A 57671-nucleotide genomic window follows, 5' to 3' on the forward strand; every position below is an offset into this window, starting at 1 on the left:
AGCGGCCGCGCCGGCCGCGCCGGCGGCGCCGGGCGCACGTGCTGGCGCGCCGGCAGGCGCGCCGGCCAGGCTGCGCCGGCCCCGGCTTTTTCGAGCGCGAACGCCCCCGGTGCGCGCAGCGCCGCAAAGCCGTTGCGGCAGAAGGCCGGCACTTCGGCGTAGCCGGCGAACAGGATGCCGTCGCCGGCGAGCAGGCGTGACAGGCTGGCGATGGCCGTCGCCACGGTCGGGTCGTCGAAGTAGATCAGCAGGTTGCGGCAAAAGATGACGTCGTAGTAGCCCGGCCGGCTGCAAAAGGCCGGATCGAGAATGTTGGCATGGTTGAAGCTCACCTGGCCGCGGATCTCTTCGCAGATCTGGTATTCGGCGTCCACCGCCGTAAAAAAGCGCTCGCGAAAATCGAGGTGGCGTCCGCGAAAGGCGTTGCGGGTGTAGCGGCCGGCGCGCGCGCGCGCCAGCGCCACCTGCGACAGGTCGACCGCGTCGATGGCGACGTCGGCGCTGGCCACGCCGGCGCTGTGCAGCGACATGGCCATCGAGTACGGCTCTTCGCCGCCCGCGCACGGCACCGACAGGATGCGCAGCGGGCGCGCGCCGCCCGCCTTCAGGCGCCGCACGATGAAGGCGGTGGCCGCAACAAACGCTTCTGCATCGCGGAACATCCATGATTCCGGCACCACCACCAGTTCGGTCAGGGCCGACAATTCGTGCGCGCTGGTGGCGAGCAGGCGTTCGTAGGCCAGCGCGTCGGCCAGCGGAAGCGCCTGCATGCGCCGTTCGACGGCGCGCCCGACCACGGTCTCGGTCAGGTTCAGCCCCGTTGCTTGCTGGAGGCGGTCGCGCGCCTTCATGGCGCCGCTCCCGCGTTGCAAAACAGCAGGGCGCGCACGTCGGGCGCGAGCAGTTGCTCGATGCCGACCAGTTGCAGCATGCCGGCGGCCGCCGCCGCCACCTGGCCGAGGAAAGGCGCGCCGCCCACGCCGGCATCGCGCAAGGCCGCGCCATCGACGCTGTCGACCCCGACCACATGCTCGGCCAGCAGTCCGAGCGGGCGGGTGGCGCCCTCGCCGGCCGGGTAATCGACCAGGATGATGCGCGAGTCGTACCACAGCTGCGCGGGCGCCACCCCGGCCAGGCTGGACAGGTCGATCACCGGCACCGGTTCGCCATGCAGGTCGAGCAGGCCGGCCACCCAGGCCGGAGCGAGCGGAATGGCTTTCAGGGCGGCGGCCGGCACCACCCGCGCCACCGCCCACAAGGGCAGGGCGTAGCGGTCGGCGCCGATGTGAAAGACCATCACTTTCATCGACCCGCTCCTCAGGCGTTGACCGAGAAGGTGGCCACCGACGATTGCAGGTCGCTGGCGGCGTACTGCAACTGATGCACCGCTTCGCTGGTAGCCTTGAGCGATTCGACGGTCTGCTGGGTGGCGTCGTTCAACTGCATCATGGTGTCGGAAATTTGCGAGGCGCCCACCGCCTGCGACTGCATCCCTTGCAGCACCAGGTCGAACTGGGGCGCGAGCTTTTGCACCTGGTCCATCACGGTCGAGAGCTGTTCGCCCACCTGGCGCACTTCGCCCACGCTGCGCCGGATCTCTTCGGAAAATTTGTCCATGCCCATCACGCTGGCCGATACCGCCGACTGCATTTCTTTTAACATCTGCTCGATGTCCCAGGTCGACACCGAGGTCTGGTCGGCCAGGCGCCGGATTTCGGTGGCCACCACCGAGAAACCGCGCCCGGCGTCGCCGGCTTTCTCGGCTTCGATGGCGGCGTTGAGCGAGAGGATGTTGGTCTGGTCGGCCACCTTGGTGATCGTGATCAGGACGCTGTTGATGTTGCTGGCCTTTTCCGACAGCGCGGCCAGCTTGGCGTTGATCGAATCGGTGGCCGAGACCATGTGCTGCATGGTGCTGTCCATGCGCTTCAGGTTTTGCTGGGCGTCGGCGGTGGCGCTGGTGGTGTAGTCGGCCACCGCGGTGGCGTCTTCCATGGTCTTGAGCAGCTGGGTGGTGTTGGCCGAGATTTCCTTGGTGGTCGAGAGGATTTCGATGCTGGTCTGGGCCTGTTCGATGCCGGTCGCTTCCTGCTGCTTGGCCGAGGCGGCGATTTCGGTGGCCGAGGTGGTGACCTGGATGCCGGCCTTTTGCACGTTGTTGAGCAGGATGCGCAGGTTGCCGACCATGGTCTTCAAGCCGTCGCCCATGCGGCCGATGGCGTCGCTGCCGGTAATCGTCACGGTGCCGGTCAGGTCGCCGATGGCGGCCTTGGAGACCACGTCGAGCAGGGCGTCGACATTGGCGCGCAGGGCATTCGTGGCGGCCGCCTCGTTGGCCTGGCCGTCCTGGATCGATTGGGCCATGCGGTTGAATTCCTCGGTGACCTTGCCCAGTTCATCGCGCGACACCACGGCCGCGCGCGCCGACTGCTGGCCGGCGGCGATTCTACCGACTGCCTCGGTCAGGTTGTTGAGGGGATTGAGCAGCGCGCGTGCCAGCATCCAGGCCACGATCGAGGCCAGCGCCACGCACACCGCGCCGCCCAGGCTGAGCAACAGCGACATGGTTTGCTGCAGTTGCGCGGATGCGGATGTGCGCGCCGCCAGCAGGGCGTTTTCCTCCTCGGCGATCTGGGCGATCATGTTGCGCACTTCGCTCACGGTCTGGAAACCGCTGTTGAGTTCGGGCCAGCGGGTGATTTGCTCGGTCGCGTCGGCGGCCTTGCCCAGCGCGCGGCGCTTGGCGACCAGGGGCCGGATGACGGTCTTGAGCCAGTTGGCGGTCATGTCGTCGAGCTTGTGGATGCGGGCGTTCTGGGCCGGATTGTCGCTGGTCAGGCGGATGGCGCGCTGTACGTTGTTCAGCAACGCTTTTTCTTCGTCGATCTGGGGTGTGAGGAAGCGTTCGTCGCCGGTCAGCAAGAAGCCGCGCGTCTCGGCCTGGATTTCCAGCACGCTGGTGGCGATTTTGTTGGTTTCGAGCAGCACTTCCAGGGTATGCCGGTCCCAGCGATTGGCGTCCGACATCTTGGAGAAATTGTTATAGGCCAGGATCAGCAGCGCAAGGATGATGGCGACGATGCCGCCGAAGCCGAGAAACAGCTTGTTCTTGATGCTCAGGTCTTTAAACATGGATGTCTCCGGGTACGATGTTGTTCTCTATAAATGTAACATCGTTGAGGCAGGGAACGGGACATTTCGCTGTGTGGAACGAGAACTTTTTCTGTTCGGGGCCCTTTGATTCGCCCAAAAACGTCGTCCCCGCGAAAAGGCGGGGACGACGGGTCACTGGCTGGTGGTTTTAGCTAAGCTTACTGCCCGCGCTTTTCGCGCGCCACCGCGGCGATGCGCATGCGCAGGGCGTTGAGCTTGATGAAACCGCCGGCGTCGGCCTGGTTGTAGGCGCCGCCATCTTCGTCAAACGTGGCGATGTTCATGTCGAACAGCGAATCGGTCTTCGAATCGCGCGAGACCACGATCACATTGCCCTTGTACAGCTTCATGCGAACCCAGCCGTTGACGGTTTGCTGGGTGTGGTCGATCAGGGTCTGCAGCGCGACGCGCTCCGGCGCCCACCAGTAGCCGTTGTAGATCATCGAGGCGTAGCGCGGCATCAGGTCATCTTTCAGGTGGGCCACTTCGCGGTCCAGGGTGATCGATTCGATGGCACGGTGGCCGCGCAGCATGATGGTGCCGCCCGGGGTTTCGTAGCAGCCGCGCGACTTCATGCCGACGTAGCGGTTTTCGACCAGGTCGAGGCGGCCGATGCCGTGCTTGCCGCCCAGGCGATTGAGTTCGGTCAGCACGGTGGCCGGCGACATGCGCACGCCGTTGACGGCCACGATGTCGCCCTTTTCGTATTCCAGATCCAGGTACTCGGCCTGGTCCGGCGCCGCTTCCGGGCTGACGGTCCAGCGCCACATCGATTCTTCGGCTTCGGCGCTCGGGTTTTCCAGGTGGCGGCCTTCGAAGGAGATGTGCAGCAGGTTGGCGTCCATCGAGTAGGGCGCGCCGCCGTTCTTGTGCTTCATGTCGACCGCGATGCCGGCGTCTTCCGCGTACTTGAGCAGTTTTTCACGCGACAGCAGGTCCCATTCGCGCCATGGAGCGATGATCTTGACGTCCGGCTTGAGTGCGTACGCGCCCAGTTCGAAACGCACCTGGTCGTTGCCCTTGCCGGTGGCGCCGTGCGAAATGGCGTCGGCGCCTGTTTCGCGCGTGATCTCGATCAGGCGTTTGGCGATCAGGGGACGGGCGATCGAGGTGCCGAGCAGGTATTCGCCTTCGTACACGGTGTTGGCGCGGAACATCGGGAACACGAAGTCGCGCACGAATTCTTCACGCACGTCGTCGATGTAGATGTTTTCCGGCTTGATGCCGAACTTGATCGCCTTGGCGCGCGCCGGCTCCAGCTCTTCGCCCTGGCCGAGGTCGGCGGTGAAGGTGACGATTTCGCACTTGTAGTTATCCTGCAGCCATTTCAGGATGACCGAGGTGTCCAGGCCGCCCGAATAGGCGAGGACTACTTTTTTAATGTCGCTCATGGAGATTCCAATCTTGGGTTGACGATGTGGTGTTGTTATTCTGCGCTGCCGGCCAGTTCGCCGAGCAGCAGGTATTCGATCAGCGCCTTCTGCACGTGCAGGCGGTTTTCGGCCTCGTCCCAGACCACCGACTGCGCTCCGTCGATGACCTCGGCCGCGACTTCCTCGCCGCGGTGGGCCGGCAGGCAGTGCATGAAGAGCGCGTCGGGGGCGGCGCGCGCCATCTTGGCGCCATCGACGATGTAGCCGTCGAAGGCCGCCAGGCGGGCCGCGTTTTCCTTCTCGTAGCCCATGCTGGTCCACACATCGGTGTTGACCAGGTGGGCACCCTGGCACGCGTCCGACGGGTTGTCGAAGACGGTGAAGCGGGTGGTCGACACCAGCGAATGGTCGATGTCGTAGCCGGCCGGCGTGGCGACGTTCAGGTGGAAGCCGAACACGTCGGCCGCCTGCAGCCAGGAGTACAGCATGTTGTTGGCGTCGCCCACCCAGGTGACGATCTTGCCGGCGATCGAGCCGCGGTGTTCGACGAAGGTGAAGATATCGGCCAGCACCTGGCACGGGTGGTGTTCGTTGGTCAGGCCGTTAATCACCGGCACGCGCGAGTGGGCGGCGAAGCGCTCGATGATGTCCTGGCCGAAGGTGCGCACCATGATGATGTCGCACATGCGGCTCATGACCTGGCCGGCGTCTTCGACCGGTTCGCCGCGTCCGAGCTGGCTGTCGCGCGTGTTCAGGTAGATCGCGGCGCCGCCCAGCTGGTGCATGCCGGCTTCGAACGAGAGGCGGGTGCGGGTCGAGTTTTTCTCGAACACCATGACCAGGGTGCGGTCGATCAGAGGGTGGTAGACCTCGTAGTTCTTGAACTTGCGCTTGATGATCCTGGCGCGCTCGATCACGTACTCGAATTCGGCCAGCGTGAAGTCGGAAAACTGGAGGAAATGCTTGATCGGTTTATTTGTAGGCATAGACACAACGATTGAATGCGTGAGCCGCAGGCGGCCGGGCCCTGGCGTAGGGTTGCGGATCAATTATAAGGGTTTTGAAAATTTGCCGGGGGCAACCGCATACTATACCGCATGGCGCGCTCGCCCATCGCATGGGTCAGGCATGGCCGCACTGCTCACGGCGCGAAATAGCGGCGTGCCTTGCGTGAGAAGCCGAACGCGTAGATCCACCAGCCCATCAGTAAAGTCAGCAAGATGGTGCTGCGAAACGTGCCGCCGCTGGCGTGGGCCTGATTGGCATACTGTGCCGTCGGCGGCACGTAAGAGACTGCCGCAGTCATTATGCAGATCATCAGGATGCCGAGCCAGCGGCCCGACTGGCGCCGCCTCAGTGTGCCCAGCAGCGCCGCCAGTGCCAACGCGAACACCGCCACGCGTACGCTCATCGAGGCGAGAAGCGGGAGGTAATCGCCTACCCAGAACACGATCAGCAGCAACTGTACGTAGTTTGCTATTCCGCTTGCGAGCAGGATCATGGTGGCGCACAGGGCCAGCAGGAGCAGCCATACCGAGAGCGTCCGCTTGCCTGCAAGCTGGTCGAGCCGGGTTGCCGGACTTGCCGGGGGGTGGTACGGATTGTGCATTTATTAACGCTGGACGACTCCCCATGGCGCCGCTCAGCTCCCGAAATAGCGTTTTGCCCTGGCCGAAAAGCCGAAGCGGTAGCCCCACAAGCCCATCAGCAACGGCAGCAGGATCATGCGACCGAAGGCGCCGCCGCTGCGCTGGGCGTCATTGTCGTACTGCGTCGTATCGGGCATCATCAACATCATGACCGTCAGTCCGGCCAGGACCAGCAGGCCGAGCCAGCGCCCCCAGCCGCGCCGGCGCGCGATGCCGACCACCACGCTCACGCACAAGGCCACCATGGCCAGGCGAATCGCCACGTCGAGCAGGAAGCGGCCATTCATCCAGCCGGGCGCGGCGATCAGCATCCAGATGGAACTGATCGCGCCGAACCCGATCAGGAGCACGATCAACACCAGGACGATCATCAGCAACCATGCCGAGATTGGCCGCTTGCCTGGCGACTGGGGAAGCTCCATCGTGGAGGGGGCCGGGGATTGATAAGGATTATGCATCCAGCAACTATAGGTTTAATCAATCCCGGAAGCAACTCTTTCTTACGTTAAGCCCTGGCGCCGTCGCGTGCCGGCCCGTTTTCCGTCAATAGATCGCCGGCACGTCCGATGCCGGGTGCTCCGGCGCCGTCAGGGGCAGGTCGAGCACGAAGCTGGTGCCGTCCTGCGCATTGCTGACCACCGTGATATGGCCGCCCAGGAGCGAGGTGACGATGTTGTAGCTGATCGACAGTCCCAGCCCGCTGCCGCCTTGTCCCAGCTTGGTGGTGAAAAACGGATCGAAGATGCGCCCCAGGTGTTCGGGCGGGATGCCGCCGCCGTTGTCGTGGAACTCGACCAGCACCCGTCCCTCGGCCGGCATGGCGGCGGTCAGGCGCATGATGCCCTGGTGGCCCGGCGCGAACGCGTGCAGCAGCGCGTTGTTGATGAAATTGGTGACCACCTGGCCGAACGGGCCGGGATAGCTGTCCATCCCGATCGCGTCCGACACGTCCATCGCGATGCTGTGGTTGGCCGCGCGGATGCGGTTCATCATGGTGGCGATGATTTCGTGGCACACCTGCTGCAGGTTGAAGAAGCGGCGCTGTTCGGTGGTGCGGTCGACCGCCACCTGCTTGAAGCTGTTGACCAGGTCGGCCGCGCTGTGCAGGCCGCGCAGCACCAGCGCCGAGGCCTTTTGCGAGTCGGTGATGAAGGCGGCCAGCTCCGAGCGGCGCAGGCCGGGGCCATTGAGCAGGGCCTCGATTTCGGCGGTCTTTTCCTGCATGGTGCTGGCGATCAGCAGGCTGTTGCCGATCGGGGTATTGAGTTCGTGCGCCACGCCGGCCATGAGCGAGCCGAGGGCGGCCAGCTTTTCCTGCGACACCAGCTGGGTCTGCGCATCCTGCAACTGGCGGTAGGCCTCGGCGTTATCGAGCGCGATCGCCCCGTAGGCGCACAGGGTGCGGAAAATCATGCGCTCGTTCTCGCCGTAGGCGTGCGACTGCGGCGCCTGCACCGTCATCACGCCGATGGCGCGCTCGCCCACCGTCAGCGGCACGAACAGCGCGCTCATATTGACCATGGTGCCCGGCACCACCTTGCGGTGTTCGGCGTCGGGCCAGTGCTCGATGTAGATTTCGCGCCGCTGGTCGAGGCAGCGCACCGAATACGCTTCGCGCTTGGCCAGGGGAATGGCGTGGTTCGGCAGCTCGCGGCCCAGCTCCACCCCGAACGCGCGATTGAGCACCGCGCCGGCGGCGTCGATCAGGTAGATGGCGAAGGTGCTGGCCGTGAGCAGGCCGTGGATATGGCGGTCGAGCGCCTGGAACACGGCGGCGGCGTCCAGGTGGGCGGTAATCTCCTGGCCAATGGCCGACAGGCGCTCCAGGGTGGCGCTGGTGCGCTGCAGTACCTCGGCGCGGCGCGCTTCCGATTCGGCCAGCTCGCGGTGGTGGTAACCCTCGGTGCGCGCGTGTTCGGTCTGGTGATGCACCTGCATGGCGATGGCGCGGTTGGTCGCTTCCTGGCTGTGGGTTTTCTCGCGCGAGCTCGATGCCGCCAGCGCCACCTCGTAGGCGCGCGCGTAGTTGCCGGTGGCCGCGTATTCGCGCGCCATGGCGTCGTACAGGTCGCCCGGCACGGTGTAGCCTTCGATGGTCGAGGCCACCGACAGCGCCTGCTGGAGGTAGTGCAGCACCGGGTTCGGTTCGACCATGCCTTCCGGCGCCGGCAGCGCGTGCTGGGCGTGGATCAGGGCCATCACGCGCAAGGCGGCGATCTGGTTGTAGGCGTAGCCGGGGGCGGCGGCCATGGCGGCGGCGTCGGCGGCCACCGCGATGGCATCGCGCGCGCGCCCCAGGTGCGAGAGCGCATGCGCCTGGCCGCGCCGCGCGATGCTGCGAAAATCGGACTGGTCGAGCACTTCGGCGCGCGCCGCCAGGCGCACAAAGGCGTCGAGCGCGCCGTCGTAGTCGCCCTGGTCGAGCGACAGGTCGCCCAGGTATTGCAGGGCGATGGCGTAGCTGCGCGCGTTTTCCAGCGGTTTGAGGATCACCAGCGCTTCCTGCAGCATGTCGTGGGCGGCGTCGAGCTGGCCGAGGCGGCGCAGGGTGTCGGCGCTGTGCATCAGGCAGGCGCCGACGCTGCGCGGCCAGCCGGTGGGGCGCGCCAGTTCGAGCGCGCACTGGACCCATTCGAGCGCCGAGTGGTGGTCGTTAAGGATGGTGAAGTCTTCGCCGATGTTGGTGGCGGCGGTGATGGCGGCGCGCACCTGGCCGGTGTCGAGCGCCGATTCGTAGCAGCGCATGTAGTGGCCGGCGGCGGCGCCGAAATCGGCCGCCTGGCTGGCGGCCAGGCCGTGGAAGTCGTTGACCCAGGTGGCGAGCGATGGATGCAGGCCGGTGCTGTCGGCGTCGAAGCGCTGGCCCCAGCGGGCGATGGCGGCGCCGGGGTCGAGCAGCACGGCCCAGCGCGCGATGGCCGCTTCGGCCAGGTCGCAGCGCAGGGCGTCGCCGCCGGCACGGGCGCTGGCGGCGGCCGCGGTGAAGGCGGCATCGCTGGCGTCATGGTCGCCGCGGTCGACCGCGATCCAGGCCAGCAGCCAGTGGGCGTCGGCGCAGCCGGCATGGTCGTTCAGGAGCGTGAAGTGGGACAGCAGTTCCTGCGCATGGGCGCAGGCCAGGTCGAGCGCGCCGTCGAGCCACTCGCATTCGGCGTGCAGCAGGTGCATGCGCGCTTCCAGGCTGGCGCAGTCGATCGGGGGGAGGTCGGACAGGGGGAGTTGGGAGAGTGCTTCGCCGGCCAGCATGAGGGCGCGCGCCGGATCGCGCTGGCGCAGGTGCCAGGCCAGCGGCAGCAGCACCGGCAAGCGCTCCATGCCGCGCAGCGAGGGCAGCGCGGACTCCCATTGTGCAACGTTGACATCGACGGTGAACATCTCCATTGCCGGGACCCCTTTACGATGGTGTTGCCATTGTATGCTGAAAAGGGAGGGATAGAAATAATGGTTGCGGCAACGCTCAAGCGCGCGCAGTCGTTTGGGTTGTTAAAAATCGTTAAGTGCACGGCGGAGCCTTGTCCCTGTTGCCGGGCGGCTCACTGCGGCAAACTGTCTCGTTTCACAGTCTCGTTCTGTCTCGTTTTGTCTCGTTTCGTCTCGTTTTGAACCAAGGCCCAGCGCGGCTGTCCAAATGAGACGAAACGAGACAAAACGAGACGAAAATGGACCCTCAAACGAGACAACTTGCCGCAGTGAGCCCGCCGGCAACAGGTGCAACACTGGCGCATTTGGTTTCCTATCTGAATGCGCGCGGCGACGATATGCCGGTCGATGAAGCGCTGGCCATGGCGATCGACGCCTGGCTGGCCGCCGACCAGCGTCGTCTGGCAGGCGGTGCAGTCATCGGTTATCAATGGAAATGCCTTTTCTTGCCGGACGGTACCCATGTTCGCATGCGATGCAAGGCACTGACTTACTACGCCGTGGTGGAGGGCGACGCGCTCTTGTACGAGGGCCGCAGCGTGTCGCCACGCGGCATGACGCTCGCCATTGCGGGCGAGGGACGTAACGCGTGGAGTGCGCTGATGGTGCGCCGCCCCGGCGATGCAAACTGGCAGTACGCATCGGTTTTGCGCGCCCGCATCGAACGCACCATGCGCCCGCCGCAAGTGCTTGTGCCGCCGCTGATACACGCGCAATGGCGCGCGCAGCCGCAGCCGCAGGCAATTACCCAGGCCGACAGCCTGGCGACCGCCGCACGCTGCATGTCGGATGCCTTGCGCAGCGCCATGGCGGTGGTGGACCACATGAACGCGCAGGCCGCGCAGCAGCAGGACGAGCGGCGTCGCGGGAGATGCCGCCGCGAGTCCGACAGGCACCCCGACGATATCGCCTTCGAGTGATGACCGCACTTCGCCATCGCCAGCTGCAGTTGGCATGCACTGCGGGAACGGGGTTTCAGCAATGACGGCAGCGGGCCGCCGGCCGGTCAGTACAAAGTCTGCGCCGACTCGTGCAGCAGCTGCCCGTACAGGGTGTGGCGGAATTTGGCGATTTTGCCTTCCGCGACCGCGGTAAGGATCGCGCACTGCGGCTCGATCAGGTGGCGGCAGTTGTAGAACTTGCACCCGCCCAGGTAGGGCCCGAATTCCACGAACGCGCGTTCCAGCATGCCTTCGCTCAGGTGGTACAGGCCGAACTCCTGGAAACCCGGCGAATCGATGATCGACGCGTGCTCGCCCAGCGAATACAGACGGGTAAAGGTGGTGGTGTGCTTGCCGGTGTCGAGCGCCGCCGAAATTTCGCGCACGGCGATGTCGGCGTCGGGCACCAGCAGGTTGATCAGCGAGGACTTGCCCATGCCCGACTGGCCGATGAAAATCGACGATTGCCCTTCCAGCAGCGGCATCAGGGTGGCCACCGCGTGCTCCGGATTGGCGCGCGCCGACACTTCATGCAGCGGATAGCCGAGCGAGGTGTACATCAACAGGCGCTCGCGCGCCTTGGGCAGCAGGTCGGCCACGTCGGTCTTGTTGAGGATCAGGTGCGCCTCGATGCCGGCCGCTTCGGCCGCCACCAGCGAGCGCGAAATCAGGTCGTCGGCAAAACCCGGCTCGGTCGCCACCACGATGAACAGGCGGCTCAGGTTGGCCGCCAGCAGCTTCGATTTGTACTGGTCCGAACGGTACAGCAAGGTCTTGCGCTCGGTGATCGACTCGATCACGGCCTGGTCTTCGGAGGTCATCTTGAGGTTGACCACGTCACCTACGGCGATGTTGGTCTTCTTGCCGCGCGTGACGCATTGCAGCTTGCGTCCGTCCACGTCGGCCAGGTAATGGCGTCCGTGGGCGGCGATGATGATGCCGGTCAGGCCGGACGGCGCCGGTGCCGGCGCAGTCTTGCCGCTCATGCGCCGCCCCGCTGCTCGAACAGCGCATCGGCCTTGGCCGCGCAGATGAAGTCGTTGTCAGACAGCGCGCCGCCGGCCGAATGGGTGTTGTAGCGCACTGCGCACTCCTTGTAGGTGACCGTCAGTTCCGGATGGTGGTCCTGATGGTGGCTGATCCAGGCCAGCGCGTTAACGAAGGCCATGGTGTCGTAGTAGTTTTTAAAGGTAAAGCTGCGGGTCAGCTTGCCGTCGGCGACGTGCCAGCCGGGCACCTGCGGCAGCAGGGCGGCAATGGCATGCGCGTCGAGGGCGGCGGCTTGGGCGCTGCAGGTTTGCGCGAGCAGGGTCATCGGATTGCCAGGTTGAGTTGATGGATGCGGATGCTGGCCGGCGGGTGCGAGTCGTAAAAGGTCGAGTGCAGCCGGTCCGGCGTGAGCGTGGAGGCGTTTTCTTCGTACATCTTGACCAGCGCGGAAATCAGGTCGCGCGCGTCGGTATGGTTGGCGGCAAAGGCGTCGGCTTCGAACTCGTGCTTGCGCGAGCTGATCGAGGTCAGCGGCGAGAGCACGAAGGTAAACACCGGCAGTACCAGCATGAACAGCAGCAGGGCCACGGCGTCGCTCGGCACGCCCGGCATGGGGTCGAAACCCAGGCCGCTGTAGAACCAGGCCTGGTTTTTCAGGTAGCCGAGAAGAAACAGAAAGGCCAGTGAGACGATCGAACCGACGATCATGCGCTTGAGGTTGTGGCGCAGCTTGAAGTGGCCCAGTTCGTGCGCCAGCACCGCTTCGATCTCGGGGCCGGTCAGGCTGGCGACCAGGGTGTCGAAAAACACCACGCGCTTGTTGGCGCCGAAACCGTAGAAGAAGGCGTTGCTGTGGCCGCTGCGCCTGGAGCCGTCCATCACGAACAGGCCCTTGGCGGCAAAGTCGACCCGCGCCATCAAGCCTTCGATGCGCTGGCGCAGGCTGTCATCCTTCAAGGGCTCGAATTTATTGAACAGCGGCATGATCAGGGTCGGGGCGATCACCATCATGATCAGCTGGAAGGCGATCCAGACCAGCCAGGTGTACAGCCACCAGAGGCCGCCGCTTTTTTCCATCAGCTGCAACACGACCCAGATCAGCGGCAGGCCGAGCACCAGGCCGAGGGCGGTGCTTTTCACGGCGTCGGCGATCCACAGGCCCAGGCTCATCTTGTTGAAACCGAAACGTTGTTCGAGCACGAACTGGCGGTAGTAGTCGAACGGCATGTCGAGCACGCCGCTGACGGCGGCGAAGGCGACCAACAAGGCGATCTGGAATGTGATGCCGGCGCCGGTGTGGGGCAGCAGGGCGATGGCCAGCCATTGCAGCCCGCCGAGCAGGGTGAAGCCGATCAGCACGGCGCTGCTGAACACCAGGCTGATCAGGCCGAAATGGATCTTGGCGGCGGTGTAGTCGGCCGCCTTCTGGTGCGCTGCAAGGGGAATTTTTTCGGCAAAATCGGCCGGGACCGCGCCACGGTGGCCCATTACGTGGCGCAACTGGCGGGTGGACAGCCAAAAGCGCAGCAACAGGCTCAAAATGAAGAAAGAAACGAACAATATCGAAAACGCGAGTGAAGACATTCTGTGCCTGTGAGAAAATGCAGGATTGTTTAGGCCAAGAGAGAATTATGTCACATGCCACTGATTTAGCAGCACCGGCCGCGTTGCCGCGCCCAAATGAGTTCAACCTGGTTTGGGTGGACATGGAAATGACCGGCCTGGAGCCGGACACCGACCGCATCATCGAAGTGGCGGTCGTCGTCACCGACATGCACCTGAACATCCTGGGCGAAGGCCCGGTGTTCGCCATCCACCAGTCGGACGAAACGCTCGACAAGATGGATGCGTGGAACAAGGGCACCCACGGCCGTTCCGGGCTGATCGAGCGCGTCAAGGCCTCGACCGTGACCGAAGCCGAAGCGGAAGCGGCGCTGATCGCCTGGCTGAAAAATTACGTTCCTGCTGGCAAGTCGCCAATGTGCGGCAATACCATCTGCCAGGACCGCCGCTTCATGGTGCGCGGCATGCCCAAGCTGGAAGCGTTCTTCCACTACCGCAACCTGGATGTGTCGACCCTGAAAGAGCTGTGCAAGCGCTGGAAGCCGGAAATCGTGAGCGGCTTCAAGAAGCACCAGAAGCACACGGCGCTGGCCGACATTCTCGAATCGATCGAAGAGCTGCGCTACTACCGCGAGCATTTCATCAAGCTGTAATCTGCTTTACCTCAGTCCCGGCCGTCCTGGCCGGGGCATGCTTTCCCTTCCTGCTGTAGCGCCGCCGCCTGCGGCCTGGTCTACATTTGAACCAACAGTGGCGTTTTCCTCTAGAATGATCTTTACGCAACAAGCGAGGGATCTGCGACATGAACACTGTGACGATGCGGTCCGGAAGCGTTATCCCCGCGCTCGGACAAGGCACCTGGAACATGGGGGAAGACCCGGCGCGGCGCCAGGCCGAGATCGGCGCGCTGCAACTGGGCATCGATCTGGGCATGGGCTTGATCGACACGGCTGAGATGTACGGCGAGGGCGGGGCCGAGCAGGTGGTCGGCGCGGCGATTGCCGGGCGGCGCGAGCAGGCGTTTATCGTCAGCAAGGTCTATCCGCACAACGCCGGCAAGCGCGCGCTGCGCGAGGCGTGCGAGCGCAGCTTGCAGCGGCTCGGAACCGACCGCATCGACCTGTACCTGTTGCACTGGCGCGGGGCGGTGCCCCTGTCGGAGACGCTCGACGCCTTCCAGGCGCTCAAGAAAGACGGCAAGATCCTCGATTTTGGCGTGAGCAATTTCGATCTGGGCGACATGCTCGAAGCCGAGGCCTTGCCGGGCGGGCGCGCGATTGCGCTCAACCAGGTGCTGTTCAACCTGGTCAAGCGCGGGATCGAGTGGGACTTGCTGCCGTGGTCGCGCAAGCAGGGCATGCCGGTGATGGCGTATTCGCCGCTGGAGTCGGCCGGCCGCGAGCGCGCGCTGTTGCTGGCCAATCCGGCCCTGGTGGCGGTGGCGCAGCGGCATGGCTGCACGGCGGGGCAGATCGCGCTGGCCTGGCTGCTGCGCCAGGACGGGGTGGTGGCCATTCCCAAGGCGGCCGATCCGGCGCATGTGCGCGAGAACCGGGCGGCGGCCGATGTGGTGCTCACCGCCTTCGATCTGGAAGACCTGGACCGGGCCTTTCCGCCGCCGAAGAAGCGGCAGGCGCTGGCGATGCGCTAGGGCACGAGTTAGCGATAGCAGTCTAGCCGTCGTCCCCGACGGAGCTTGGGTTAAGGGGCGCAATACTGTGTCACGGAGTTCGGCAGTATTGGAAAACGGCATATCCAATTTAAACGCGATAGCAACGCAATTAGGCCCTGGGAGAACGGCATGGTCAGGATCGTGCGTGTGGTTGGCGAGCGCGGCAAGGAAGTCGGCTCCATCCTGTGGCGCTGCGTCTACAGCTTCAGCCTGACCTTGCTCTGCTCCGCCGGCCTGGCCTTCATCCCGCAGGGACCGGAATCGCTGCGCCTGGTCAGCCATCCGGGCTGGACCTTTCCCGTGTTCATCTTCGCCGTGGCCGCCTGGTCCACCGCCGCCTGGTACAGCGCGCGCCTGACCCTGGGCCGCGTGTTCGACGGCACCTCGCTGCTGGACCGCACCGACACGCCCTTCGTCAATCACATCCGCATGTGGCTGCCGCGCTTTCTCGGCATCGTGCCGGCCAGTGTGCTGTCGATCCAGTTCCAGCGCATGGGCCAGCCCGCGCTGGCGCTGGCCTGCTTCGCCACCGCCTTTGCCATGGGCGTGTTCGTGGTCAAGCGGCGCGCCTGGTTCGCCTCGCGCTTTCGCGGCTTCGACGGCGGGACCGCCCCGATGCGCTTCGAATCGCTGCAACAGCGTACCGTGCTGACGGTCTCGATCGCCATCGTGCTGACCTTCCTGCTGCTGTTCGCGGTCTGGATCTGGCCGGTCGAAGTGACGCGCCTGGTCAGCGCGCCGGCGCTGCTGTGCTTCGCCTTTGCCAGCTGGATCCTGTTCGGCGACCTGGTGCTGACCTATTACTTCAAGCAGGCCAGGCTGCCGTCGATGGCGGCGCTGCCGCTGCTGCTGTTCGTCGTGTTCAGCCTGTGGAACGATAATCACCAGGTCAAGCTGCTGCCGGCCAGCCCGGGCGACCCGCCAGTGATCCGGCGCCCGATCGACGATCACCTCGACGCCTGGCTGCAAACGCGCGTGGACAGCGGCGCGCTGGTGCCGGGACGGCCGTTTCCGCTGTTCGTGGTGGCCGCCGAGGGCGGCGGCATCCGCGCCGCCTACTGGACCGGCATGGTGCTGGCCAAGCTGCAGGACGACAGCGAGGCGCGCTTCGGACGCCATCTGTTCGCCCTGAGCGGCGTCTCCGGCGGCAGCCTGGGCGGCAGCGCCTTTGCGGCCCTGGTGGCGGACGCCGGCACTGGCGGGCTGGACGGCGCGGCGTGCGCACGCGGCGCGCGCGACGGCGCCTATCAGGCGTGCATGCGCAATGTGCTGCAGCGCGATTTCCTCTCGCCCACGCTGGGCTACGCCTTGTATCCGGACATGCTGCAGCGTTTCCTGCCGTTCGCGCTGCCCCCGGCCGACCGGGCGCGCGCGATGGAAGCGGCCTGGGCGCAGGGCTGGGAAAGCGCCACCGGCAACAGCCGCTTCGGGCGCCGCTTCGACCAGCTGTGGGCGGCCGATCCGGCCATGAACGTGCCCTCGCTGCTGCTCAACGCCACCCTGGTCGATGGCGGCAACCGCATCATCGCCAGCGACCTGGTGATCGACGGGCGCTTTCCGGACGCCTACGACGCGCTCGACCCGCTGCTCGACCTGCGCCGGATGAGCCTGGCCACGGCGGTGCACAACAGCGCGCGCTTCAGCTACATCAGCCCGGCGGGCACGGTGTCGGCCTGCCACCAGGGCACGACTCTGGTGGCGTGCGCACCGGGGCGCGAGCGGCGGCCGTGGGGGAGGGTGATCGACGGCGCCTATTTCGAGAACTCCGGGGTCGAATCGGTGCGCGACCTGCTGTTCGCGATGCGGCCCAGGCTGGCGCAGTGGCGCGAACGCGGCTACGACATCGACACGGCCGTGATTGTCATCAGCAATTCGCCGGACGCCATTGCGCCGTCGGGCAAGCAGGATCCGGCCAATGCGCGCATGGACACCACCTTCCTGTCGGAATTGCTGGCCCCGCCGCTGGGTCTGTTCAACACCCGCACCGCGCGCGCCACCTTTGCGGTGACGGCCGGGCTGCGCGACATGGCGGTGATTTTGCCGGCGGGACCGGAACGTTTCGTGTGGTTCGGCATGCACTCGGCCAACGAGACGCCGCTGGGCTGGGCGCTGGCCACCGAAACCTTCGACGGCATCGATGCGCTGCTCCAGCCGCCGCATGAGGGCAAGCTGCCGTTCAAAAGCGTGCTGGCGCGCCTGCCTCCGCCCTGAACTGTGCGGGAGGAAAGAATTGTTCGCTTACGTGGGTTGGCGAACGGAAGGATTCGGGGGGAAGGGGTATTGTTGTGTCTCAGACAAACAGGAGGCGCTATGACCAAGAACACCAACGACCCAAGTGAGCAACTGCAGCGCGAAAACGAGCAGGCGCAGCAGGACGCGACCAAGAGCCGTCAGCGTGCTGAAGCGGAAGAAGTCGCCGGCAACCACAAGAACGACGGCATCAAGGACCACCAGGGTGCCGATAAAGGCCCACGCGGCCAGTAAATCGCCCCGGTAGTTCGCTGCATCGGCCCGGCGTGTTCCTTTACAGGAGCGTGCCGGGCCGATGTGCGTTGCGGGGGCGCTATTGATGGAAAGTGCGGAAACCACCTCTGCACCAATCAGCCAAAAAAGAACTCCATGAAGCCCGCCTCGCCATCAGGTCTCAGCACGCGTCGGGAAATGGCGCGCATCTCGTCGAGAAAACCGGGCAAGCAGTTGAAATCATCATCGATCGAGGAGGGAAATGATGGGCGAGAACTTCGCGCAGTTTGAAAAGTGGCTCGGCACCGAGAATAATAGCTGGTATGAATATCATCTTCACGTCGCTGCCGAGGAGTTGCAGAAATTTTCGCAAGACGAGTGGGACCATTTGCTCGCCGCTGCGCTGTCCAGGCCTGCCTGGTGGCAGGAGCGCTGTGCGGAAGCGGTCGGTGAGGGCGAGGCCGATCAAGGCGTGCCCATCTTGCTGGCCTTGCTTGGTTCACCTTACCTCTTGGTCATGTCCATCGTGGCCAGCGAACTCGATAACATGGAGGTGCGCCTGCCGGCCCGTTACGAGCCAGTACTGCGGCAATTGTCGGCTCGGTTGGAAGAGGCGGGCAGTTCGCGCGCCAGCGATGTGCGGCGCTTGCTGACGCAGTTGCTGTAAGGTGGTCAGTACCGGACTGTTGCCCCATTCGCGCCCGTAAAATGCACGAAAATAGTGCGCCGCCGCATCTTCCTGGCTCATCTGTGATGTAATTGCGGCGTCCCCGCTCTTTTCCACCGTTCAATGTCCGACCCGCGTACCGCCTGGCTCACCGCCTTATTACCCCCGCCTAACAGTGCCGGCCGCCTCGAACAATGGCGCGCCAGCGTGGCCGCCTTCCTGGCGCTGATCCTCACCGGCGCCATGTGTACCTGGACCGGCGGCGCCGCCGGCTTGTGGCTGATCGCCCCGATGGGCGCCTCCGCCGTGCTGCTGTTCTGCCTGCCGGCCAGTCCCCTGGCCCAGCCGTGGGCCGTCATTGGCGGCAACGTGGTTTCGGCGCTGGTGGGCGTGGCTTGCGTCAAGTCGGGCCTGTCGCCGCAGGTCGCGGCGCCCTTGGCCGGCGGCCTGGCGATTGCCGCCATGTTCGCGCTGCGCTGCCTGCATCCGCCGGGCGGGGCGGTGGCGCTCACCGCCGTGCTGGCCGGCCCCGCCGTGCATGAGCTGGGGTTCGGTTTTGCCTTGATGCCGGTGGCGCTCAACTGCGTGCTGATGGTGGGCGGCGCGCTGGTCGTCAACAACCTGACCGGGCGGCGCTATCCGCACCGCCAGCAATCGGCCATGCAGAACGTGCACGACACGGCCGACACGGTGCCGACGGCGCGCCTGGGTTTTCGCAGCGCCGACCTGGACGCCGTGCTGGCGCGCTACGACCAGGTGCTCGACGTCAGCCGCGACGACTTGGAGGGCATCATCCTGGCCACCGAAACGGCGGCGTACGGACGCCGCTTCGGCGTGATCCGCTGCGGGCAGATCATGTCGACCGACGTGGTGACGCTCGAATTCGGGACCGCGCTGGCCGACGCCTGGCGCCTGATGCGGCATCACCAGGTGCATGCGTTGCCGGTGCTGAACCGGGCGCGGCGGGTGATCGGGATCGTGACCCAGACCGATTTTTTGCGCCACAGCGACCTGGACGTCTACAGCGGACTGGGAAAACGCCTGCGCGCACTGCTGCAACGCAGCGGGCTCACGCATACGGACAAACCGGAAGTGGTGGGGCAGATCATGACGGCCAAGGTGGCCACGGCGCATGTGCAGACGCCGATCGTGGAACTGGTGCCGGTGATGGCCAACGCCGGCCTGCACCACATTCCCGTGGTCGACGACGAAGACCGGTTTGCCGGCATCGTCACCCAGTCCGACCTGGTGGCAGCGCTGTATCAGGGCCGCCTGTCGGAACTGGCCGAACTGGCGCCGGCGGCGTAGCGCCGCGCTGGCGTCCCAATGCTTACTCGGCGGCCGGATCGGCGCCGCAGCACTTCTTGTACTTCTTGCCGCTGCCGCAAGGGCACTCGTCGTTACGGCCGACTTTCGGCTCCTCGCGCTTCAGGGTGGTCACCGGCGCCTTGCGCAGCGGCACCCAGAAACGGTGAATGGCCGGCAGGTTGGCCTGGATATCCAGGGCCAGCTTGTGGCCTTTCATCGGCGTATCGACTTCTTTCAGTTCTTCTTCTTCGATCTCGTCGGCGCCGAGCAGGTAGATCGGGCGCATGAGCGGCTCCAGGTCCGATTCCCAGATCGGATCCCACGAACCCGGGCGCAGTTCCATGCCTTCCCAGAAGCCCCAGCACCAGGCTTCGCCGTCGAGCAGCATGGTGCCTTCGTGTTCGGCTTCGCAGAACAGCGGCTCGAATTCCTTCGGCGCGATTTCGAACGTCACCAGCACTTCGTTCATGAAGCGCATGATCAGCTCGATGATGCGCTCTTCTTCCTTGGCGTTCTTGAACTTGGGGACGCTCTTTTCATCCTCGCCCCACACCTTCGGCAGCCATTCGGCCGGCATGATGGTTTCCGGACCCATCGCCACGGCGGTCAGGTATCCGTGCAGGGTGTCCATGGTCATGGCGTCTTCCGCACTGCGGTCGGACAGGAGGAACTGGTCGAGTTCGTCGAATTCTTTTTCTGAGAGGGGCTGGTCGAGTTGCATGGCGTGCTCTTGTATTGATCGTTGAAGCCGCTAGTTTAACGCGTTCGCGCATCGGGACGTACTGTTAAATGCGGGCCGCCGTACAATAGCGGCCATGACGACGCCATTTTCCGACCCCGACACCCCCGCCACCCACCCGTTCTCGAACCTGAGCCCGGAGTGCGTGCTCGACGCGCTCGACAGCGTCGGCCTGCGCGCCGACGGCCGCCTGCTGGCCCTGAACAGCTACGAAAACCGCGTCTACCAGGTCGGCATGGAAGACGAGGCGCCGGTGGTCGCCAAGTTCTACCGCCCCGAGCGCTGGAGCGACGCCGCCATCCTGGAAGAGCACGCGTTTGTGGAAGAGCTGACGGAGCGCGAAATCCCGGTGGTGCCCGCGCTCACCTTGGGCGGGCGCACCCTGCACAGCTTCGGCGGCTTCAGCTTTGCCGTGTTCCCGCGCCGGGGCGGCCGCGCGCCCGAGCTCGACGACCCGGCCGTGCTGGAATGGACCGGTCGCTTCATCGGCCGCATCCACGCGGTCGGCGCCCTGAAAAGCTACAGCGAACGGCCCGCGTTAACGATCGACACCTTCGGACGCGAACCGCGCGACTACCTGCTGGCCAATAACTTCATCCCGCCCGAACTGCTGGCCGCCTGGACCAGCGTAGTCGACCAGGCCCTGGACGGCGTGCGCCACTGCTACGCGCGCGCGGGCGACTTGGCCGGGGCCCAGCTGCGCCTGCACGGCGACTGCCACGTCGGCAACGTGCTGTGGACCCCGGACGGCCCGCACTTTGTCGACTTCGATGACAGCCGCACCGGTCCCGCCATTCAGGACCTGTGGATGCTGCTCTCGGGCGAGCGGCGCGACATGGTGCGCCAGATGAGCGACATCCTGGCCGGCTACGAAGACTTTGCCGATTTCGACGAGCGCCAGCTCAACCTGATCGAAGCGCTGCGCACCCTGCGCCTGATCCATTACTCGGCCTGGCTGGCACGGCGCTGGAACGATCCGGCATTCCCCGTCGCGTTCCCGTGGTTTAATACACAACGTTACTGGCAAGACCGCATCCTCGAACTGCGCGAACAGATCGCCTTGATGGATGAGCCGGCGCTGTGGTGACGCGCCTACTGTCGAGCAAAGCGCCGAATTGACCCGCTTTTCCGCGTCTGATCCGTGCGCCGGGGTGGGCCGACCTGACAGATAATCAAGGTCAGGCCTTCCCATGCCGGGACGGTAGCCCAAGCGAGAACAAGATGGAAACCACACCAGCCCCGCACGACGACGCCAACCTGACCATCGCGCTGCCGCCCGATGGCGCCGCGTCCCAGGCTGGCGCTGTGGCGCCGGCTGCCGCTGCTGCTGAACCGGCCCCCGACCGCGCCCAGAACGAAATGCGCGCCATCCACGAAGCCATCGCCCGGGTCGAAGCCGAAGCCAAGGCCTCGTGCGCCGCCGAAAGCCGCGCCCACGCCGAAGCCCGCGCACGCGGCCTGGCCGAAGAACGCGCCGCCAGTGACGCCGCCGCCGCCGCCGCCGCCCTGCAAAACGCCCAGGCATCCGAAGAAGCCATCGAAGCGAACCGCGACCGCCTCGAAACCCTGCGCGCCGCCGCCCAGGCCAGCCTGGAGCGCCTCGACGCGGTGCGTCAAGAAACCGCCGAACTGCGCGCCCGTGTCGAATCCGACACCCAGATCAAACTGGCCGCCGAAACGCGCCTCAAAGCCGACGAAGAAGCGCGCCGCCGCACCGCCGAACAAATCGCCGCCGAAGCCGAGCTGGCCGAACAAGCCGCGCGCGCCACCGAAGCGTTGCTGGCCCAGACCGAGCAGGCGCGCCTGCAAGCGGTCGAACGGGTCGCCGCCGTCCACGCCGCCCAGGAAGAAGTGCTGCACATCGCCAACGCCGACGCCCGCATGACCACGCTTGCGCGCGAACGCGAGCGCCAGGCCAAGGGGGCGCGCCAGACCGCCGAACTGCTCGCCGAAGCCGAATCCGAAGCGCTGGAACTGACAGTCCAGCGCGAAAAAGCCGACCAGATCGCGCTGGCCTCGGCCTTTGCCCGCGCCGTGGCCGAAGCGCGCGCGCTGGAAGAAGCGCGCGCCCTGGCGCACATCGAACAGGAACGCGAAGCGATTGCGATTGCCCAGGCCGAGTCCGAGCGCGTGGCGGCCCAGTCGATCCACTTGCGCCTGCAATCCGAAAAAGAACTGCGCGACGCCGCCGTGCACCGCGAGCGGCTGGAAAAAATGGCCGCCGCCGGCGCTGCTGCCCGGCGCGACGCCGAAGCGCGCATCCTGACCGCCACCGAAGAACGCATCGAGGTCGACAAGCGCCTGCGCGAAGTGGCCCTGGCGCGCGCCAAGGCCGAAGCCGACGCGGCCGCCGTGGTACAAGCGAAAGTCGACGCCGAAACCCTGGCCGCCGCGCAAGCGAACGAACGCGCCCTGGCCGACCAGGCCGCGACCGCCGCCGCCCTGATGGAGGCCGACGAACAGCAACGCGCACGCGCCCTGGCCGAAGAACGCGCCAGCCTGGCCCAGGCCGGCGCCGACCTGGCCGCCGCCCAGAACGCATCCGAACAAGCGGCCGTGGCCGCGATCGCCGAACAGGTTGAGCTGCAGCGCCGCGCCAGCGCACTGGCCGCCGACAAGGCTGCGCAAGCGGCCGCCCTGGCGCTGGCCGAACAAGCCCGCGCCGACGCCGAGCAGGCGGCGCTGGTCAGCCTGCAAGAACGGCTCGAAGCCGAAACCCGCGCCGCCGAAGTGGCTCAGGCGCGCGCCGACGCCGAACAGACCGAAGCCGTGCTGCTGCGCCAGAAGGCCGATGCCGAACAGCGCCTTGCCGAAGCGAAACAAATCGAAGTCGACGCACTGCGCGTGCTGACCGAACAAACCGCCATCGACAGCGCGCAAGCGGCCGCCGCCGCCGACGCGATTGCCGCCCAGGCGCAGGTCGCCCTGGCGCTGGCAGAAGCCCAAAGCGCCCGTGCCGACGCCGAACAGCAAGCGCTGGCCATGGCCGAACAGGCGCTGGCGCTGGCCGCCGACGCCCTGGCCAGCGACACTGCCCGCGCCGGGAGCGAACGCCGCGCGCTGGCGCTGGCCGAACAGCACGCCGCCGAACAGCGTCAACTGGCCGAACTGGCCGCCGGCACCGAGCAAGCCAAACGGCGCGAAGCCGAAGCCACGCGCCACCTGGTGCAGCAAGCCGAAATCGAAAGCGTGCAGGCGCAAGCGGCCGCCGACGCCATCGCCGCCCAGGCCAGGGCCGCGATCGACCTGGCCCAGACCGAGAGCGCGCGCGCCATCGCCGAGCAGCAGAAACTGGCCCTGGCCGAGCAAGCCGTGCTGGATGAACGCGCCCGCGCCGAGAGCGAAACGGCGGCCCTGGCGCTGGCCGAACAGATGGCCGCCGGGCAGCGCCAGATGGCCGTTGCCGCCGCCTACGCCGAACAGGCCAAGCGGGTCGAAGCCGAGGCCACGCGCGAACTGGTGCAGCAGGCCGAAATCGACAGCGTGCAGGCCCAGAGCGCCGCCGACGCCGCCGTCGCGCAAGCGCGCGCCGCCACCGAACTGGCCGAAACGCAGCGCGAACGGGCCCGCTCCGAACAGCAAAAACTGGCGCTGGCCGAAGAAACGCTGGCCCACGAACGCGCGCTGGCCGACAGCGAACGGGCCGCCGTCATGCTGGCCGAACAGACCCTGGCCGCCAAACGTCAACTGGCGCTGGCCGCCAGCGGCGCCGAGCAAGCCCGCCGCACCGAAGCCGAGGCTGCGCGCATGCTGGCGCAACAGGCCCAGGTCGAAACCGAACAGGCCACGCGCGCCGCCGACGCGCTTGCCGCGCAAGCGCGCGTGGCCACTGAGCGCGCCCAGGTCCAGCAAGTGCGGGCCGAGGCCGAACAGCAAAAACTCACGCTGGCCCAGGAAGCGCTGGTGCTCGAGCGCGACAGCGCCGAAGCCGAGCGGGCCAGTGTGCAGACCGAACGCGCCTCGCTGGCGCTGATCGAACAAAAACTCGCCACCCAGCGCCAGCAACTGGCCGCCGACCAGCGCGCCGAGCAAGCGATTGCGGCGCGGCTGGCATCCGAGCAGGCGGCCAGCCTGTCGGCGCGCCTGCGGGCCGAAGCCGAACACGAAGCGGCCAGCATGGCGCGCCAGTTCCAGGTCGCGCAAGAAATCGCCGCCCTGGCCGCGCAAGACAAGCGCGACGCCCAGCGCGTGCTGCTCGAGAGCGCCCAGGCGCAAGCCGACATGCAGCGCAAGAGCGCCCTGACCACCAAAGAAATGGCCAACGCCCGGCGCGAACTGGTCGCGCTCGAAGCGCGCCGCCTGGAAGCCGACACGCGCACCTTGATGGTCACGCGCCACGCGATCGACGACGAAAAGCGCGAAAGCGCCACTGGCGCGGCGCAGCGCTCCACCTCCGCCACCATGACGCACCAGGTGCTCGGACGCCTGACCGCGCCGAACAAGGGCTGAGGCGGTTTCATGGCGGGTGCTGGCGGGTGCTGGAATAAGGGCGCGCCCGGCGGCTTGCTCCTGGTTAAGGTAAGATCGGCGGCATGACGAACATCAAGCTGCTGCTGTCCCTGTTGTTAGCGATCCCGGCGGGACTGCAGGCGGCCGAACTGGCGGTGCTGGTCGACACCAGCACCGAGATGCCGATGGCCCGCTTCGAGGGTGGCCGGCTGGCCGAAGGCATCCACAAAGATATCGGCCAAGCGCTCGCTGGCGCCATGGGGCGTAGCGCCGTGTTCGTCGCGCTGCCACGCAAGCGCATCGTGCGCGCCTTGGAAGGCGGCAGCGCCGACGTGCTGTGCAGCTACGTGCCCGAATGGGTCAATGGCTCGTTTCTCTGGAGCCGGGCCTTCATCCCCATCACCGAAGTGCTGGTCACGGCACGCAGTGCCACGCGGCCGCGCGTGGTGGCCGACGTGGCCGGGCAGCCGATCGGCACCGTGCTCGGCTACTCCCATCCCGAGCTTGACGACATGCTGGGCAAGGGATTTATTCGCGACGACAGTGCCAGCTCCCTGGTTAACCTGCGTAAACTGGGAGTGGGGCGGGTACGGCATGTGGTGACGGCCAAATTCTTCCTGGACTACCGCCAGAAGCTGGGCGACCCGGTGCTGGTGCTGCACCCGCCGCTGGCGGTCAAGCACTACATGGGCCAGTGCGCGGTCTCGTCCAAGGGCAAGGTCAAGCTGGCCGATGTCGACAAAGCCATCGCGCGCCTGATCGCCGCCAACGCCATCCCCGCCATCCTGGCCCGCTACCAATAGCCGCTGCCCCCCCAACCGCTCTGAGCTCTGATTCGCAATATTTGTTCGTTTCTTATCCTTTCATCCTCCTTTTTCAACCGGGGTCAGAGCTTTAATTCGAAACATTGTTAATCGAGCTGGTCAGATATATCGACGTAGTTGCTTGATAAAAGGCGTGCCTTCGCTGTATAGCTGTATGTTGCGAGATGATCCGTTTGCGGGATTTTACAAACTTGCTAATTAAAGCTCTGACCCCGGTTGGGAAACGAACATTGTTGCCAATCAGAGGTCAGACTACGGTTACGCGGTTTTTGAACGTCTGGCGGTGGGAATTTTGTGGGGGTTGGGCATTTGCAATACAATCGACGGACTTCTTCCAACAGGTGTGTCTGTCGTGACTTCCACTCCCATTAAAATCGCCGCTGCGCTTGCCATCGCGGGCGCGGCCGGGGCAGCCTTTCTGTTTGCCGGGCGTAAGCCGGCCCCGCTGACGCCGCCGCCTCCGCCGCCCGTCAACAGCGTCGCCGCCGCTGTCTCAGCGCCCCGTATCGCGACCGCGCCCTTAACCGCAGGCATGCAGGCCTTGCTGGCCAATTACCGCAAGATCATCGTGCTGCTGGCCGACGAGAAATCGATGCCGGCCAACGAGCGCGAACAGGCGCAGCGCGTCGGACAGAATCTGTTTCACGAGAACCAGGCGCGCGCGGAATCGCTCGAACGCGAGCTGGCCGCGCTGCTCGCGTCGAACCAGCCGAACCGCTTCGATGCCGTCGCCGACCTGCTCAGCTTCATCGAGTCCGACAAGTCCCTGTTCGACGCCGACCGCCTGGCCTTCCGCGAACTGCTGCAAGGCTTGCTGGCCGAGGTGGCGAAGGATTCGAGCTTGCCGGCGATTAAGATCCACAAGCGCCTGTCGGAGGATCTCGATGCCCTGGCCGAGATCGAACGCAATTATGAGAAGGAAATCCGCCAGGTCTTCGGCCGTTACGAGTCGCGCGCGATCGAGCTCAAGCGCGAGCGCTGGGACAGCTACCTGGCCCACCTCAAGACCCTGTACACGCGCGAGGCCATCCTCAAGGAGCAGGGCGTGGTGATGCCGTATCCGGCCTCGGCCCTGCCACCCGAACCCAAGGCCAAGGCCGTGGCCGATCCCAATGAGATCTTCGGCAATTCCCTGCCCAGGAAAACCGTGGTGCTGACGTTCGATGACGGCCCGCACAAGCGCTACAGCGAAGAAATCGCCGCCATCCTCAAGCAGTACGGGGTGCCGGCGGTGTTCTTCAGCGTCGGCCGCAACCTCGGCAGCGTGGACGCCGCCGGCAAGGCCAGCTTGTCCGATGGCGCCGCGGTCAGCCGCAAGCTCAAGGCGGGCGGCTACACCCTCGCCAACCACAGCTACACGCACGCGCAGTTGTCGAAGGAAACGGGCGACAAGCTCAAGGCCGAAATCCTCAACACCGACGTGCTGCTCAAGGCCATCGACGCCGGCCGCTCGCCGCTGTTCCGCTTTCCCTACGGCGCGCGCAACAGCGAGGGCATGCATGCGCTCGACAGCGCGCACCTGCGCTCGGTGATGTGGAATATCGATTCGCTCGACTGGGCCGATCCGGTCCCGGCCTCGATCGCCGAACGGGTCCTGCGCACGGTCGACAAGGAGGGGCGCGGCATCATCCTGTTCCACGACATCCACGCGCGCACGGTCAAGGCGCTGCCCGCCGTGCTGGACCGCCTGATCGCCGAGGGCTACCAGTTCGCCGGCTGGGACGGGACTAATTTCACCAGCGCCAACACGGCCGCCGCGCCCGCCGACAAGGTGGCGGTCAGCACCGGCTACGCCAATTCCTGGGCCATCGTGATCGGCATCGACAGTTATCCCAAGTGGCCCAAGCTGCAGTACGCGGTGCGCGATGCCCAGGGGGTGCGCGAAGTGTTGATCGGCAAGTTCGGCTTCGCGGCCGAGCGCGTGGTCTCGCTCAACAATGCCGACGCCACCCGCGCCGGCATCCTTGGCGCCTTCCATGACCGCCTGGCGCATGGCGGGGTGCAGAAAAACGACCGGATCTTCGTGTTTTTCGCCGGCCATGGCGCCACCCGCCAGCTCAGTTCGGGCCGCGACCTCGGCTACATCGTGCCTTATGATTCCGATCCGGCCCAGTTCGCCACCGATGCGATTCCCATGAGCGAGATCCAGAACATCGCCGAAAGCCTGACCGCCAAGCATGCGCTGTTCGTGATGGACGCCTGCTACAGCGGGCTGGGCCTGACGCGCGGCGGCGGCGGCGGCGCCTTTTTGCGCGACAACGCGCGCCGCATCGGACGCCAGATGCTGACCGCCGGCGGGGCCGACCAGCTGGTCTCGGACGGCGGGCCGAACGGCCATTCGGTGTTCACCTGGACCTTGCTGCAGGGCCTGGCGGGGAAGGGCGACCTGAACGGCGACGGCCTGATCACGGCCACCGAACTGGCCGCTTACGTGGCGCCGGCGGTGGCGGGGGTGTCGAACCAGACCCCGGCCTTCGGCAGCCTGCCGGGCTCGGAAGGGGGCGACTTTGTCTTCGAGCTGCCGGTCGAAGCGGAATTCCTCAATCCGCAGACGGCGCAGCTGTCGACCGAGGCGATCGCGCTCAACGCCAAGCTCGACGCGGTGCGGCCGGATGCGCCCAAGACCGATGACAAGCCGGGCGTCACGCCGCCGGCGGCGCCGGTCGCGGTCAAGGATTTGCAGGGCAAGGAGCAGAAGCTGGTCACGCCGCTGGCGGTGCCGTCGTCGGCGCGCCAGCTGGCCCAGCGCGCCAACGACCGTGGCTTGCAGCTATTCAAGGAAAAGCAGTACGCGGCGGCCGAGGCCGAGTTCACCGAGGCGCTGAAACTGCGCGCCGACTTTGCGCTGGCCGCCAATAACCTCGGTTTCGTGTATTACAAGCAGGGTAAATTCGCCGAGGCGGCGCGCTGGTTCGACAATACCGTCAAGATGGACCCGTCGCGCGCAGTGGCCTACCGCAACCTGGGCGACGCCCACGCCCAGGCGGGCGATGCGGTGAAGGCGAAGGCCGCCTACCAGACCTTCATGGCACTGGCGCCGGCCAGCGCGGGCGCGGCGTATGTGAAGCAGCAGCTGGAAAAGCTGTAGAACCCGGTCGACGCCCGTAGTAACACTGCACGCCGCCCTGTGGTCCTGCCCATCGAGGGGAAACTGGTCCGGCGTGTAACAGTTTTTAACGCCGAGCGCCGTCCGTTCCGCCATTGGCGGAGCCGACGGCGCAAACGTCACGCCACCCCCAAGGCCTCCTGCTGTTTTTTATACCGCAGCGACGACCACAGCGACACCAAAATGAACGCCACGCCCGACAGCCCCGTGAACCACTCGGGAATGTGATAGCGCACGCTGGCGAACATGATCAGCGCCAGGATGCCGATCGCGTAGTGCGCGCCGTGCTCCAGATACACGAACTCCTGCAGGGTGCCCTTGTCGACCAGGTACACCGTCATCGAACGCACGAACATGGCGCCGATGGCCAGGCCCAGCATGATGATCACCACGTCGCTGGTAATGGCGAACGCCCCGATCACGCCGTCGAAACTGAAGGACGCGTCAAGCACTTCCAGATACAGGAAACCGCCGATACTGCCGCGCGAGACCATCTGCCCGAGGGTCGGATCGGCTTCTTCTTCCTCCAGCAGGGTACTGATCCAGTTCACCCCCACGTAAATGACCACGCCCAGCACGCCGGCCATGAGCACGGAGAGCTTGCGCGCTTCCGGTACCAGGTACATGGCCATGAACGCGGCGCACAGGGTCAGCATGACCGACAGGCTCTCGCTGCCGTATTTGCCCACCTTCTCTTCGAGTACGCCGAGCCAGTGAAGTTCCTTCTCTTCGTCGAATAAAAAGTTGAGGAACACCAGCAACAGGAAGGCGCCGCCGAACGCGGCCACTTCAGCGTGGTTCTCGGTCAGGTGGCGCGCGTATTCGTCGGGCGTGTTGATCGCCATGGTCCACACATCCAGCAGGCCGAGCCCGGTGGCGACCGAGACGATGACCAGCGGGAACACCAGGCGCATGCCGAACACCGCCACCAGGATGCCGACCGTCAAGAACAGCTTGCGCCAGAAGTCGTTCCAGTGGCGCAGCACCGAGGCGTTGACCACCGCATTGTCGAACGAGAGCGACACTTCCAGCACGCCCAGCACGGCCGAGATCCAGAGCGCGTTGAGCAGGCCCGGTATGCCGCCCCGGGTATAGCCCCACCAGGCGGCGACGCACATGAGTATGAAGGTGACGAGGAAGGAGAGTCTGAAATGGCGCATGCGGAAATTCCCTAGGAAAACTTCGAATCGAATGGCGGGCGCCGGCGGTGCGGCGGTCTGATGTCATTCTAATAGGTTTTCCTGCCGGATGAGCGCTCACATGGGGCAGTGCATATCGGCATCCCTATGGGTGCGGGCGATCTGCGATAATGGCCAGTTGAGCGGCAATGCCGCGCCTCATCGACAATAAGGAACATGCATGGACATCAGCTACCTCATCACGCCCGTATTGACCTGGCTGGTGGTAGGCCCGATCAAATTCCTGATCAACAGTGCGCGCCAGCGGCGCTGGGCTTTCAATCTGGTCGGGAATGGCGGGTTTCCCAGTAACCATAGTTCGGTGGTGAGCAGCATGGCCACCCTGATCGCCCTGCGCGAGGGGATGGACAGTCCGGCCTTCGGCGTGGCGGTGACCCTGGCCTTCATTGTGATGATCGATGCCAACAGCCTGCGCCAGCACGTGGGGCGCCAGGCGGCGGCCATCAACCGCCTGGCCGGCAGCGCCGCCGATCACACCCATCTGCGCGAACGCATGGGGCATACCCTGGTCGAAATTAGCGGTGGGATTTGCACCGGCATCGGGATGGGCTTTGCGCTGTTTCACTTGTTCGAGCGCTTCTGATCCCGGGGCGGCACAGGGCGGCGATGGCGCCTGCCATCCCCGCCATCTGCAGTTCAGCATGGCAACTTTGCAGTTCAGTCCCGCAAATCCGCACTTCAGCCCTCGAATCCGTCAGGTTAATAGATCGCTAATTGACGTCCATAGTCGTCTCAAGGATACTTTGCGGCTGGTTGTTTTCATTCTGAATACAGACGTCTGACCGATTTGATCCCGGAGAATCCCATGCTGCGCAAAACACTGCTCGTCCTCGCCATCGCCACGGCGCTCTCCGCCTGCGGCAAAGGCGAGAAAGACCCCGCCAAGGACGGCAAGGACGCCAAGCCCGTTCAGCTGCTGGTCGCTCCGGAAGACTTGCTCACCATCTCCTCGAACGCGCTCGCCTCCGGCCCGGTCGTGACCGGCTCGGTCCAGCCCGAACGCAAGGCCGACCTGCGCGCCGAAGTCTCGGCCGTGGTCCTGCAGGTACTCAAGGAAAACGGCGACCTGGTGCAGCGCGGCGACATTCTCGTCAAGCTCGATGAAACCGCCATCCGCGACAGCCTCAGCTCGGCCGAGCAGTCGGCCCGCGCCGCCGCGCAGGCGCTCGACCAGGCCGAACGCCAGCTCGAACGCATGAAAACCCTGCGCGCCTCGGGCATGACCTCGGCCCAGGCCATGGATGACGCCGAAGTGCGGCGCAATAATGCCCTGAGCGAAGTGTCGGCCGCCAAGTCGCGCGCCGCGCTGGCGCGCCAGCAACTGGCCCGCACCGTGGTGCGCGCGCCGTTCGACGGCGTGGTCAGCGAACGCAAGGTCTCGGCCGGCGACACCGCCTCGATCGGCAAGGAATTGCTGAAAGTGATCGATCCGTCCAGCATGCGCTTCGAGGGACGCGTCTCGGCCGACCGCATCAGCGCGGTCAAGGTCGGCCAGCCGGTTAGTTTCCGCATCAACGGTTACGCCGGCGAAGAATTTCGCGGCCTCGTCAAGCGGGTCGATCCGGCCGCCAACGAAGTCACGCGCCAGGTCGAGGTGCTGGTCGCCTTCGCGCCCGGCTCGGCGGTGCCGAAAGTGTCCGGCCTGTACGGGGAAGGGCGCATCGAGGCCGAAACCAAGGCCGCGCTGATGTTGCCCGAAGGCGCGCTGGTCAAGGCCGGCGACAAGGCCTATGCCTGGCGCCTGAAGGACAAGACATTGCACAAGGTCGACCTGGCGGTCGGCCCGCGCGACACGCGCACCGGCAACTATGAAGTCAGGCAGGGCCTGGCCAGCGGCGACATCGTCATGCGTAATCCGGGCTCGTCGCTCAAGGATGGCCAGACCGTCCAGCTGGCGCCCGGCAAGGTAGCCGCCGCCGCACCCGCCGTGCAGGGGAAATAAGCCATGTTCCTTTCCGATTTCAGTATCAAGCGGCCGATCGCGACGATCGTCCTGATCCTGGCCCTGATGTGCATGGGCCTGATCGCCCTGACCAAGCTGCGCGTGAACCAGAATCCGGACGTGGAAGTGCCGGTCTTGCAGATCAATATTCCGTACCCGGGCGCCTCGCCCGACACGGTCGAGCGCGAGGTGATCAGCCGCATCGAAAAGTCGCTCCAGAGCATTTCCGGCGTGACCGATGTGCATGCCAACGCAGTCGAGGGCAATGCCCAGTTCTGGCTGGAGTTTAACTTCGACAAGAACCTGATCGAAGCGTCCGACGAGGTGCGCAACGCCATCGCCACGGTGCGCTACAAGCTGCCGACCGAGATGCGCGAACCGATCCTGCAGCGGCTCGATCCGGCCACCCAGCCGATCCTGAACCTGGCGCTCTCGTCCACCAGCCAGACCCACGCCGAAATCTCGCGCCTGGCCGAGGATGTGCTGGCCGACCGCTTCCGCGGCATCGACGGCGTGGCCACGGTCAACGTCAACGGTGCGCTGCGGCGCGAACTGTCGGTGTTGCTGCGCGCCGAAAAGCTGCGTGAATACAATGTGGCCGTGTCCGACGTGGTCAATGCCCTGCGCACGCAAAACACCAACGCGCCGGTGGGCAAGATTCGCGGCGAATACGACGAGAAAAGCATCCGCCTGGTGGGCCGCATCGAGTCGCCCGAGGAATTCCAGCAGATCGTGGTCAAGCGCCGCGGCGAAGAAGTCGTGCGCCTGGCCCAGGTGGCCGAAATCCGCGACGGCTTTGCCGAAGTCAACAACCTGAGTATCCGCAGCGGCAAGCCGAACGTCGGCATCACCCTGACCCGCTCGCGCGACGCCAGTACCGTCAGCGTGGCGCAAAAGGCCAAGCTCTTGATCAAGGAACTGGAAAAGGAACTGCCGAAAGGCACCGTGCTGGAAATCACGCGCGATGGCGGCGATGAAGCCCAGCGCAGCCTGAACAATGTGATCGAGTCGCTCGTGTTCGGCGCCGTGCTGACCATTTTCGTGGTGTACGCCTTCCTCAACTCGTGGCGCTCGACCCTGATCACGGCCTTGTCCTTGCCGACCTCGGTGATCGCCTCCTTCATCGCGGTCTGGCTGTGCGGCTTCACGCTCAACTTCATGACCCTGCTCGGGCTGTCGCTGGCGATCGGCGTGCTGATCGACGATGCGATCGTGGTGCGCGAAAACATCGTGCGCCATATGCAGCGCGGTTCCGACCGCCGCAAGGCGGCGCTGGAAGGCACCGCCGAGATCGGCATGGCGGTAGCCTCGACCACCTTCTCGATCATCGCCGTGTTTATTCCGGTGGCCTTCATGCCGGGCGTGTCCGGCGAATGGTTCCGTCCGTTCGCACTGACGGTGACCTGCTCGGTGCTGGTCAGCCTGGTCATTTCCTTCACGCTCGACCCGATGCTGTCGGCTTACTGGGGCGACCCGCCGGACCACCACACGGCGCCGAAAAAAGGCATCTCCAAGGTGCTGCATCACTTTAACGAGTGGTTCGACCGCCAGGCCGACCGCTACGGCCATGTGATCGCCTGGGCCTTGCATCACCGCATCTGGATGACCCTGATCGCCGTGACGACTTTCGCCGGCGCGCTGTACCTGCAAGGCGCCAAGGGCGGCACCAGCTTCCTGCCGGCGGCCGACTATGGCCAGTTGCTGATCGATGTGCGTACGCCGGCCTCGTCGAGCGTGGAATACTCGCGCGCCAAGCTGGAAAAGGCGGCCGAGCTGGCCCGCTCGATCAAGGAAACCAAGGATACCAACGCCTTCATCAACACCGGCGGCGGCAAGGTGTATGTCGATATCGGCAAGCGCGCCACCCGCTCGCGCAGCGCCAAGGAGATCGCGGTCGAGCTGCGCGCCAAGATCAGCCAGCTGGTCGGCGCCGAGTACGTGGTGCTGGACGACCTGAACAACGGCGCCAACAAGCCGATCCAGATCCAGTTCACCGGACCGGACTCGCGCAAGCTGCTCGACATTGCCAACGCCTATATGGAACAGTTGCGCAAAGTGCCGGGCGCGATCGATGTCGGCCTGTCCGAACAGGATCCGAAGAACGAATTGCAGATCGAACTCAATCGCGGCCTGGCCAATTCGATGGGCATTTCGGTCAACGACGCGGCCCAATCCTTGCGGGTAGCCTTTGCCGGGGTCGAAGTGGGCGACTGGGTCGACCCGACCGGCGAAACGCGCGACGTGGCGGTGCGCCTGCATCCGGACGACCGGGTCAGCGCCGACAATATCGAACGCTTGCCGATCGCCGTGACCGGCACCAACCAGATGGTGCCGCTCGACCAGATTGCCACCATTACCATGGGTAAAGGGCCGTCCGGCATCTCGCACAAGAACGGCAAGCGCACCATTTCGGTGTCGGCCAATGCGCAGGGCCGTTCGAACGGCGAAGTCACGGCCGACGCCATGAAGCTGGCCGATACCTTCGACTATCCGCCCGGCTACGGCCGCGAACTGGGCGGCGCCGGCCAGGACCAGAACGAGCTGTTTACCGAAATGGGCATCGCGCTGGTGTCCGGCATCGGGCTGATGTACCTGATCCTGGTGATGCAGTTCGGTTCCTTCACCGCGCCGCTGGCGGTGATGCTGTCGCTGCCGCTGTCCCTGATCGGGGTGGTGGTGGCGCTCTTGATCACTAACAACACGCTCAACCTGATGAGCTTCATCGGCATCATCATGCTGATGGGCCTGGTAGCGAAGAATGCCATCCTGCTGCTCGACGCAGCCCGGGCGCGCGAGCGTGAAGGCCACAGCCGCGAGGATGCGCTGATGGAAGCGGGGCGCGCGCGCCTGCGTCCGATCCTGATGACCACCTTCGCGCTGATCGCCGGCATGTTCCCGGTGGCGCTGGGCTTGGGCGAGGGTGGCGAGTTCTACCGTCCGCTGGCGATCGCGATCATCGGCGGCACGATTACCTCGACCATTCTGACCTTGCTGGTGGTGCCGACCTTTTACGACAGCATCGAAATCAAGACCGACAGCATGGGCGTCAAGTTCCGCCGCCGTTCGGAGCGTTTCGGCGGCTTCCTGGCCTTCCTGATGACCTTGGTGGAAGTGATCCTGTTCCTGACCTTCATCCGCTTGATCTACCGCATCGTTATGTGGCTGGTGCGCCTGGCGACCGGCCGCCGCACGGTGGTGGCGGCGCCGCGCGTGGTGTCGCTCGACAAGCGCGCGTAAGCAGACGGCTGGGCACAGGACCGAAGGCGCATCCTGTCGATGCGCCTTCGGTTTTTTTTCGTCCGTTGCAAACGAAACGAATCAGATCCATACTGTGTTGATGACCCATCGATAAGATGATTTCCCATGACGCTAGACATCAAAGGCGGCCTCAAGAATACCTCCGTCAGCCACAAGCGCTACGTCGTCTTCGAGGAGCTGTTGTCCAATGCAATCGACTCGTATCTGATACGGCGCAGCAGCGACCCGCATGCGCCCGCGCTGCGGATCGAGATTGGCGTGGAGTTCGTCAACGACTCGCTGTTTGCCGGTGGGGATGAACAGATCGTGGTCTGGTGCAAGGATAACGGGGCTGGCTTCGGCGACGAGCAAGTCAAGGCCTTCGTCACCAAGGACACGACCTACAAGGATTATCTGCAAATCGCGGGCATTGGTAAATGCAAGGGAGCAGGCCGCATCCAGTTTTTTCACTACTTCTCGCAGCTCGCCATCGACAGCGTGTTCGACGCCGGCGGCAGGCACTGGCGACGCACGCTGAGAGCCCATGCCGAGACGCGCGAAATAGCGGAAAGCGATTTTGTCACGCAAGCTGACACGGCCGACATCGGCACCTGCGTCACGCTCAAGGGAATGACGACACGCACGTTCGCCGGACTGTTCGACCCGTTCGCCTTGCGCGCCGATTTTTCCGCGCGGACTCTGCATGACGTCCTGAATACCTCGTTCTTGCAGCGTTTCATCGTTCTGAAGCAAATCATCGGCGATTTCACGGTGACGATTGTCGATATCGCCGGCGACCGCCGTGCTGAAGAAGCGATCACATCGGAGCACCTGCCCACCGCGGTGGATGTGCTGCCGATCCGCCTCAGCTGCGGCCACCGAAGCGATATCGATGCTTGCGCACTGAAATTGACTCGCTACTCGCTGGACCAGGCCAGCAGTCCCTCGCTCGAACACGAGGTTGCCCTGTGCGCCAACTCCGCCATTGCCATCTCGCTGACGAAACACTTTTTGAAGTCGCCGGCAGACCGGCGCCGGCCGATCGACGGCAAGATCGAACTGCTGCTGGTCGAGGGCGATGTGCTCGACCAAAAAGTCAACGTGCAACGCGACGGCTTCAACCTGCCCAGCGAATGCAGCCATGCCAGGGACTTCGATGAAACATTTTCAATGCAGGACATCATCGAATCGCTGGAAGAGTCGGTCTACGCCATCCTGACGCCGCCCGATTTTGACCGTGATGCGCTGATCGGCTCGACAGAAGAGAAGTTCGGCATTTCCAGGGCCATGCTGGACAAGGCCAACATCAAGATTCACTACGGCGATACTGAAGAAAATATCGCCAGGCGAACGCTGCGCAGGCTCCAGGACGAGATCGTGCAGGATACGTCGACGCTGATCAACATGAAGCAGGAACTGCTCAAGCTGGACCCGCGCAGCAGCGACTTCCGCAACGTACTGGCCGATCTGTCCTGGCGCTACACCAGCAGCTTGCAGACCATGGACATGGCAAACCTGTCGCAGCTGGTGGTGCGCCGCAGCGCCATGCTTGATGTGTTGGAGCGTGCCACGCAACTCATGCTCGACTGCCAGCAGGATGCGCCGGGAAAACGGCGCGATCACGAAAAGATCATTCACAATATCTTTTTTCCGACCGGGAAGGATAGCGGCGATACGGTCGATCACGATATCTGGATACTCAGCGAGGAGTATCAATACTACGATCACATCGCCTCAGATAAAGCCTTGTCGTCGATTTTTTGGGAGGGCGGAAAACTGTTCGACGCGGATATCGACGAGAGCCTTGAAAAACTCTTCCGCCACAATAATGAGGTTCATCATCTGAAACGGCCCGATATCGCCATCTTCAGCAAGGAGGGCGCCGCGATCATCATCGAATTCAAGGCGCCCGGCGTCGAGTTGCAGGAGCACGTCAACGACCTGGCGCAGTACGCGCGCTTGCTGGCGTCGAAATCCGGCGGCCACATCAAGCGGTTTTACGGGTATTTGGTCGGTGACAGCATGGACGAAAGCCGGATAGCGCCCGGATGGACCAAATTTCCGGTCAGCGAAGGCTATTTTTTAAGTGCGCGGCTCGACGATCCGAAGACCGGCCGCCAGTATGGCGAACTTTACGCGGAAATGCTGTTCTACCAGCACTTCGTCACACGCGCGCGCAACCGGCTTGAGGTGTACAAGCGCAAGCTGAACGTGCGCTTCTGATGCTTTGCCGCCGTGCCGGGCATGCGTGCGCGCGGAGCGCGCGTGCCAGAATTGCGCCTGGCGCCTGGCAGGCACCGTACAATGCCTGGTCGATGAACGCGACTCCGAGGAGAATTGAGTCTGATGCAATGCGATATCGAAGCCTTTGTAAAGATCAGCGACACCGATGCCGTGCTGTCGCTGCTCGCCACCGTCACTGGGCCACTAGTGAACGTTGATGATGATCCACCAGACGACCCTCATCTGCACATCTACAAATCCGGAGCGCTCCTCCTGATATTGTCACCGATGGACGATGGATTTCTCAGCGTGTGGATGAACGCCGCCAGCCCCTGGCCATCTTCTCCTGCTTTTGCGAGATTCCTGGCTGCACACCTCCAGTGCATCGTCCGGTGTGACCCGCAGTCGGACTATCCCGAAGTCCCGTGGTACTCCGACGTGTTTCTCCATATCGAAGGCGGTGTTGAAACGCTGTTTTCCTGGGAGTGATCCCGCTACGGCGGTCAATCTGCGCAACGCGTCCTGCTCTTCGTCGCCAGCACGACAGCGCGAGTCGGTCTGACACCGGGCATCTCAATGTGCGAGTCCGAGGTTTCAGGGTGGCGCCGCCGCTTTTGCGCCTGGCAGAAACGGCGGCATGCTGGTGCGCGGACGCTGTCAGCGCTTAGCGCTTGTCCTTGTCCTTGTCAGCTGGTGGAGTCGTGTCGGTGGTGCCAGTGCCGGAAGTGCCGCTGGTGCCTGACGTACCCGAGGTGCCCGAGGTGCCGCTGGTGCCCGATGTCCCCGACGTTCCGGTGCCGCTCGTGCCCGTGCCCGACGTGCCGCTGCCGGTATCGCTCGTGGTGCCGCTGGTGCCCGTGCCTCCGGTACCCGTGCCGCCGGTGCCCGTGCCGCCGGTACCGGTATCGCCCGTTCCGGTCGTGCCGCCGGTGCCGCTGGTGCCGGAGGTGGTACCGGTCGTGCCCGGCGTGGTCGTGGTGGTGGTGTCGCCGGTGCCCGTGGCAGGGGTATCGTTGCGTTTGCAGGCAACAAGCATCGACGCCAGCAGCGCCGCGGTGAAGATGATTTTTGGTGCGGTTGTGAATGGTTTCATTGTTTACTCCTCGGTCACGTCAATGAGTACCGCTGCCTGACCAACTGCTTGCCGCAGGCAACGGCGCCAGGTCGATCCCGCCGGACATACATCCCCGTCCGGTGAGGACCATCAGGGAACCGACGCCGTGGGCGACGCGGTCCCTTGATCCGATGCGCGAATTCGACTGTAAAAATTAGACTTTCAAGCTCTGGCCCAGTTCATCTTTATTTGCGTTTCTGACGTAGATCGACCTCCATGTCCGCGCAATTTGATGCGGATCAAACTTTGCTACCGGCCCGCGCCCGTTTCCTCAGGTCGAGGAAAGCGCGGCCTGTTCCATCAGCGCCGGGATTTCAGCCGGAATCTCGCGCGCCAGGTAGCCCAGCACGCCGAAACGCAAGGCCAGCTGTTCGCCGGCCCGCGCATGCAGGGCCACGCCCCAGCAAGTGGCCTGGGCCAGGGTGGCGCCGCGCGCCGCCAGTCCGGCGATGATGCCGGCCAGGGTGTCGCCCGAGCCCGAAATGGCCAGGCCCACGTTGCCGCCTTCGTGCTGCCAGGGGCCGCCTTCGGGGGCGCTGATCACGGTGCGCGCGCCTTTCAGCGCCACCACCGCGTTCCAGGCCTGCGCCGCGCTGCGCGCCGCAGCGTCGGGGTCGGCCAGGATGGTTTCTTTCGGCATGCCGGACAGGTGCGCCATTTCGCCCGCGTGCGGGGTCAGGATCACGGTCTCGGCGAAGCGGAACGGCGCCGCCTCATCGTCGTCCAGGTCGGGATTGGTGACGATGCCCATGGCGTTGGCGTCGAGCACCACGCTGGCGCCCGCCAGGCGCGGCAGCAGGGCGCGCACCAGCGCCGCCGTGGCCGCTTCATCCTGCATGCCGGGGCCGATCAGCACGGCGTCGATCTTGTCGGCCAGCGGGTCGAGCATGGCCAGCGCGTCGCGCTCGAAGCCGCCCTCGGCCGTTTCGCGCAGGCCGATCACGCGCGCTTCCGGCATGGCCAGCGCCACCAGTTGCGCCACGCTGGCGCCAGTGGCGATGGTCAGCTTGCCGGCGCCGGCGCGCAGGGCCGCCGTGGCCGCCAGGATCACGGCGCCCGGCATTTCGCACGAGCCGCCCACGATCAGCACGTGGCCGCGCCGCTCCTTGTCGCCTTCGGCCGGCGGCATCGGCAGCGGCCAGGCGCGCAGGGCGGCGCTGTCGATGGTGATCATGTGGGTGGAAGCGAGCGGCATGTCCATGGGACCGGCGCGCCTACGCTTTCGGAGCAGCGGGCACATCTTTTTGAACCGTGACCGGCGTGCCTGCCGCTTCCAGGGGAGCGACAAAATTAGTCAGTTGCAAGCCGAGCTTGCCGTGCTTGCCCTGGGCCGGGTCGAAGCTGTAGGACGTGACCGAGCAGTTCGGCACGTCGGCAGCCCGGTCGAAGGCCAGGATGGCCGCTTCGTCGAGCCGTTCGAACAGGTAGCGGAAGCAATTGACCGTGACCTGGTGGCCGACGATCAACACCCGTTCCTTGCAGTATTCGCGGGTGATGGTGTCGATGATGCTGCGCAGGCGCAAAATCACGTCGCACCAGCTCTCGCCGCCCGGTGGGCGGAAGTAGAACTTGCCCACGTGCTGGCGCTGTTCGTACAGTTCCGGATACTGATGCTGGATGCCGAGCACGGTCAGGCGGTCGAGGATGCCGAATTCCTTTTCACGCAGGCGCTCGTCCACCTGCACCGACAGCAGGCTGTCGCGGCCCAGCTGTTGCATGATGATGCTGGCGGTCTGGGCCGCGCGCACGTAGGGCGAATGCAGCACCACGGTCGGGCGTTCGTGCCCGGGCATGGCCGCGAACCAGGCTCCCAGCGCGCGCGCCTGTTCGGTGCCGAGCGGCGATAGCGGCACGTCCACATCGCGCTCGGCGATGTCGATATGCAGGCCGGCCGCCGCTTCGGCCGCGTCGCGCGCCACGTTACCGGCGCTTTGTCCGTGCCTGACCAGCCAGATCTGTTGGGGCCACTTTTGTTCCATCGATTCGCCTGCTTCTGAAATGTTGACACTGCGTCATCATAGACGGATTCGACGGCAGCTCAGCGCACGATACGCGGCATTTACGCAGCTTTCTCGTCGGCATCAAGATTCACGGCGGCGTCGCTGTTGAAGACCGCCATGTCGGTCTGGCCCAGCACGCGGCTGGTGACGGTGCCGGCCGTGATCGAGCCGCTCACGTTGAGCGCGGTGCGGCCCATGTCGATCAAGGGTTCGATCGAAATGAGCAGGCCCGCCAGCGCCACCGGCAAGTCCATCGCCGAGAGCACGATCAGTGCGGCGAAAGTGGCGCCGCCGCCGACCCCGGCCACCCCGACCGAGCCGACCGTGATGATCGCGATCAGCGGCACGATGAAGCTCCAGGCCATCGGGTCGATCCCGACAGTCGGCGCGATCATCACCGCCAGCATGGCCGGATAGATGCCGGCGCAGCCGTTCTGGCCGATGGTCGAGCCGAACGAGGCGGCGAAGTTGGCGATGCCTTCCGGCGTGCCGAGGCGGCTCGTCTGGGTCTGCACCGACATCGGGATCGAGCCGGCGCTGGTGCGCGAGGTAAAGGCGAAGGCCAGCACCGGGAAAATCTTCTTCACGTAGCGCAGCGCATTCAGGCCGGATGCGCTGATCAAGAGCAGATGCACGCAGAACATCAGCAGCAGGGCGCTGTACGAGGCGGTCACAAAACCGAGCAGCTTGACGATGCTTTCCATGTTCGAGCCGGCCACCACCTGGGTCATCAGCGCGAACACGCCGAACGGGGTCAGGCGCAGCACCAGGGTCACCATGCGCATGATGATCGCGTGCGCCACCTTGATGAAGCGCTCGAAGGCGTCAAAAATGTCCGGCTGCCTGGCCGCGATGCCGGTCGCCGAGATGCCGACGAAAATCGAAAACAGCACCACCGCGATGGTCGAGGTCTTGCGCGCACCGGTCATGTCGAGAAAGGGGTTGGCCGGAATGAAGCTGATGATCATGCCCGGCAGCGAAATCGCCTGCGCCGTGTTCAGGTGCCCCTTTAAATAGTCGCCGCGCGCCACTTCGGCGGCGGTGGCGGTCAGCCCCACGGCGGACAGGCCGAACAGCTTGGCCATCAGGATGCCGATGCCGGCCGCGACCATGGTGGTGGCCATCAGGATGCCGATGGTCAGCGCGCTGATCTTGCCCAGCGACGAAGCGTCGCGTAGCTTGAGGATGGCGGCGACGATCGACACCATAATCAGCGGCATCACGATCATTTGCAGCAGCTTCACGTAACCGGTGCCGATGATGTCGAGGTAGGCATTGGTCTCGGTGATGACGGGGGAGGGCGCGCCGTAGATCAGCTGGAACGCCGCGCCCAGCAGCACGCCCACGCCCAGGCCGGTAAATACGCGCTTGGTGAACGAGGCGTGCGCCTGCTGCATCTTATAGAGGAGAAAGCACACGCCAAGGGCGACGGCCAGGTTCAGGATCACGGGAAAATTCAGGGTCATGCGGGCCTCTTGAGTGGGCGCTGCGCGCGGATAGGGCTGTGCGGCGGCAATGTAACGGATCATTCTAACCATAAACCTGCTGCACTGCACACAGGCGCGTCGGTGAACAGGCGTATCAAAAGAGTCATATTGTTGACAGCGCGGGGGATGTTTGCAACACTCGCCGCCTTGCTTTGATTCCCGCCAGGTCCGCCAACAGTGCGCGGGCTCAAGCTGGAATCCCGCCCCACCTGGAGAAACCATGCGCGCCCCGTCCAAACTCTTGAGTCTGTTTCCCCTGGCTTGCCTGGCGCTGGCGGCCCATGCCCAGACCACGGTCGAGGCGTTCACGCCCACCGGCACGGTCAAGGAAATTCGCCAGGTGACGGCGCGCTTTTCGGCCCCGATGGTGGCCTTCGGCGACGCCCGCATGGCCGAGCCGTTCGCGATCGACTGCGCCGAAGCGGGCAGCGGGCGCTGGCTCGACGCCCGCATCTGGACCTACGATTTCGCGCGCGACCTGCCACCCGGCGTGCGCTGCAGCTTCACGCTCAAGCCGGAGTTGCGCGACCTGGCCGCCCAGCCGCTGGCCGGCACGGCGCGCTTCGCCTTCGATACGGGAGGCCCGGGCGTGCGCGAGAGCGCGCCGTACGCGAGCGACACGGTCGACGAGCAGCAGGTGTTCATCCTCGGGCTGGACGCTCCGGCGCGTGCGGCCAGCATCGCCGCCAAGGCGTATTGCACGGTGGACGGCATCAACGAGCGCATCGGCGTGCGCGTGCTGGCCGGGGCCGAACGCGAGCAGGTGCTGGCCGCGCGCAAGGGTTTCGTCGAGCGCTACCTCAAGGACTACGTCAGGCGCGGCGGCGCCCAGCCCAGGGCCGCGGAAGACCTGCCGCTGGCGCTGGTGCAGTGCAAGCGCATGCTGCCGCCCGGCGCCGCCGTGTCGCTGGTGTGGGGCGCCGGCATCGAAGGCCCGGGGGGCGTAGCCTCCGGCGCCGACCAGTCGCTGGCGTTCGTGACCAGGGCCGATTTCAGCGCCCGCTTCAGCTGCGACTTCCTGACCGCGGGCGGTCCGTGCGTGCCGCTGCGGCCTCTGCGCCTGTCCTTCAACGCGCCGGTAACGCGCACCGAGGCCGAAAAAATCACCCTCACCGACGCCGCCGGCAAGCGCTATGCGCCTTACTGGGACGGCAACAGCGCGCGCGCCGCCCCGGTGAACAATCTGTTTTTCAACGGTCCCTTCCCGGAAAAGAGCATCCTCACGCTGGCGCTGCCGCCCGGGCTGAAGAACGACGATGGCCGGGCGCTGGTCAACCAGCACGAATTCCCGATGACCATCAGGATGGACGTGCTGCCGCCGCTGATCAAGTTCCCGGCCAAGTTCGGCATCATCGAAGCGCGCACCGAACGCCTGCTGCCGGTCACGGTGCGCAATGTGGAAACCAGGCTCTCGGGCAAGCTGCGCGGCGCCGGCGCCATGCTGCGCGTGGAAGTGCAGGGCGAGCGCCAGGACCTCGACGTCATGGCCTGGCTCAAGCGCCTGGGCAACGGCTACAGCGACAACTACACCAAGTCGGTGTTCGCCGGCCTGAAAAGCGGCAAGCCGGAAGCGTTTACGCTGCCCGCGCCGGCCTCCGGCCGTCCGTTCGAAGTGATCGGCGTCCCGCTGCCCAAGGCCGGCTTCTACGTGGTCGAATTCGACAGCCCCAAACTGGGCGTGGCCCTGTTCGACAAAAAGCAACGTGCCTATGTCAGCGCCGGCGCGCTGGTGACCAACATGGCGGCCCACTTCAAGCACGGCGCCGATTCCTCGCTGGTGTGGGTCACCTCGCTCGACAAGGGCCGTCCGGTGCCCGGGGCGGCGGTAGCGGTGCGCGACTGCGCCGGCAAGCTGCTGTGGCAGGGCGTGACCGACGGCGCCGGCGTGGCCCGCATCGACAAGCCGCTGGCGCGCGGCGACTGCCCCGAGGGACCCGGCAGCATGTTCGTCAGCGCCCGCAGCGGCGGCGACTACACCTTTACCTTGTCGGAATGGGACAACGGCATCGAATCGTGGCGCTTCAACCTGCCGTTCATCCCGGACGCGAGCAACAGCATCGTCGCCACCGTGTTCGACCGCACCTTGCTGCGCGTCGGCGAAACGGCGCACATGAAGCACTTCCTGCGCCGCAGCGGCAGCCGCGGCATCGAGTTCGACCGCGCCAGCGTCGAGGCCAAAGCCACCAGCATGACCATCACCCACCAGGGCAGCGCCACCGCGTATGAACTGCCGCTGCGCTGGAACGCCAGCGGCACGGCCGCCAACGAGTGGGTCATTCCGCAAGGGGCCAGGCTGGGTGTGTATACCGTCAAGATCGGCGCCTTGGAGGCCGGCAGCTTCCGCGTCGAGCAGTTCCGGGTGCCGACCATGAAGGCACTGCTGAACGGCCCGTCCGCGCCGCTGGTCGGCGCCAGTGCGTTCGACCTGGACCTGCAGGTCGGCTACCTGGCCGGCGGCGTGGCCGCCAGGGCGCCGGTCAAGCTGCGCACCCTGACCGAAGAGAAGCTGCTGCACTTCCCCGGTTACGAATACTATGCCTTCGGTGCGGGCGATGTGCGCGAAGGCGTGCAGGACGACGCCCGCTTCGGCCACGACGACGACAGCGGCGCGGACGACAGCGCCCCCGCCGCCACCGACGTGCGCACCCGCGCGCTGGTGCTCGACAAGGCCGGCGGCGCGCGCGTGCGCATCGACGATCTGCCGCCAGGGGACGTCGCGCGCACCCTGGTGGCCGAGCTGTCGTACCAGGACGCCAACGGCGAAACCCTGTCCACCTCGACCCGCATCGCCCTGTGGCCCGCGTCGTACGTGGTCGGCATCAAAGCCGAGGACTCGGTCTCCGTGCGCGACAAGAGCAGCTTCGAGGTGGTGGTGCTGGGCGTGGGCGGCAAACCGGCGGCGGACGTGGCGGTCGAGGTCGACCTGTTCAAGCGCACCAGCTATACCCACCGGCGGCGCCTGATCGGCGGCTTTTATGCGTACGAAAACAGCAGCGAGATCACGCGCGTGGGCACGGCCTGCCAGGGCCGCAGCGACGCCAAAGGCTTGCTGCGCTGCGAATTGAGATCGCCGGCGGAAGGCAACCTGATCCTGCGCGCGCGCGCCCGCGATGCCGGGCAGCGCGTGGCCGTCACCCAGCGCGACATCTGGGTGGCCGGCGCCGCCGAGATGTGGTTCCAGACCGGCGACAACGACCGCATCGACCTGCTGCCCTCGGACAAACGCTACGAGCCGGGCCAGGACGCCACCTTCCAGGTGCGCAGCCCGTTCCGCGACGCCAGCGCGCTGATCACGGTCGAACGCGAAGGTATCCTCGACACCTACGTGCGTCGCCTCGATGGCAAGGAGCCTACTTTTACCATCCCGATGCTGGGCAAATACGCGCCCAACGCCTATGTCTCGGCGCTGGTGGTGCGCGGCCGCGTGGCCGGGGTGCAGCCGACCGCCATGGTCGACCTGGGCAAGCCATCCTTCAAGCTGGGCATCGCGCCGGTGCAGGTGGGCTGGGGCGCGCATGAACTGAAGGTGAAGGTCACGACCGACAAACAGGATTACAAGGTGCGCGAGAACGCCAGCGTGAGCGTGAAAGTCACGCGCGCCGACGGCTCGCCCGCGCCGGCCGGCACCGAAGTGGCGCTGGCGGCGGTCGACGCGGGCCTCTTGGAACTGATGCCGAACCGTAGCTGGCGTTTGCTGAATGCCATGATGCAGGAACGCGCGCTCCAGGTGCAGACGGCGACCGCGCAGATGCAGGTGATCGGCAAGCGCCACTTCGGACGCAAGGCCGCGCCGCACGGCGGTGGCGGCGGCCAGGGCAGCCGCGAACTGTTCGACACGCTGCTGTTCTGGCATCCGCGCATCGTGCTCGACGCCAAAGGCGAAGCGCGCGTGCCGGTCGCGCTCAACGACACCCTGACCTCGTTTCGCATCGTGGCCGTGGCCAGCGGCGGCAGCGGCATGTTCGGCACCGGCGAAACCGAGATCCGCAGCAGCCAGGATCTGATCGTGCTGCCAGGGTTGCCGGCGCTGGTGCGCGAAGGCGACCGCCTGCGCGCCGGCTTCACCTTGCGTAACACCACCGACGCCGCCTTGACGGTCGACCTGGGCGCCAGCGTGGCGGCCGATGGCGGCCCCGCCAAGGTGCTGGCGCGCCAGAGCCTGACCCTGGCGCCCGGCGCGGCCCAGGAAGCCGGCTGGGATTATCAGGTACCGGCTGGCGCTGGCGCGCTGGCGTGGACCATCGACGCCCGCAGCGGCGGCGCCAGCGACAAGCTGCGCATCGGCCAGAAGGTGCTGGCGGCGGTGCCGGTGCGCACCTTGCAATCGACCCTGGTGCGCATCGAGCAGCCGCAGTCGGTCAAGGTGCAGGCGCCGGCCGGCGCGCTGGCGGGGCAGGGCGGCGTGCGCGCCACGTTCGTGGCCAGTCTTGGCGCCAGCCTGCCCGGGGTGCGCGATTACATGAGCGCATATAAATACGGCGGCGTCGAGCAGGAAGCCTCGCGCGCCGTGGCCCTGCGCGACCCGGCCCTGTGGGACAAGCTGGCGGCATCGCTGCCGGCGCAGATCGACGCCGATGGCCTGGTCAAGTACTACCCGACCCAGGTCCAGGGCAGCGACAGCCTGACCGCTTACCTGCTCTCGGTCAGCGCCGAAGCCGGCCTGCCGCTCGCACCCGCGCTCAAGGAACGCATGGAGCGGGGCTTGCGCCAGTTCGTCGAAGGCAAGGTCACGCGCCCGGCGCGCGTGGCCCGCGTCGACACCGCCGTGCGCAAGATCGCCGCGCTCGAAGCGCTCTCGCGCACGCGGGCGGTGGCGCCGGAACTGCTCGAATCGTTCACCATTGAGCCGAACCTGTGGCCCACCTCGGCCGTCATCGACTGGTACCTGATCCTGCAGCGCAGCCCCGCGCTGGCCCAGCGCGACGCCCAACTGGCGCAGGTGCGGCAGGTGCTGCGCGCGCGGGTCAACCTGCAGGGCGCGGGCCTGGCCTTTTCGACCGACGCCAGCGACAACTGGTGGTGGCTCATGGCCTCGCCGGACAGCAACGCCAACCGCCTGCTGCTGGCCGTGCTCGACGATGCGACCTGGCAGGCCGACATGGGGCGCCTGGCGCGCGGCGCGCTGGGGCGCCAGCAAAAAGGGCGCTGGGGCACGACCCTGGCCAACGCCTGGGGCGTGCTGGCGCTCGACAAATTCTCGCGCAAATTCGAGCGCGAGGCGGTCACCGGCAGCAGCAGCGCGGGCCTGGGCAACACGGTCAAGGAAGCGAACTGGAATGCGCGCGGGGTCTCGGTCGTCAACCATCCATGGGGCACGGGCCAGCAAGAGCTGGTCCTGGCGCACAACGGCAGCGGCAAGCCGTGGGCCATCGTGCAAAGCCTGGCGGCGGTCGAACTCAAGGCGCCGCTGGCGAACGGCTATAAAATCGTCAAGACCATCACCCCGATCGAACAGAAGGTCAAGGGCGCGTGGTCGCGCGGCGATACCTACCGCGTGCGGCTCGACCTGGAAGCGCAGGCCGACATGACCTGGGTCGCGCTGGACGACCCGATTCCGGCCAGCGCCACCCTGCTCGGCAACGGCCTTGGAGGCGACGCCGTCAACCTGCCCGGCGCCGCGCGCGAGGCCGGCAACCTGCGGCCGGTGTACGAGGAACGCAGCTTCGAGGCCTTCCGCGCCTATTACGACTTTGTCCCCAAAGGCAAATGGCGCATCGAGTACAGCGTGCGCCTGAATAACCAGGGCCGCTTCAACCTGCCGCCGACCCGCATCGAAGCGCTGTACAGCCCCGAGCTGTCGGGCGACCTGCCGAATGCGGCGCTGGAAGTGGGGCGCTGATGCGCGGCCTGGCCGCCTTGCTGGTGCTGGCGTTCGCCGCCCAGGCGCACGCCGTGCCCACGCCCGAGCAGGTCAGGGCGGCCTACCGCGCGTCGGACGCGCAGCTGCTCGACCGCCACGGCGTGCCGATCGATTCGCTGCGCACCGACATGGCGGTGCGGCGCGCCCCATGGGTGGGACTGGCCGACATTTCGCCGGCCATGCGCCTGGCGCTGGTGCACGCCGAAGACCGGCGCTTCATGCAGCACGACGGCGTCGACGTGGGCGCGCTCGGAAAAGCCGCCTGGGACAACCTGCTGCGCACCCGCGCGCGCGGCGCCTCGACCATCACCATGCAGCTCGCGGCCATGGTCGACGAGCGCCTGCGCGCCGGCGCCGGCGGGCGCAGCTGGGGCCAGAAATGGGACCAGGCCAGCGCCGCGCGCGAACTCGAAACCGGCTGGAGCAAGGCCCAGATCATGGAGGCCTACCTGAACCTGGTGCCGTTTCGCGGCGAACTGCAAGGCATCGGCGCAGCTTCGCAGGGCCTGTTCGGCAAGGCGCCTTCGGGATTGAACCAGGCCGAAGCGGCGATCCTGGCCAGCCTGCTGCGCGCTCCCTCGGCGGCGCCGCGCGTGGTGGCGCAGCGGGCCTGCGCGCTGGCCCGCGAGATCAACCCGGCGGCCAAGTGTGCCGGCATCGAGTGGGACGTGGCGGCCGCGTTCAGCCGGCCGTCCGCCAGCGCGCCACAAACCCAGGCGCCGCAGGTGGCGCAGCGCTTGCTCAAGGGCGCGGCGCGCCAGGTGCGCAGCACGCTCGACGCGGGCATCCAGCGCGACGCCGCCGACACCCTGCGCGCCCACCTGGCCGCCCTGCGCGAGCGCAACGTGACGCAGGGTGCCCTGGTGGCCATCGATAACCAGAGCGGCGAAATCGTGGCGTATGTGGCCAACGGCGGCGCCAGCGAGGTCGATGGCGTGCTGGCGCTGCGCCAGGCCGGCTCCACCCTCAAGCCCTTCCTGTACCAGCTGGCGATGGAGCGCGGCTGGATCACGGCGGCTTCGCCGCAGGACGATTCGCCGCTCGAAATCGCCACCGCCGCCGGCCCCTACGTGCCGCAGAATTACGACCGCCAGTTCAAGGGCTGGGTCAGCACCCGCACCAGCCTGGCCAGCTCGCTCAACGTGCCGGCCGTGCGCATGCTGCAACTGACCGGCCTGGAACGCTTCCATGCGCGCCTGCGCGCGCTCGGCATGGCCAGCCTCTCGGAGCCGGCCGAATTTTACGGCTACTCGCTGGCGCTCGGCTCGGGCGACGTCTCGCTGCTGGAGCTGGCCAACGCCTACCGCACGCTGGCCAATGGCGGCCTGCATGGCAGCGTCACCCTGCAGCCGCGCGCCGCCCAGGCCCAGGCCAAGACCCGCGTGCTCGATGCGAAAACGGCCTTCATCGTCGGCGACATCCTGTCCGACCGGGCCGCGCGCAGCCTCACCTTCGGGCTGCGCAACGAACTGGCGACCGCCTTCTGGAGCGCCGTCAAGACCGGCACCAGCAAGGACATGCGCGACAACTGGTGCGTCGGCTACTCCGAAAAATACACGGTGGCGGTCTGGGTAGGCAATTTTGACGGCAGTCCGATGTGGGATGTGTCGGGCGTGACCGGCGCGGCGCCGGTGTGGCGCGACGTGATGGAGCGCCTGCACCGCGCGCTGCCGAGCCGCGCCCCGGCCGCGCCGCCCGGGCTGGTGCAGCAAACGGTCAGCTACCAGCCGGCCCTGGAAGCGGCGCGCCGCGAGTGGTTCGTGCGCGGCAGCGAGAGCGCGCAGGTAACCCTGGTCGGCAGCGAGAAGCGCCAGGCGGCCATCCTGTATCCGGGCCAGGCCGGCGTGATCGCGCTCGATCCGGATATTCCGGCCGGGCGCGAACGGGTGGTGTTCCGCGCGCAGGGCGCGCACGGCCTGTCCTGGCGCCTTGACGGCGTGGCGCTGGGCGCGGGTTCTGCCAGCCACGCCTGGCAACCGGTCGCCGGCGAGCACGAACTGGCGCTGGTCGACGCAGGGAACAAGGTGGTGGCGGCGACCCGCTTCAGCGTGCGCGGCGCGGCCGCGTCCATGCGTCATTAGCGCGCCGCCGCTTTGATATAATTACAACCTTTAAACCCTGGCAACAACAGTTCCTGCAGCACCGCTGCGTGCATGAGCCGAGCCGCACCACGAAGCGCCATGAACAATAGCCTCAACCAAGCCGCAGCGAGCCTGCGCGACGCCATCCGCGACGCCGCCGATGGCCTGATCGACCGTGAATCCCTGGCCGAACTGATGATCCTCGGCGCGGTGGCGCAGGAACACCTGCTGGTGATCGGCCCGCCGGGCACCGCCAAGAGCGCCGTGGTGCGGCGCGTGGCGCACAGCCTGGGCGGACGCTATTTCGAGTATCTGCTGGGGCGCTTCACCGAGCCGTCCGAACTGTTCGGCGCGGTCAAGCTGGCCGGGTTGCGCGACGGCCGCATCGAGACCGACACCGGCGGCATGCTGCCCGAAGCCGACATCGCCTTCCTGGACGAAGTATTCCTGGGCTCGACCGCGATCCTCAACACCCTGCTGGGGGTCCTCAACGAGCGCCGCTTCCGGCGCGGGCATACCGACATCGCCTGTCCGCTGCGCCTGTGCGTGGCCGCGTCCAACGCGCTGCCCGACGACGACAGCCTGGCCGCCTTCGCCGACCGCTTTCTGTTGCACGTGTTCGTCGAGCCGGTGGCGGACGCGCGCCTGGAAGACTTGCTCGCCGGCGGCTGGGCGGCGGGGCAGCGCACGATCGCCCCACGCGCCGGCCTGGCCACGCTCGACGCCCTGCACGCGGCGCTGCCGCTGGTGGACATGAGCGCGGTGCGCTCCGATCTGGCGCAGGCCATCCGCGCCCTGCGCACGGCGCGCATTACGCTGTCGGACCGGCGCATCGTCAAGGCCCAGAACCTGATCGCCGCCGCCGCCGTGCTGGCCGGACGCCAGGTGGCTACCCGCGCCGACCTGTGGCCGCTGGTGTACGTGGTGCCCAGCGCCGCCGGCCAGCAAAGCGCGCGCGACACCTTGCACGCGCTGCTTGCCGAAGCGCGCCACCCGCTCCTGCAAGCGGTGGTCGAAAGCGCGGCGCAGCAGCCGCTGGCGCGCATTGCGCGCCTGGCCGACAGCGCCGACCGCCTGCTTGGCGGCGCCGCTGGCGACACCTTGCGCGGCGCAGCCGAAGCGCTGCTGCGCGAGATCGACGCCAACTTCGGCGCCGACCACCTGCCGCCGGAACTGGCGCCGCGCCGCGCCGCCCTGGTGGCGGCGGTGCGCAACACCTGATGGCGGCGTTGCGCTGGCACCTCCGGCCCGACGCGGCGCCCGAGCCGCACGGCCAGGTCGCGCAAGGCGCCGTGATCGGCGCGCTGCTGGCGCGCCTGGCCGCGCTGGACGACGCCCAGCGCGGCGTGCTCGGCGCCGTGGCCGCGCCCGGCATCCTGGTGCTGCTCGGACCCGGCGCCGCGCTGCCCTGGGTCGACGGTGCGCGCTACTGCGCCCCGGACCCGCTCCAGCGCATGCTGTGGCTGCCCACCGACGTGCAGCCGCAAGCGCCGCCCGACCTGGTGCTGGCCAATCTGTCGGCGCGCGGCGCCAGCCTGCCGTTCCTGCTGTGGGATGCGCCGCAGCTGGTGCTACCGCTTGGCCGGCCGCTGGCGCTCGACCGCGCCGGCCTGGCCTGGCTGACCGGGGAACTGACGCCATGACCTTGCCCGCGCAACTGCTGCCGTGGCGTGCCTGGCTGGCGGGCATGACGCCCGAACTGGCCGCCCCGCTCGGACAGATGCTGCTCCAGCTTGAGCCGCTGTTGGAGCGCATGAACCACCCCGGCGCCGGCGCCGGGAGCGCGGCGGCGGGTGCTGGCAGCATTGCCCGGCGCGGTCCGTACGAGCGGCTGCTCCTGAGCGAGCACGCGGTGGCCGACGCCGCGCCGGACGAATTCCTGCGCCGCGCGGCGGCCGGCGAACTGCTGTTTTCGGCGCCGGAGCCGGACCTGCCGCAAGGTGCGCGCGTGTGCGTGGCGCTGTTCGACAGCGGCCCGGAGCAGCTGGGCGAACCGCGCCTGGCGCAGATGGCGCTGTACATCCTGCTGGCGCGGCGCGCCGAACTGGCCGGCGCCGGCTTTCGCTGGGGCGTCCTGCAAGACCCGTGCGCGCTGCGCGACGGCCCCGACGGATTGCAGGCCTGGCTCGCTGCGCGCAGCCTCACGCGCGCGCACGAGACCCATGTGAACGAATGGCAGGTGGCCATCGGCGCGCTGGACGAGCGGGTCGAACTGTGGCAGATCGGCGCGCCCGGCGGCGTGGCGCTGGCGCGGCTTGATGCGCGCGTGAGCATCGCGCCGGTGCTGAGCGGCGGCGTGGAGGTCACGCTCAGCGGGCCGCGGCGCCAGCGCACGCTGCTGCTGGCAATGCCGGACACGCCAGCCGGCGCGCGCCTGCTGCGCCATCCGTTCAAGCGCGCCGCGCTGGCGCACGCCAGGCAGCGCGGCGTGGACCGCTTGTCGCTCACGCGCGCGCCGCAGTTCGGCCTGCACGGCGACTGGATCGCGGCCGCCATGCAGCAGCAGGGCGCGGCCCTGCATCATGCGCCGTCCGAACCCGCCAGGTCGTCCGCCGGGCGGCGCTTGCAGCCGCGCCGCGTGCACGTCAAGCCGGGCACGATTCGCCTGGGGACGGTCCTGAGCGAGCGCACCCTGGCCTGGGTCGACTACCGCGATGGCGCCCTGGTTTTCACCGCGTTCCCGGACCAGGCCTTCGGCGCGCTGCGCACGGTGGCGCTGCCGCCGGCCGCGCAGTTCCTCCTGCCGGATGAGGAGGACGCCGGGCTGCCGACTTTTTTCCTGAGCGACCATGCGCCGGCCTGCGCCGGCGCGCGCGTGTTCATGCTCGACCGCGCCGGCCAACTCGGCTGCTGGAAGGTGACCGGCCAGGACGCCGGCGCCAGCGTGCGTTTCGACCAGCTGGCCGACCAGGTGGTGGGCGCCGCCCAGCTGCCTGCGACGCTCATGTATGCCAGGAATGTCGGCAACTTCACCACGGTGCACGCGATCGACCAGGACGATAAATTCCCGACCCAGGTCGCCGACTTGCCCTTCGCGGCGCGGCGCGTGCTGTTCGGGGCGCCGCAGGACCGCGCGCGGCGCGGCTGGGTGGCGGCGCTCGAGGGCGACGCGCAGGACTGGGTACTGGCGAGCGTGGGCGCGGAGCCGCAAGCGCCGTTCGCGCTGGCCGTCGCCGCCGGCGCCACGGTGGTGGGCGTGGCGCGCAGCACGCCGCTGCCAGACGGCAAGCCGGCCCTGCTGGTGCTGGATGCGCAGCGCCGCGCGCTCGCGCTGCACAGCGCGGACGGCGCCGTCGCCGTGCTGCAGAGCGCGGTGCCGATCGCCCAGGTGGTGTTAGACACCAACAGCGAACGGCTGTGCTGGGTCGACGATCACCACGAACTGCATGTGCGCCTGCTGCACGGCGGGCCGGCCTTGCTGCATATCGGGGCCGATGGGGCCGGGGGTGCCAGCGATGCCGGTTGAGGTGCGCCAGCCGCTGTTCCATGGGCGCTGCGCGGTGCACGCACTCTGGTTCGACCTCGACCTGATCGGGCCGGACGAGGCGCGCCGGCGCGTGCTGGCGCACTGGCAGGCCGGCTCGCACCTGTTTCTCGCCGGCGGCGGCTACCTGCTGCGCTGGCCGGCGCCACGCTGGCAGCAGGTGGACACGCTCGACGCGCTGGCCTTGTGCCAGGTCGGCCATGTGCTTGGCAGCGCCCCCTTGAGCCAAACCGAACTGGCCACACTGCCGGCCGGGACGGTCTGGCTGGTGCGGGCCGGGGTGGCGCAGGCGGCGCTGCCGCAAGAACGGCTCGATGCGGCAGCCTGGCTGGCGCTCGACGCGATTACCCTGTGCGTGCCGCTGGCGCCCCCAAGCCCGCCGGCCGCCGATGCCATGCTGGCGCCGATCGCGCTGGAGGTGGTGCTGGGCGCGGCCATGCCACGGCGCAATGCCGCCAGCATCGCCTTTGAACGCGGTCTTGCGTTGCCGGCGCCGTCCGGCCAGCCGGAAGTGCAAGCGAGCGGCGGCCCGGATGCTGCTGCGGCGGCGCCGGGTTTCGTGGCGCGCCTGCTGTCGCGCTGGCGCCTGGGTCCGGCGGCGCCGCCCGCGCCGGCTGCGCGCGCTCTTTCGTCCAGTTACCTCGACATGGTGATCGCGCTGTTCGCCGGCGGCGACCTGGCCATGGCACTGAGCCACGCGGTGCCGGTTGGCGCCGTCGACAGCGGCGGCGCCGCGCAGATGCTGCCTTTGCGCCGCCAGATGAGCGCCGACGGCACGCCGGCATGGGCGACGCCGCTCACCAGCGCGTACGCGGCGCTGTTGCGCAGCGTCTACCGCAGCGCCTTCGAGCAACTCGACGGCGCGGGGCGGGTCGATGAAGCTGTGTATGTGCTGGCCGGGCTGCTGCAGTGTCCGCGCGAAGCGGTGGCCTATCTGGAACAGAAGCAGCGCTACGGGCAGGCGGCCCGGCTGGCCGAGCAGGCGAAGCTGGAGGCGCCGCTGGCGGTGCGTCTGTGGCTGCTGGCCGGCGAGCTCGAACACGCGGTCCGGCTGGCGCGCCTGCACAACGTATTCGACGCCGCCGTGCAACTGCTCGAGACCAACGGCAGCGTGCTGGCGGCGCCGCTGCGGCGCCACTGGGCCGCCTACCTGGCCGAACGCGGCGACTTGGTCGAAGCGGCCGCCGTGCTGCGCAGCTTGCCCGACCAGCGGGCGCAGACGCTGGCCTGGCTGGCCCAGGCCGAGCGCCATGGCGGCACCTTGGGCATGCGCGCGCTGGCCTTCAAGCTGGCGCTCGACCCGGCCACGCTGCACGAGAGCGCGGCCGACATCACGGCGCTGCTGGCGGCCGGCGGCGAGGACGGCGCCGGACTGCGCGCCAGCCTGGCGCTGGCGCTGCTCGGGAAGGGCATGCCGGCCGTGGCGACATCAACGGCGAGCTGGCGCGTCGCTGGTGAACTGCTGCGCAAGGTCTTGCCCGAACGGCTGGAAGGCGCCAACCGGCTCGACGCCGAGGCGCTGGCCGCGCTGGCCGGCCTGGCCGGCGGCACGGCGCTGCACGCCGACCTGCCGCGTTATCGCATCGCGCCCGAGCCGCATGTGCCGCCGCTGACCGAACGCGACGCGTCGCTGGCGCTGCGCCTGGACCAGCGCGGCCTGCTGCCGATCCACGATGCGCGCTGCCTGGCGGACGGCCAGTACCTGCTGGCGCTGGGCCAGGGCGGGGTGCTGCGGGTCGACCGCGACGGCCGCCAGCTGGCGCATTATCCGGTGCCGGCCGAGCACCTGGTGCTGTCGTACAACGGCACGCGCGCGCTGGCGCTGGCGCGGCGCGGGTCGCAGTACCGCATCAGCCGGCTGGACCTGGTCACTGGCGACGCCGCCGACTGGCTGGGCATCGACTTGCAGCACTGGTCGGGCAGCTACGACGGGGTGTCGTGGAATGTGGCCTTCGAACGCCGCCTGGCCGTGCTCGACACCTGCGCGCCGCAGCAGCGCATTGTCTGGGAGGTGGCTGGCTTGCCCGGCGAGATCGTCGGCTACCGCGACCGCGGCGACGCGCTGGCGGTAGTGCTGCGGGTGGCGGACGGGATCGAGCAATGGACCTACCACCAGCCGGGGCGGCAACTGCGCCAGCGCGACTGGTGGAAGAGTCGCTCGCTCGCGCGCGCCACCCACCTGCTGCCGGGCCCGCCGTACTCGAGCCCGTGGCCGGTGTTCGTCGACGAGCAGGCGGGGACGGTCACCCTGATGCTCCGCGAGCATCCCTTGCGCATGCCGGTCGCGCTGGCGCCGCAGGCGGCGCGTGAGGTGCGGATCGACGGCAAGGCCATCGTCTTCGTGGGCAGCGAGGGCGATGCGATGTGCTGCAATGTGGTCAGCCTGAGCGAAAACGCGATGCACGTTCGGATCGCGCTGCCCGATGCGCTGGCGCCGGGGTTCAGCCTGCACGACGCGCGCCTCTTGGTGTTCGACCGCGCCGGGCGCCTGGTCGACCTCGATTGTGACAGCGGCAAGCTGCGCAGCCTGTGCCTGCGCTGAGCGCCGCTTCGGGCTGACGCATGAGCGATAAACCTGATAATCCCTACTCGCCCCCGGCCGGCGCGGGCGGAACGGGAACCAGTCACGCGGACTACGTGCCGTCCGTGTTCGGGCTGCACGGGCGCATCGGGCGCGCGCGCTACCTGATGTATTCGGTCTATCCCACCTGCGCCGCGCTGGTGCTGCTGGCGCCGATGTTCATGTTGCCGAATATTTTCCTGAAGTTTGCCGTGATCGGGTTCGGGCTGCTGTCTTTGCTGTCGCATTTGCTGATCGTCGCCGCGCGCCGCCTCGACGACATGGACCAGCCGCGCTGGCTGATCGTGCTGCTCGGGGTGCCGGTCGTAAACGGGCTGTTCGTGCTGTATCTGCTGAGTTTCCCCGGCGATCCGCAGGCCAACCGGCACGGCGCTGCGCCCACCTCGAGCCTGTCGGCGCTGACCAAGAGCTTATGGGTGAGCTGTGCGCTGCCGCCGCTGATTTTGCTGGCGCTGTACCTGCTCGCCACCTTCAAATTGCCAGTATGATATTGCAAGCGTTTCATGCCGACACAGCACCAGCGCCCACGCACTGACCATCGAAGGGGAGCGAGACCATTGGATAATCCGTACGCAGCGCCGGCATCGACCAACCCGGCGCCCGATCAGCGTGCCAGCTACACACCCACGCCGTTCAGCCTGGACGGGCGGATCGGGCGCCTGCGTTTCCTGGTGTGGGCGTTCTTGCCGGCTGTCGTGCTGCTGATGCTGCTGGCGTATCTGATCGGCCAGCTCGGCTTGGTCGAGCGGCGCGGGATCGTGCAACTGCTCGTGCTGGCGGCCGGGCTGGTGGCGCTGGCAATCGCACTGGCGATGACGCGGCGCCGCCTGCACGACCTGGCGCGGCCGGGGTGGTGGGCGCTGCTCATACTGCTGCCGCCGGTCAATCTGCTGCTGATCGGCTATCTGGCCTACCGCGCCGGCGACGCCGGCGGCAACCGCTACGGGCCGCCGCCGTCCGAGAACACGACCCTGGTGGCGGCCGGGATGTGGGGCATGCTGTTGCTGGCGGTGACCGCGATTGCGGCGCAGTTCGAGATCCGGTGAGGCCTGCCGATAGGCGAATTGGGATCCAATGGGCACCTCGAAAAACCACCCAGCCGTGGCATCATGGCGGCTCCGCGTTGCTGACCTGATTTCACGATCTGGACGTTCAAGGAGCGCTTGCTCAAGGCCGGCGCCAGCGAGAGTATCTTTGACGCCGTCAACCGCCAGCTTTCCAGGCATGGCTATTTTGTGCGTGGTGGTCAAATGGTCGATGCCAGCATCGCGCAGGCGCCGAAGCAATCGATGAGCAAAGAGGGAAAAGCACCGCCACTCATGAAAAAACGGTAAAAATATATGGAAAATGAAGAGCAACGCAGTACTGCCGGGCGACATTCGTGCAGTTCGGAATCGATCCAATAAATCAGTAAAAATTAGTCCATTGGAGATTAAACATGGCTGATCTAACGAGTATTGAAGCAACCGTAGGAGAATGGCGAGTCGTGCTTACTGCTTTAGAAGAACACATGAAGCACCTGACTGCGATGGTCAACACAATTGAAGATGAAGATGAACAATGCGAGATGTATGACGACCTTGAACGGCTACAGCGCATGATCCCCGATTTCAAGAGCCAGTTTGAAGAAGGTATGAATAAAATCATCTAAGAATGATCGTTATTATTGCATTGATTCATGTTCGATTTTCATTGATCTTGAACTGCAAGAGACGTTGCAGTGTCAAGGCAAAAGACGCAAGCCGCAGCGTATTTTGACCGGTTTATCGCCAGAAACGAACGAGTGAGTATGTTGACCGTAGCGACTGCCTGATACCGAATGAATAAAAAATGGTCGTCAGGGGGCGGGAAAAGGTTTTTACATTCTGCCCTGACGAGCACGCCACACGTTCATGCATTGCGCATGGCGCTTACAACGTGATGTGCCAGCGCCGCCAGTCCTGGCCATAGGCGGTGACAAGGGCGCTGGCCAGATCCTCGTTGTCGGCATCGAACGGGCCGCTCGGGGCCGCCGGCGGTGGGCTGATCGCAAATTCCATGACGGGTGCCCGCGCGCCGGCCTACAGCTGCCCGCTTTCCTTGATGTCCAGGTAGCGGTTCACCAGCGCGGTACTGAGCTGGTCCGGGGTGATGTCGATCAGGCGTT

The 57671-nt window shown here is 66.4% G+C and carries 45 protein-coding genes (1 of these 45 running past the window's edge); 26 read left to right on the top strand and 19 right to left on the bottom strand.

Annotated features, from left to right (window positions below; all coding sequences use genetic code 11):
• The 8 genes from F1609_RS30410 to F1609_RS30445 all read right to left on the bottom strand — a co-directional run.
• Positions 1-851, bottom strand: an 851-nt coding sequence (locus F1609_RS30410; protein WP_167081066.1) for a CheR family methyltransferase, incomplete at its 3' end; no start/stop codon positions are given.
• Positions 848-1306 (bottom strand): chemotaxis protein CheW, encoded by a 459-nt coding sequence (locus tag F1609_RS30415; protein ID WP_167081067.1) that lies wholly within the window; start codon positions 1304-1306, stop codon positions 848-850. The genes F1609_RS30415 and F1609_RS30410, both read right to left, overlap by 4 nt.
• Before the next feature lie 11 nt (positions 1307-1317).
• The gene (locus F1609_RS30420; protein ID WP_167081069.1) at positions 1318-3132 is read right to left on the bottom strand and encodes a methyl-accepting chemotaxis protein; all 1815 of its coding nucleotides are present in this window, start codon (positions 3130-3132) and stop codon (positions 1318-1320) included.
• Between the two features lie 179 nt (positions 3133-3311).
• Positions 3312-4544 carry an argininosuccinate synthase gene (locus tag F1609_RS30425; protein WP_167081071.1) on the bottom strand — a complete coding sequence of 411 codons (1233 nt, stop codon included), beginning with the start codon at positions 4542-4544 and terminating at the stop codon, positions 3312-3314.
• 35 nt (positions 4545-4579) lie between these two features.
• Entirely contained in the window at positions 4580-5512 is a 933-nt protein-coding gene (gene argF, locus F1609_RS30430; RefSeq protein WP_167081072.1) for an ornithine carbamoyltransferase, read from the bottom strand.
• A gap of 155 nt (positions 5513-5667) precedes the next feature.
• Positions 5668-6135 (bottom strand): hypothetical protein, encoded by a 468-nt coding sequence (locus tag F1609_RS30435; protein WP_167081074.1) that lies wholly within the window; start codon positions 6133-6135, stop codon positions 5668-5670.
• A 33-nt stretch (positions 6136-6168) separates the two neighbouring features.
• Positions 6169-6546, bottom strand: coding sequence for a hypothetical protein (locus F1609_RS30440; protein WP_206752977.1), 378 nt, complete (start codon positions 6544-6546; stop codon positions 6169-6171).
• Between the two features lie 172 nt (positions 6547-6718).
• Positions 6719-9556 carry an ATP-binding protein gene (locus F1609_RS30445; protein ID WP_167081077.1) on the bottom strand — a complete coding sequence of 946 codons (2838 nt, stop codon included), beginning with the start codon at positions 9554-9556 and terminating at the stop codon, positions 6719-6721.
• A gap of 278 nt (positions 9557-9834) precedes the next feature.
• Here F1609_RS30445 and F1609_RS30450 point away from each other — a divergent pair, with 278 nt between their 5' ends.
• Complete coding sequence (locus F1609_RS30450) at positions 9835-10515, top strand: hypothetical protein (RefSeq protein ID WP_167081079.1); 681 nt, start codon at positions 9835-9837, stop codon at positions 10513-10515.
• An 86-nt stretch (positions 10516-10601) separates the two neighbouring features.
• Here F1609_RS30450 and rsgA read toward each other — a convergent pair whose 3' ends face one another.
• The 3 genes from rsgA to F1609_RS30465 are packed head-to-tail and all read right to left on the bottom strand — an operon-like array spanning position 10602 to position 13110.
• Entirely contained in the window at positions 10602-11522 is a 921-nt protein-coding gene (gene rsgA, locus F1609_RS30455; protein WP_167081080.1) for a ribosome small subunit-dependent GTPase A, read from the bottom strand.
• Positions 11519-11851, bottom strand: coding sequence for a 4a-hydroxytetrahydrobiopterin dehydratase (locus F1609_RS30460; protein WP_167081081.1), 333 nt, complete (start codon positions 11849-11851; stop codon positions 11519-11521). The genes rsgA and F1609_RS30460 overlap by 4 nt, the downstream gene beginning before the upstream one ends.
• On the bottom strand, positions 11848-13110 hold the full coding sequence (locus F1609_RS30465) for a M48 family metallopeptidase (protein ID WP_167081083.1): 1263 nt from the start codon (positions 13108-13110) through the stop codon (positions 11848-11850). Before F1609_RS30465 ends, F1609_RS30460 begins: the two co-directional genes overlap by 4 nt.
• A 47-nt stretch (positions 13111-13157) precedes the next feature.
• On the opposite strand from F1609_RS30465, the gene orn reads away from it, so the two are divergent.
• From orn to F1609_RS30495, 6 genes are all read left to right on the top strand, one after another.
• Entirely contained in the window at positions 13158-13742 is a 585-nt protein-coding gene (orn, locus tag F1609_RS30470) for an oligoribonuclease (protein ID WP_167081084.1), read from the top strand.
• A 149-nt stretch (positions 13743-13891) separates the two neighbouring features.
• A complete protein-coding gene (locus F1609_RS30475; protein WP_167081085.1) occupies positions 13892-14740 on the top strand; it encodes an aldo/keto reductase in 849 nt (282 codons plus the stop codon).
• A 150-nt stretch (positions 14741-14890) separates the two neighbouring features.
• Complete coding sequence (locus F1609_RS30480; protein ID WP_167081086.1) at positions 14891-16972, top strand: hypothetical protein; 2082 nt, start codon at positions 14891-14893, stop codon at positions 16970-16972.
• 99 nt (positions 16973-17071) lie between these two features.
• Positions 17072-17245, top strand: a complete 174-nt coding sequence (locus F1609_RS30485) for a hypothetical protein (RefSeq protein ID WP_167081087.1) — start codon at positions 17072-17074, stop codon at positions 17243-17245.
• 241 nt (positions 17246-17486) lie between these two features.
• A complete protein-coding gene (locus F1609_RS30490; RefSeq protein WP_167081088.1) occupies positions 17487-17891 on the top strand; it encodes a hypothetical protein in 405 nt (134 codons plus the stop codon).
• A gap of 123 nt (positions 17892-18014) precedes the next feature.
• A complete protein-coding gene (locus F1609_RS30495; protein ID WP_167081089.1) occupies positions 18015-19199 on the top strand; it encodes an HPP family protein in 1185 nt (394 codons plus the stop codon).
• A 22-nt stretch (positions 19200-19221) separates the two neighbouring features.
• On the opposite strand, the gene F1609_RS30500 is transcribed toward F1609_RS30495, so the two are convergent.
• On the bottom strand, positions 19222-19920 hold the full coding sequence (locus tag F1609_RS30500) for a UPF0149 family protein (RefSeq protein ID WP_167081090.1): 699 nt from the start codon (positions 19918-19920) through the stop codon (positions 19222-19224).
• Between the two features lie 94 nt (positions 19921-20014).
• On the opposite strand from F1609_RS30500, the gene F1609_RS30505 reads away from it, so the two are divergent.
• From F1609_RS30505 to F1609_RS30520, 4 genes are all read left to right on the top strand, one after another.
• Entirely contained in the window at positions 20015-21025 is a 1011-nt protein-coding gene (locus F1609_RS30505; RefSeq protein WP_167081091.1) for a serine/threonine protein kinase, read from the top strand.
• 134 nt (positions 21026-21159) lie between these two features.
• Positions 21160-24387, top strand: coding sequence for a hypothetical protein (locus tag F1609_RS30510; protein ID WP_229422145.1), 3228 nt, complete (start codon positions 21160-21162; stop codon positions 24385-24387).
• 83 nt (positions 24388-24470) lie between these two features.
• Positions 24471-25190: a substrate-binding periplasmic protein gene (locus F1609_RS30515; protein ID WP_167081092.1), complete on the top strand. Its 720-nt coding sequence runs from the start codon at positions 24471-24473 to the stop codon at positions 25188-25190.
• Positions 25191-25563: 373 nt separating this feature from the next.
• Positions 25564-28299: a polysaccharide deacetylase family protein gene (locus F1609_RS30520; RefSeq protein ID WP_370661691.1), complete on the top strand. Its 2736-nt coding sequence runs from the start codon at positions 25564-25566 to the stop codon at positions 28297-28299.
• A 137-nt stretch (positions 28300-28436) separates the two neighbouring features.
• Here the strand turns inward: F1609_RS30520 and F1609_RS30525 are convergent, their stop codons facing one another.
• A complete protein-coding gene (locus tag F1609_RS30525) occupies positions 28437-29477 on the bottom strand; it encodes a DUF475 domain-containing protein (protein WP_167081093.1) in 1041 nt (346 codons plus the stop codon).
• A gap of 199 nt (positions 29478-29676) precedes the next feature.
• Here F1609_RS30525 and F1609_RS30530 point away from each other — a divergent pair, with 199 nt between their 5' ends.
• The 5 genes from F1609_RS30530 (at position 29677) to F1609_RS30550 (ending at position 37407) form a co-directional block, all read left to right on the top strand.
• The gene (locus F1609_RS30530; RefSeq protein WP_167081095.1) at positions 29677-30099 is read left to right on the top strand and encodes a divergent PAP2 family protein; all 423 of its coding nucleotides are present in this window, start codon (positions 29677-29679) and stop codon (positions 30097-30099) included.
• Positions 30100-30321: 222 nt separating this feature from the next.
• Positions 30322-31458: an efflux RND transporter periplasmic adaptor subunit gene (locus F1609_RS30535; protein ID WP_167081096.1), complete on the top strand. Its 1137-nt coding sequence runs from the start codon at positions 30322-30324 to the stop codon at positions 31456-31458.
• A gap of 3 nt (positions 31459-31461) precedes the next feature.
• The gene (locus tag F1609_RS30540) at positions 31462-34695 is read left to right on the top strand and encodes an efflux RND transporter permease subunit (RefSeq protein ID WP_167081097.1); all 3234 of its coding nucleotides are present in this window, start codon (positions 31462-31464) and stop codon (positions 34693-34695) included.
• A gap of 126 nt (positions 34696-34821) precedes the next feature.
• Positions 34822-36918, top strand: a complete 2097-nt coding sequence (locus F1609_RS30545) for a hypothetical protein (RefSeq protein ID WP_167081098.1) — start codon at positions 34822-34824, stop codon at positions 36916-36918.
• Between the two features lie 123 nt (positions 36919-37041).
• Positions 37042-37407 carry a hypothetical protein gene (locus F1609_RS30550; protein ID WP_167081099.1) on the top strand — a complete coding sequence of 122 codons (366 nt, stop codon included), beginning with the start codon at positions 37042-37044 and terminating at the stop codon, positions 37405-37407.
• Between the two features lie 175 nt (positions 37408-37582).
• On the opposite strand, the gene F1609_RS30555 is transcribed toward F1609_RS30550, so the two are convergent.
• From F1609_RS30555 to F1609_RS30570, 4 genes are all read right to left on the bottom strand, one after another.
• The gene (locus F1609_RS30555) at positions 37583-38011 is read right to left on the bottom strand and encodes a hypothetical protein (RefSeq protein ID WP_167081100.1); all 429 of its coding nucleotides are present in this window, start codon (positions 38009-38011) and stop codon (positions 37583-37585) included.
• A 292-nt stretch (positions 38012-38303) separates the two neighbouring features.
• The gene (locus F1609_RS30560; RefSeq protein WP_229422147.1) at positions 38304-39233 is read right to left on the bottom strand and encodes an NAD(P)H-hydrate dehydratase; all 930 of its coding nucleotides are present in this window, start codon (positions 39231-39233) and stop codon (positions 38304-38306) included.
• Positions 39234-39246: 13 nt separating this feature from the next.
• Positions 39247-40011, bottom strand: coding sequence for a histidine phosphatase family protein (locus F1609_RS30565; RefSeq protein WP_167081101.1), 765 nt, complete (start codon positions 40009-40011; stop codon positions 39247-39249).
• An 80-nt stretch (positions 40012-40091) separates the two neighbouring features.
• Entirely contained in the window at positions 40092-41498 is a 1407-nt protein-coding gene (locus F1609_RS30570) for an L-cystine transporter (protein WP_167081102.1), read from the bottom strand.
• Between the two features lie 241 nt (positions 41499-41739).
• Between F1609_RS30570 and F1609_RS30575 the strand changes: the two genes are divergently transcribed.
• The 10 genes from F1609_RS30575 to F1609_RS30620 all read left to right on the top strand — a co-directional run bounded on the left by F1609_RS30575 (position 41740) and on the right by F1609_RS30620 (position 57176).
• Positions 41740-47358, top strand: coding sequence for an alpha-2-macroglobulin family protein (locus F1609_RS30575; protein ID WP_167081103.1), 5619 nt, complete (start codon positions 41740-41742; stop codon positions 47356-47358).
• Complete coding sequence (gene pbpC, locus F1609_RS30580; RefSeq protein ID WP_167081104.1) at positions 47358-49460, top strand: penicillin-binding protein 1C; 2103 nt, start codon at positions 47358-47360, stop codon at positions 49458-49460. Before F1609_RS30575 ends, pbpC begins: the two co-directional genes overlap by 1 nt.
• Before the next feature lie 99 nt (positions 49461-49559).
• Entirely contained in the window at positions 49560-50681 is a 1122-nt protein-coding gene (locus F1609_RS30585) for an AAA family ATPase (protein ID WP_167081106.1), read from the top strand.
• Positions 50681-51103, top strand: coding sequence for a bpX5 domain-containing protein (locus tag F1609_RS30590; RefSeq protein ID WP_167081108.1), 423 nt, complete (start codon positions 50681-50683; stop codon positions 51101-51103). Before F1609_RS30585 ends, F1609_RS30590 begins: the two co-directional genes overlap by 1 nt.
• On the top strand, positions 51100-52926 hold the full coding sequence (locus F1609_RS30595) for a hypothetical protein (RefSeq protein ID WP_167081110.1): 1827 nt from the start codon (positions 51100-51102) through the stop codon (positions 52924-52926). The genes F1609_RS30590 and F1609_RS30595 overlap by 4 nt, the downstream gene beginning before the upstream one ends.
• A complete protein-coding gene (locus F1609_RS30600) occupies positions 52916-55486 on the top strand; it encodes a bpX6 domain-containing protein (protein WP_229422148.1) in 2571 nt (856 codons plus the stop codon). Before F1609_RS30595 ends, F1609_RS30600 begins: the two co-directional genes overlap by 11 nt.
• Before the next feature lie 20 nt (positions 55487-55506).
• Positions 55507-56013 (top strand): DUF805 domain-containing protein, encoded by a 507-nt coding sequence (locus F1609_RS30605; protein WP_167081114.1) that lies wholly within the window; start codon positions 55507-55509, stop codon positions 56011-56013.
• A gap of 69 nt (positions 56014-56082) precedes the next feature.
• Positions 56083-56571, top strand: coding sequence for a DUF805 domain-containing protein (locus tag F1609_RS30610; protein WP_167081116.1), 489 nt, complete (start codon positions 56083-56085; stop codon positions 56569-56571).
• 117 nt (positions 56572-56688) lie between these two features.
• Entirely contained in the window at positions 56689-56859 is a 171-nt protein-coding gene (locus F1609_RS30615) for a hypothetical protein (protein ID WP_167081118.1), read from the top strand.
• A gap of 104 nt (positions 56860-56963) precedes the next feature.
• On the top strand, positions 56964-57176 hold the full coding sequence (locus F1609_RS30620) for a hypothetical protein (RefSeq protein ID WP_167081120.1): 213 nt from the start codon (positions 56964-56966) through the stop codon (positions 57174-57176).
• A gap of 259 nt (positions 57177-57435) precedes the next feature.
• On the opposite strand, the gene F1609_RS35150 is transcribed toward F1609_RS30620, so the two are convergent.
• Positions 57436-57564 carry a hypothetical protein gene (locus F1609_RS35150; protein WP_267876822.1) on the bottom strand — a complete coding sequence of 43 codons (129 nt, stop codon included), beginning with the start codon at positions 57562-57564 and terminating at the stop codon, positions 57436-57438.
• A 21-nt stretch (positions 57565-57585) separates the two neighbouring features.
• A protein-coding gene (locus F1609_RS34915) for a DUF58 domain-containing protein (RefSeq protein WP_167081122.1) crosses the window boundary here: on the bottom strand, positions 57586-57671 show its end. Its footprint extends 1234 nt past the window's final position; only the last 86 of its 1320 coding nucleotides appear in the window; its start codon lies off the right edge, out of view — the gene reads right to left on this strand; it ends in the stop codon at positions 57586-57588.

The sequence above is a fragment of the Massilia aquatica genome, assembly GCF_011682045.1.
GTDB classification, from domain to species: Bacteria; Pseudomonadota; Gammaproteobacteria; order Burkholderiales; family Burkholderiaceae_D; genus Telluria_A; species Telluria_A aquatica.

Excerpts from the sequence above, each read along its gene's own strand:
- F1609_RS30415 (WP_167081067.1), bottom strand. The coding sequence starts at position 1,306 with ATGAAAGTGATGGTCTTTCACATCGGCGCCGACCGCTACGCCCTGCCC.
- F1609_RS30420 (WP_167081069.1), bottom strand. The coding sequence starts at position 3,132 with ATGTTTAAAGACCTGAGCATCAAGAACAAGCTGTTTCTCGGCTTCGGC.
- F1609_RS30425 (WP_167081071.1), bottom strand. The coding sequence starts at position 4,544 with ATGAGCGACATTAAAAAAGTAGTCCTCGCCTATTCGGGCGGCCTGGAC.
- argF (WP_167081072.1), bottom strand. The coding sequence starts at position 5,512 with ATGCCTACAAATAAACCGATCAAGCATTTCCTCCAGTTTTCCGACTTC.
- F1609_RS30435 (WP_167081074.1), bottom strand. The coding sequence starts at position 6,135 with ATGCACAATCCGTACCACCCCCCGGCAAGTCCGGCAACCCGGCTCGAC.
- F1609_RS30440 (WP_206752977.1), bottom strand. The coding sequence starts at position 6,546 with ATGATCGTCCTGGTGTTGATCGTGCTCCTGATCGGGTTCGGCGCGATC.
- F1609_RS30445 (WP_167081077.1), bottom strand. The coding sequence starts at position 9,556 with ATGGAGATGTTCACCGTCGATGTCAACGTTGCACAATGGGAGTCCGCG.
- F1609_RS30450 (WP_167081079.1), top strand. The coding sequence starts at position 9,835 with ATGGACCCTCAAACGAGACAACTTGCCGCAGTGAGCCCGCCGGCAACA.
- rsgA (WP_167081080.1), bottom strand. The coding sequence starts at position 11,522 with ATGAGCGGCAAGACTGCGCCGGCACCGGCGCCGTCCGGCCTGACCGGC.
- F1609_RS30460 (WP_167081081.1), bottom strand. The coding sequence starts at position 11,851 with ATGACCCTGCTCGCGCAAACCTGCAGCGCCCAAGCCGCCGCCCTCGAC.
- F1609_RS30465 (WP_167081083.1), bottom strand. The coding sequence starts at position 13,110 with ATGTCTTCACTCGCGTTTTCGATATTGTTCGTTTCTTTCTTCATTTTG.
- orn (WP_167081084.1), top strand. The coding sequence starts at position 13,158 with ATGTCACATGCCACTGATTTAGCAGCACCGGCCGCGTTGCCGCGCCCA.
- F1609_RS30475 (WP_167081085.1), top strand. The coding sequence starts at position 13,892 with ATGAACACTGTGACGATGCGGTCCGGAAGCGTTATCCCCGCGCTCGGA.
- F1609_RS30480 (WP_167081086.1), top strand. The coding sequence starts at position 14,891 with ATGGTCAGGATCGTGCGTGTGGTTGGCGAGCGCGGCAAGGAAGTCGGC.
- F1609_RS30485 (WP_167081087.1), top strand. The coding sequence starts at position 17,072 with ATGACCAAGAACACCAACGACCCAAGTGAGCAACTGCAGCGCGAAAAC.
- F1609_RS30490 (WP_167081088.1), top strand. The coding sequence starts at position 17,487 with ATGATGGGCGAGAACTTCGCGCAGTTTGAAAAGTGGCTCGGCACCGAG.
- F1609_RS30495 (WP_167081089.1), top strand. The coding sequence starts at position 18,015 with ATGTCCGACCCGCGTACCGCCTGGCTCACCGCCTTATTACCCCCGCCT.
- F1609_RS30500 (WP_167081090.1), bottom strand. The coding sequence starts at position 19,920 with ATGCAACTCGACCAGCCCCTCTCAGAAAAAGAATTCGACGAACTCGAC.
- F1609_RS30505 (WP_167081091.1), top strand. The coding sequence starts at position 20,015 with ATGACGACGCCATTTTCCGACCCCGACACCCCCGCCACCCACCCGTTC.
- F1609_RS30510 (WP_229422145.1), top strand. The coding sequence starts at position 21,160 with ATGGAAACCACACCAGCCCCGCACGACGACGCCAACCTGACCATCGCG.
- F1609_RS30515 (WP_167081092.1), top strand. The coding sequence starts at position 24,471 with ATGACGAACATCAAGCTGCTGCTGTCCCTGTTGTTAGCGATCCCGGCG.
- F1609_RS30525 (WP_167081093.1), bottom strand. The coding sequence starts at position 29,477 with ATGCGCCATTTCAGACTCTCCTTCCTCGTCACCTTCATACTCATGTGC.
- F1609_RS30530 (WP_167081095.1), top strand. The coding sequence starts at position 29,677 with ATGGACATCAGCTACCTCATCACGCCCGTATTGACCTGGCTGGTGGTA.
- F1609_RS30535 (WP_167081096.1), top strand. The coding sequence starts at position 30,322 with ATGCTGCGCAAAACACTGCTCGTCCTCGCCATCGCCACGGCGCTCTCC.
- F1609_RS30540 (WP_167081097.1), top strand. The coding sequence starts at position 31,462 with ATGTTCCTTTCCGATTTCAGTATCAAGCGGCCGATCGCGACGATCGTC.
- F1609_RS30545 (WP_167081098.1), top strand. The coding sequence starts at position 34,822 with ATGACGCTAGACATCAAAGGCGGCCTCAAGAATACCTCCGTCAGCCAC.
- F1609_RS30550 (WP_167081099.1), top strand. The coding sequence starts at position 37,042 with ATGCAATGCGATATCGAAGCCTTTGTAAAGATCAGCGACACCGATGCC.
- F1609_RS30555 (WP_167081100.1), bottom strand. The coding sequence starts at position 38,011 with ATGAAACCATTCACAACCGCACCAAAAATCATCTTCACCGCGGCGCTG.
- F1609_RS30560 (WP_229422147.1), bottom strand. The coding sequence starts at position 39,233 with ATGGACATGCCGCTCGCTTCCACCCACATGATCACCATCGACAGCGCC.
- F1609_RS30565 (WP_167081101.1), bottom strand. The coding sequence starts at position 40,011 with ATGGAACAAAAGTGGCCCCAACAGATCTGGCTGGTCAGGCACGGACAA.
- F1609_RS30570 (WP_167081102.1), bottom strand. The coding sequence starts at position 41,498 with ATGACCCTGAATTTTCCCGTGATCCTGAACCTGGCCGTCGCCCTTGGC.
- F1609_RS30575 (WP_167081103.1), top strand. The coding sequence starts at position 41,740 with ATGCGCGCCCCGTCCAAACTCTTGAGTCTGTTTCCCCTGGCTTGCCTG.
- pbpC (WP_167081104.1), top strand. The coding sequence starts at position 47,358 with ATGCGCGGCCTGGCCGCCTTGCTGGTGCTGGCGTTCGCCGCCCAGGCG.
- F1609_RS30585 (WP_167081106.1), top strand. The coding sequence starts at position 49,560 with ATGAACAATAGCCTCAACCAAGCCGCAGCGAGCCTGCGCGACGCCATC.
- F1609_RS30590 (WP_167081108.1), top strand. The coding sequence starts at position 50,681 with ATGGCGGCGTTGCGCTGGCACCTCCGGCCCGACGCGGCGCCCGAGCCG.
- F1609_RS30595 (WP_167081110.1), top strand. The coding sequence starts at position 51,100 with ATGACCTTGCCCGCGCAACTGCTGCCGTGGCGTGCCTGGCTGGCGGGC.
- F1609_RS30600 (WP_229422148.1), top strand. The coding sequence starts at position 52,916 with ATGCCGGTTGAGGTGCGCCAGCCGCTGTTCCATGGGCGCTGCGCGGTG.
- F1609_RS30605 (WP_167081114.1), top strand. The coding sequence starts at position 55,507 with ATGAGCGATAAACCTGATAATCCCTACTCGCCCCCGGCCGGCGCGGGC.
- F1609_RS30620 (WP_167081120.1), top strand. The coding sequence starts at position 56,964 with ATGGCTGATCTAACGAGTATTGAAGCAACCGTAGGAGAATGGCGAGTC.
- F1609_RS35150 (WP_267876822.1), bottom strand. The coding sequence starts at position 57,564 with ATGGAATTTGCGATCAGCCCACCGCCGGCGGCCCCGAGCGGCCCGTTC.